The sequence below is a fragment of the Bacteroidota bacterium genome (genome assembly GCA_026391695.1).
Taxonomy (GTDB): domain Bacteria; phylum Bacteroidota; class Bacteroidia; order Bacteroidales; family JAGONC01; genus JAPLDP01.
Map to the genome: position 1 here is coordinate 1 of JAPLDP010000084.1, position 57,671 is coordinate 57,671.

The following is a 57,671-nucleotide window of genomic DNA, read 5'->3' on the forward strand; positions in this document are numbered from 1 at the left end:
TGAATCCTGTTATTCAGGTCAGCACCAACATCTTTTGCTTCGATGAAGCCAATGGGGATGCCTTTCTTTGTAATGATATAATCAGGTGCTCCGCACTCAATCCGGGAAGGTTCATTGGTTGCTGCCACACCGGGAAGCAAACTTTCGAGAAGGTTTCGAAGGTCAGGCCGGTAACTATGCTCCGTTGATATGCCGGATTTGTATAGTTGGTTGACTTTTTGCAGGTATTCCTGAACGGTCATTTTGAAACTTATTAGCCAATAAATTTAAGGTTTTTTCCCGAGATAACAGTGCGGGGATATTATGGGTTAAATAATATTTTTATGCGCACTCGTAGTAATTATCAGTTATTTTTTTATTTATGTACTTTTCTTTGTCTTAATACAAAGAAAAGTACCAAAAGAAAGATCAAGGCTGGACTTCTCGGCGACCCACTCCTTGAATATCCAATATCGAACATTCGAAATAGAAGTTGAATTGGAAAGCGATGTCGAAGTAGAATTGATTTTTGAAGTGTCTTGTCCTAAAATAGGGCTACACCCATATCTGACATCGAACATCACTCAATCGACAATCGCCCAATCATATTGGGTGCCCCGCCTGCAAACCCTAAGGCCTTTAAAAGGACACCGCCTCATAAAAATCCCCAGCTGGCGCGCGTTTCCGAACGCGTGCCTGGTATCAGCGCGTTTGAAACGCGCAATTCTTTAGCACGCGTCACAGAGGCGCGCTAGCATTGGGGCTAAATATTATCGATTATTTTATAAAATTCTCTTATACTGATATTTAAATACCTTAAATGCTGTCTAATAATAAATGCAGGAACAGGATCAATATGAGTTTGAAGAGTTAATGGGCGTTTTAAATCTGATCTTGAATAGTGTTGATGCCCATCGGTAGTTCGATAACATTTGCACTCACAAAATTCAAGAAACCTCAAATATTTTCTCAGAGAAATATTATCAATCTTTGCCATTACATAACGGGCAATGCAACACGCTCATTTATTCTGGAAAATTCTTTTTCCCTTATAATATCCTTAAGATAAGATTTATCTCTAAGAAGCTGATCAAGAAAGGGTTGATTATAAATGGGGTTAGGTTGATGTTTAACAATTGTCCATCCAAGCCTCTTTAATTCATCATTTAAAGTTTTTTTATTAGTAGTATACCTTAGAAACTCTTTAAGAGCGATATTAAATGAATCTCTTGCTTCTTGATCGGTATTACCATATCCAGTGATATCTAATGTAGGAGAATAAACAAAACAAATATCATTCTCTTTGAATGTGATAAGAGCCAATACAACGTTAATCTTATTTTTAGGCCCAAGATATCCGGCTTTAAATTTTAATTTACCCATTGCCCTATTAGCTTGTATAAAAAATTTAAGCGTCTGATTAGAATGCCAAAATTATAAATTCCTCTAAATGTACAAACATTTAACGCATATTAATCAAAAAAAGTTCAAGGAGGCTAATTACTATTTTGATGCGCCAGGTATATTATTTTGCAGAACTGAATTCGAATAGATTTAATTTTTTTGTTGTTAGGTTTTCTGGTATGTTATAATGCGAATAGAGGTGATGTTCACTGAAAAATAGAAGTGGCTTGAGAATGTTTTTTTATTGATGTACTTTTCTTTTGTGTGTCCAAAAGAAAAGTACGAAAAGAAAAAGACAGCCTGGGTTTTCGGCGACCCACTCCTTGAATATCCAATATCGAACATTCGAAGTAGATGGCGAAATAATGTTTGAGGTTAAAGACATTAAACAAAAGCCTCTGCTATGCAGTGTCTACTTTTACATCTAAATTGCCATATTGACTAATTGACTAATTTTCAAATTCTCAAATTAATTCCCTGCCCCGCCTGCAAACCCTAAGGCCTTTAAAAGGACACCGCCTCATAAAAATCGCTCGCGTCACAGACACGCAATAGCATTGGTATTTCATGATCGTAACCAGATATCGATATCAGTTTTTCTAATGACTGTATTTTTTTAGTGTCCGGTGACGTATGATTATTTTGTAACTTCGGACGATTTTTCCGGAAGACCTGGGCAGTTGATATCGGACTTTTTATTTAACGTGGTCGTTCATGATTAAAAAAATACTTGTTGCCAACAGGGGCGAAATAGCTGTCAGGGTGATGAGATCATGCAGGGAGATGGGAATACGCTCGGTAGCTGTTTTCTCAGAGGCAGATAGAAAATCTTTACACATCAGATATGCAGACGAAGCCTTTTTCATCGGGCCCTCACCTTCCTCTGAAAGTTACCTCGTTATAGATAAAATCATTGACGCAGCAAAAAAAAGCGGTGCAGATGCCATTCATCCGGGATATGGATTCCTCTCGGAGAACGCCCGCTTCTCAGAGCGATGTAAACAAGAGGGTATCAAGTTCATCGGTCCTTCAGCTTATTCAATTGCTACAATGGGCGATAAACTCACAGCCCGTAAAACCATCATGGCTGCCGGAATACCTGTTGTCCCTGGGTCAAAAGGGAAAATTGATGACGACGATTCAGCCGTTATAACAGCCATGGAATTAGGACTGCCGGTCATGATAAAGGCATCATCCGGTGGCGGTGGCAAAGGCATGCGTCTGGTTTACAAAAAAGAAGATATCGTCAGCGCCATGCGTGGTGCACGCTCCGAAGCTCTCTCTGCCTTTGGTGACGATACAATCTATATTGAAAAATATATCGCTTCACCCCATCATATCGAATTTCAGATACTTGCCGACAGCTTTGGACATACCATTCACCTGTTTGAACGTGAATGCTCAATACAGCGCCGCCATCAGAAAGTCATTGAAGAAACACCCTCGCCGGTCATTACACCGGAGATACGGGAAATAATGGGGCAACATGCTGTGGCTGCGGCTAAAGCCGTCAATTATGAAGGAGCCGGTACCATTGAATTTATCGTCGATGACCATCTGAATTACTATTTTCTCGAAATGAATACACGGCTACAGGTAGAACATCCTATCACTGAGCGTGTTGTCGGCGTTGATCTGGTCAAGGAACAAATCCGTATTGCCAACGGTGAGCCACTTGCCCTGAAACAGGATAAACTGCAACAATTTGGCCATGCTATTGAATGCAGGATATATGCCGAAGATCCTGACAATGGTTTCATGCCAAGCCCGGGTGTCGTCAAACATATCACTGAACCACTCGGACTGGACGTTAGAAATGACAGCTATATGTATGAAGGTTACGAAATACCCTTGTATTACGATCCCCTCATTTCAAAACTTATTGTCTGGGGAAGGACACGCGACGAGGCTATAAACAGGATGAAGCGTGCGCTCTATTCTTACAAGATCTCCGGAGTAAAGACAACCATTAAATTCCTTATGAAAATTTTGGATATTCCTGCATTCCGGCAAGGAGTTTATAATACACATTTTATTGAAGATCACAAAAAAGAGATCATGGAAACCGAACGTTGCGATGCTTTATGCGAGGATGTGGCAATAATCGCAACATATATGGATTATATTTCGAACCTGAATAAAAATTCTGCAAACCGCATGGCTCCGGTCAGGTCTAACTGGAAGGAATTTGGCAGAAGAAAGGGCATCCAGCGTTCATAATATCCTTTTGATCAGAGAACGATCATTCGGACCCTTTAAGATTTTAAGTTGAACCAAATCTGAAATCCTATGTCACTGGAAATGAATCTCAATAACCGAAAAGCCACAGTCGAGTTGCTTTACAAGGAGGAGAATAAAGTCAAAGTGGCTGTTGACAATACAATTTATGAACTGGATATCGTTAAAGTCGAAGAGGGTGTTTATTCAATTCTTTTAAATAACAGGTCATATAATATCGAATTGTTCCAGAATGGCAACAGTAATAAATATACTGTCAATACATATCTTAACACCTATAACGTTGAGATTGTGGATGCAGAGACGAAATACCTGAGAAGCCGTGAGAAAAGTATTTTTGGCCAGGCTGAAAATAAAATTTATTCTCCTATGCCCGGAAAAGTGGTCAGAATATTTGTTAAAGTCGGTGATCAGGTTAAGGAGGGCCAGACTGTGATTGTGGTTTCTGCCATGAAAATGGAAAGCGAGTTCAAAGCCAGAAAGGATGGGTATGTTAAGGAAGTTCTCACAAGTGAAGGAGCTACTGTCAACGGGAATCAAACTCTGGTCATCATTGAATGATCGCCCGATATTCAGGAGATACCGGATAATGTCTTTGGCTTATTGTTAATTAAATCATTGACTATGTCAACATTAGAAGAAAAATTCAGGCAGTTTGAAGAGCGGAATAAAGTTGCAGAATTAGGTGGGGGAAAAGAAAGAATAGAACGGCAACATAATGCCGGACGCAATACTGCCAGAGAGCGCGTCAAAGACCTTCTTGATCCCAATACTTTTGTTGAAATGGACCGTTTCGTCACCCATAGGGCACATGATTTTGAAATGGAGAAAAATAAAATCTATGGGGATGGCGTGGTTTCAGGGTATGGTAAGATTGACGGAAGGCTTGTCTATGTATTTGCCCAGGATTTCACCGTTTTTGGCGGCACCCTCAGCCGTGCCAACGCCGAAAAGATAGTTAAGGTTTCACAGCTGGCCATGAAAATGGGCGCACCATTAATCGGACTCAATGACTCCGGAGGAGCAAGGATACAGGAAGGTGTTGAAAGCCTGGCAGGTTATGCCGACATTTTTTATCTGAATGTCATGAGTTCGGGCGTCATACCGCAGATATCCGCCGTGCTCGGCCCCTGCGCCGGTGGCGCTGTCTATTCCCCTGCCATGACCGACTTTATATTCATGGTCAAGGATTCCAGCTATATGTTCGTCACCGGTCCCGACGTCATTAAGGCTGTGACCCACGAAGAAGTGACAAAAGAAGAACTTGGCGGCGCAATGACTCATAACTCCAAAAGTGGCGTGGCGCACTTTGTCGCTGAAAATGACGAACAGTGCATGATGATGATCCGCGAATTGATGACATTCCTGCCATCCAATAATATGGAAGACCCTCCTGTGAAACCATGCATGGATAATATCCATCGTGAGGATGAAAAACTCCAGACCATCGTACCTGTCGATCCCAACAAGCCATATGATATGAAGGAGATCATACTCACCGTCGTGGACGATCATCACTTCTTTGAGGTCATGCCCTATTATGCACAGAACATTATCATTGGCTTTGCACGCCTGGGTGGAAGACCTGTCGGCATCGTAGCCAATCAGCCCGATGTCCTTGCCGGTGTCCTGGATATCAATTCAGCGGTCAAAGCCGCACGTTTTGTCCGGTTTTGTGATGCCTTCAATATTCCGTTGATCACTTTTGTCGATGTACCTGGCTTTCTCCCCGGGACAGCGCAGGAATTTGGCGGTATCATTAAACATGGCGCAAAGCTTTTATATGCATTCTGCGAGGCCACCGTGCCAAAAATTACGGTTATTACCCGTAAAGCTTATGGCGGAGCCTATGACGTGATGTCAAGCAAACATATTGGCGCTGATGTCAATTTTGCCTACCCTACTGCTGAAATCGCTGTCATGGGACCAGCAGGCGCAGTGAATATTATCTTCAGGGATAAACTGTCGGATGAGGATAAAAAAATAGCTGTCGACGAATACAAGAAAACCTTTGCCAGTCCTTATAAAGCTGCGGAACTTGGCTATATCGATGAGATCATCTTTCCGAAACAAACCCGCTTTAAACTGATACAGGCATTGGAAATGACTCAAAACAAAAATAAAAACAATCCGCCCAAAAAACATGGGAATATCCCTTTATAATAATTTGATTCCCGAAAATCGACTCAATACACCTGCCCCTGTGACCTATCGGATGAATGAAACGGCTGTTACGCTATGATTAAGAAAGTATTACGTTTTTCATTTAAAATCTGTCTCTCATTTCTCTTACTCCTGTTTTGCATTTTTAGTGTCTTTTACCTTTTATGTCCTATTTATAAATTTCCTCAGCCTGGTAAATTTGAAGGTCATAGGATATACAATCCTTATGAAGATATGAATCCTTCACAATGGAAAAAAGCAAACTTTCAGATCCAGTCACGTGTTTGGCTTGGTATTACAAATGGTCGAAAAAATTCGAGTGAAAACATATATGCAAAATACCGGTTGTTGGGTTATGATGTGGTCGGTATCTCCGATTATATGAAGATCAACAGGTATGGGGAGGGAAAGCAGGGTTATGTACCTGAATATGAACATGGTTACAACATCAGAAAGACGCATCAGGTTTGCATCGGAACGAAAAAGGTTTTCTGGATCGATTACCCGCTACTACAAAATCTAAATCATAAACAGAATATCATTAATAGGCTCAGACATGACAATGAGTTGATATTTTTAGCGCATCCCTTATTCAGACATGGGTATATACCTGAAGACATGAAATACCTCACCAATTACGATGGCATAGAGGTGTTGAACAATCAACGGGTGTCGATCCGGCATTGGGATGCAGCCCTGTCAGCAGGACATTATGTCACCATTATCGGCGATGATGATGGACATGACCTGACCATCCCTGATGAAGTTGGACGCCGGTGTACTTTCATCAATACCGGAACTGCAAATCATGATGACATTATTGCCGCTCTCAAAAAGGGAAATGCCTTCGGAGCCGATATCAACTATGTCCCCGGTGAATCTTATGAAGTAAAAATAGACCGGCATAAAAATCTTCCTGTTCTCAGCCAGATAAAGATGATTGGCGATACGCTCGTTGTTGCGGCCGACAAACCTGCTTCCTTCAGGTTTATAGGTCAGGATGGACAGATCAGGAAAACAGAATCAAAAAGTTATTCTGCCAGCTATACCCTTTTACCTGATGATACTTACATCCGCAGTGAAATTTCCTTTGCTGATGGTACCACCTATTACCTTAATCCGGTTGCACGCTATAACGACCGCATTCCAACCGATCAACCCAAAGCAGTTATTGATAAAACCAAAACCAATATATTCCGGATAATTTATCTTATTATTGTCATCTCATTGGTGACTCTCATTTTTTTCAGGTACACAGGAAGAAAAAAATAGTCAATGGAGAGAACAAGCACTATTCATATTTATCTGGCTGTATTGATCATACTCTCTGCTGCTGTCAGGGCTTTTATTGCAGGTTTTGTCGAGTTGGGCAATGATGAGGTCTATTATTGGACATATGCGTTATATCCTGCCTTGAGCCATTTCGACCACCCCCCAATGATTGGATGGGTCATCCAGCTATTCACATTGAATCTTACTTTCTCTGGCGAATTTTTCTTACGTCTTCCATCTATCGTATTCGGAGCTATCAATACCTGGCTCATATATCTCATCGGCTCACGTCTTAAAAACCAGATGACAGGCTTATATGCCGCTTTTTTCTACACGGGATCGATCTATTGCTTTGTCATTACCGGGATCCTCATTTTGCCAGACACACCGCAGTTGTTTTTCTGGCTCATAAGTCTGTTCCTTTTGCTGGATATTCTTAAAAAACAAGATTTCCTTCCATCTGACCGTGTAAAGATGATTCTTGCAGGCGCTTCAATTGGCCTGGCATTATTGTCAAAATATACCTCTGCTTTTCTCTGGGCAGGAGCCTTGCTATATATTCTGTTCTTTAACAGGAAATGGCTGAGGACAAAAGAGCTCTATCTGGCCGTTTTGCTTTCTGCACTGATCTTCCTGCCGGTCATAATCTGGAATGTTCAAAACGATTTTATTAGCTTCACCTATCACAGCAGCAGGGTAGATATGACTCATTCAGGTTTCAGGCCTGTATTTTTGGCCACTGAACTGCTCGGTCAGTTTTTTTATAACAATCCGGTGAATGTCATTGTGATCATTCTCTCATTATGGGCTGTTTTAAAGCACAGGAATTTTATTGAAAAGGAGCATAAGTCAGCATTGTTGCTTTTCAGCCTGCCGCTCATCGGCATGTTCCTTGTTTTTGCCATGTTCCGTCGTACATTACCTCATTGGTCCGGACCCGGATATCTTTCTCTTATTCTTCTGGCTTCTGCCTGGCTCGATGATCGACTGAATGCATCAGGTGTGATAAAATTATTCCCTCTTTGGAATAAGATTTCGATAGTACTGATGATACTCATTCTGACAATAGGCATCCTGCAAATCAGGTATGGACTGGTGAATTCCCATAGGTTGAGATTTAATGATCCTTCTCTCGAAATGTATGGATGGAAACAACTTGAAAAGCACTTTATACCAATTTATGATCGAGATATAAAAGACGGCCGGATGAAAAAAGATGCTGTCATCATCAGCCCGAAGTGGTTTCCAGCCGCTCATCTCGATTATTACCTGGCTTACCCGAATCACATCAACCTGTTCGCCGTGAACACCTTGGAAGAGATACACAAATATGCATGGATCAACAAGGCAAGAGGAGGCTTACAGACCGGAACAGATGCGTATTATATCACGCCGGATAATTACTTCAGGAATCCTGCAGATCTTTATAAGGGTATGTTTGAGATTATTGAAGAACCTGATACCATAACTATTTACAGGGGAAAAATAAAGCTTAAGGAGGTATATGTCTACAGGATGAAGAATCTCAAAGATCCCGGAGACTTTTAGAAACCCCGGGATCTTCAGGTTGAATTCGTCAGATCATCTTTTTTGGATCGACCCATTCGGTGAACTGTTCATTTGTCACCAATCCCAGTTCCATTGCAGCCTCACGCAGTGTTTTATTTTCGGCATGTGCCTTTTTGGCTATCTTGGCTGAGTTGTCATAACCGATATACGGATTCAATGCGGTGACCAGCATTAATGAGTTTTCAAGGTTCTTCTGAATATTGACCAGGTTAGCCTGGATGCCGGCAGCACAATTATCATTGAATGAAACACAGGCATCTCCAAGCAACCGGGCTGACATCAGGAAGTTATAGATCATCACGGGCTTAAAGACATTCAGTTGGAAGTGGCTGTTCAATCCACCAACAGTAATGGCTACATCATTACCCATCACCTGTGCACAAACCATGGTAAGTGCTTCCGGTTGTGTCGGATTGACTTTACCGGGCATAATTGAGGATCCGGGTTCATTTTCAGGAAGAATAAGCTCTCCAATGCCACATCTGGGGCCGGAGCCCAGCATGCGGATATTGTGTGCGATTGCCATCAGGCTGACAGCCAGACGCTTCAATGCCCCGGAAGCTTCCACAATGGCATCATGAGCCGAAAGGGCTTCAAACTTGTTTGGTGCCGTTACAAACGGATAACCGGTGAGCTCTGCAATTTTTTTTGCGACAAGCACATCATAACCCTTTGGAGCATTTATTCCCGTTCCGACGGCCGTTCCGCCCAAAGCCAGCTCTAACAGATGAGGCAAAGTATTTCGTAAAGCTTTGAGCCCATGATCAAGTTGTGACACATATCCTGAGAACTCCTGTCCCAGAGTCAGGGGCGTGGCATCCATCAGGTGTGTGCGGCCGATTTTCACGATGACGGCAAATTCTTTAGCCTTCTTATCCAGCGTTTCCCTTAACTTTTCAACACCGGGTACGGTTATTTCCACCACTGCATTATAGGCAGCGATATGCATAGCTGTCGGAAAAGTATCATTAGAAGACTGGGATTTATTCACGTCGTCATTGGGATGAATGAATTTTTGTCCTTCTCCAAGCACACCACCATGGATGACATGGGCTCTGTTGGCAATCACCTCATTGAGATTCATGTTCGTTTGCGTGCCTGATCCTGTCTGCCATACGACCAATGGAAACTGGTCATCCAGCTTGCCATCTGTAATCTCATCACAAACCTGGCATATCAGATCTTTCTTCTCTGCCGGTAATTTTCCAAGGTCATAATTAACCAGGGCGGCAGCCTTTTTTAATGTCGCAAAAGCTCTGATAATCTCAATGGGCATTCTCCCGTCACCGATTTTAAAATTGTCCTTTGATCGTTGGGTCTGGGCTCCCCAATACTTATCGGCAGGTACCTCAACAGGCCCCATGGTGTCTTTTTCAATCCGTGTTTTCGTCATATAAATATTTTGTTAGATTAATAGATTATCAATGTTTGAGGGTGGATCGCCAATGACGGCTTTGTAGTTTTTAACAATGATTGGGCGCTGGATGAGTTGGGGGTGTTCAACCATGATTTTGATCCATTCCTGGTCAGTGAAGTTTTTACCCCTGAATCTGTCCTTGAAAATATCTTCCTGGGTGCGGATGATTTCATGTGGCCTCTTGTTGAGTCTCATCAAAATATCAGATAACTCTTTTTCACTGATGGCCTTCTTCATGTATTCGATGACTTCCACCCTGAAACCCTTGTCCTTCAGGTATTGCAACCCGGCCCTTGACTTACGGCATCGGGGGTTGTGGTAAATTTTATAGAGCATATTCCGCGTGTGTTTTATCGTTTTCCGAATTCCATCAGGTATGCCTTTATGAAATCATCTATTTCTCCGTCAAGAACAGCTTGTGCATTTGATGTTTCATAACCCGTCCGCACATCCTTGACCATTTTATAGGGTTGTAACACATAGCTTCTGATTTGAGATCCCCATTCAATTCTTTTTTTATTGCCTTCAATTTTGGCCTGCTCCTCTTTCTTTTTCCTCAGTTCGATTTCAAATAATTGCGATTTCAGCATCCTGAGGGCTTTATCCTTATTTTGCATCTGGGAGCGTGTTTCCTGGCACTCAATAATGATACTGCTGGGCTTATGCTTCAGGCGGACAGCTGTTTCGACCTTGTTGACATTTTGCCCGCCGGGGCCTCCTGAACGAAATGTATCCCACGTGATATCAGCCTGGTTTATTTCGATCTTGATATTTTCATCAACAACAGGGTAAGCATAAACTGAAGCAAAGGATGTATGACGGCGGTTGTTGGCATCAAATGGCGACAGACGGACGAGACGGTGAACGCCATTTTCTCCTTTCAGGTAACCATAGGCAAATTCGCCTTCAAATTCCAGTGTAACTGATTTCAGGCCAGCCACATCACCCTGCTGATAATCAATTTCTTTGACATTATACTTGTGGCGTTCACCCCAGCGGATGTACATCCTCATCAGCATCTGAGCCCAGTCCTGGCTTTCTGTGCCACCGGCACCAGGATTTATGTTTACAATGGCACTAAGTTTATCCTCCTCATTACCAAGCATATTCATAAATTCCAAATCCTCAATTAATTTGCGAGATTTGGAATACTGCATATCCAATTCCCTCTCCGTTCCTTCACCCAAGGTGAAAAATTCGAAAATGACTTTCAGGTCATCGAATGAACCGGCAGATTCATCAAATGACCTGGTCCAGATCTTTTTATCTTTAATGGATCGTAACACCTGTTCAGCTTGTTTCTGGTCATCCCAGAAACCTGGCTCCCGCGTCAAAGCCTCTTCATCGGCGATAAGTTTCAGCTTGTTGTCGATATCAAAGATACCTCCGCAAGGCTTCAAGCCTTTTATCAAGCTCTTTGATCATTTCAGGTGTTACCATAAGGCTGTATCATTCTTTTCACTACTTCCCACACCAACTCCGGTTCATACCCTTTCCCGATGACAAATGTAGCAACTTTTTTTTGCGTGGTCAGTATTTTTTCACTTTTAATTTGGGAAATTTTTTTCAGAATCAGCGATGTTAAAACCTGCCTGTACTCCGCCTCGTCAATTTCTTCAAGGCTCTTATGGATAAGCCTTTCAGGGATATTCAGTTGTTTCAGGCTATGAACGATTTTCAGCCTTCCCCATTTATTCATTCTGAATTGCATGCCTGCATAGGCTTTTGCAAAACGTTCCTCGTTTATATAATTCTCATTGACCAGCCGTTCGATGACAATTCCGGCAATGTCACCACTGATAGTCCATTTTTTCAGTTTCAATGAAACCTGGCTGATGCACCGTTCATACCGTGAACAATATACGGCGGCCTTAACAAAGGCTTCAATTACGTCAATCCCGACGCCTGTTTTTCCCATCTTTTACTCAGATATTTTTACACTCCATGTGCTGTTTATTTTTTTTCGTGGCCTTGAGCGTCGATAACAGCCACTGTAACGAGGTTCACGATTTCTGATACAGATGCTCCCATTTGAACGATATACACTGATTTCCGTAATCCATTGAGAATCGGTCCAATCACTTCGAATTTTCCGACTTCCTGCATGAGCTTGTAAGCTATATTGCCGGCGGTGAGGTAAGGGAAAATCAAAACATTGGCAGGGCCTCCCACTAACTTTGAGAAGGGGAAATCTTCCTTCAAAATTTCGCTGTTAAGGGCATAATTGACCTGCATTTCACCATCCACAATCAGATCAGGGTAATCCCTGTGAAGTATTTCAATAGCTTCTCTTTGCATATCGGGTATTTTACCCGGATGCGAGCCGAAGTTTGAATAGGATGCAAAGGCCACCCTTGGTTTGATATGGAACTGTTTGACGGCATGAATGGTTTGCAGCGCGATCTCAACCAGCTGTTCCTTTTGAGGATTTTTTGTCACCGTGCAATCGGCAAAGAAAAGAGGCCCTTCTTTGGTCATGATAATATACATTCCTGTGACAAGTGAAGCGCCTTCTCTTCTGCCGATGATATCCAGCACAGGATTCAACTGATCCATATAATGTCTTGTCAGCCCCGATACCATGGCATCAGCAAATCCGGTTTCGACAAGCATGGGCGCAAAATAGTTGCGGTGCATGATGGTTTCCTCGGCAGATGTTAAATTAACTCCCTTTCTCTGCATCTTATGGTAAAACATGGTGGCAAACTGTTTCCTGCGTTCTGCCTGTTCCTGTGATTTCGGATCGATGATCTCTACGCCATCCAGCTCAAGACCATTCTGATTGATGATATCATGTATCACCTGAACATTTCCGAGCAGAATAGGTTTTGCGACATTTTCATTGAGGATAATCTCAGCTGTCTTGAGCATTTTATAATTTTCAGCCTCAGCGAACACCACCCTTTTGGGATCTTTTCTGGCCCGCTCTTTTATTTGGCGTATAAGCGTATTTTGAGCGCCAAGGCGTTTGTTGAGTTCCTCAATATAGGCATCCCAATCAGTAATAGGTTTGCGTGCCACACCTGTTTCCATGGCAGCTTTTGCAACAGCAGGTGCTACCTTTGAGATCAGCCGCGGATCCATCGGTTTTGGGATAAAATAGTCTCTTCCAAAACTCAGGTTTGTTGTCTGGTACGCAATGTTGACCTCTTCAGGAACAGGTTCCTTGGCCAATTCGGCCAGGGCATGAGCAGCGGCCAGTTTCATTTCGTCATTGATGGTCGTAGCCCTGACATCGAGAGCGCCCCTGAAGATGAATGGAAAACCCAGAACATTGTTAATCTGGTTGGGATAATCTGAACGTCCGGTTGCTATTATGATATCATCACGGGTGGCAGTGGCTTCCTCGTAAGTGATTTCCGGAACAGGATTGGCCATGGCAAAAACAATCGGATTCTTAGCCATCAACAGCAGGAGCTCTTTCTTTAATGCACCGGCCACCGACAATCCAAGAAATAAATCAGCACCTTTTATGGCTTCTTCAAGCGTGTGGACATTCTTTGCCGTTGCAAACTGCTGCTTTGTCTTGTTCATGTCTTTACGGTCCTTATGCAGGACACCTTTGCTGTCAAGCATAATGACATTATCCGGATTTACACCCAATTTTATATACAACCGTGTACATGATATGGCAGCAGCTCCAGCACCATTAATGACAATTTTAATATCCCCGATCTTTTTACCAATGATTTCAAGCACATTCAATAAACCGGCTGCAGTGATGATAGCTGTGCCGTGCTGGTCATCATGCATGACAGGTATATCAAGGGCTTCCTTGATCCTGTCCTCGATTTCAAAACATTCCGGAGCTTTGATGTCTTCGAGATTAATACCACCAAAAGTCGGCGCTATAAGAATGACTGTCTCGACAAACTTATCTATATCCTTCGTGTCAATTTCAATATCAAACACATCGATGTCAGCAAACACTTTAAATAACAATCCTTTTCCTTCCATTACCGGTTTGCCGGCTGCTGCACCGATATCGCCCAAACCAAGAACGGCTGTGCCATTCGAGATGACGGCAACCAGATTCCCTTTGGCGGTGTATTTGTAAATGTCATCAGGATTTTTTTCAATCTCAAGACAAGGTTTTGCCACACCCGGTGTGTACGCAAGAGATAAATCCCTTTGAGTGCTGTAAGGTTTTGTTGGTATCACTTCAAGTTTCCCTGGCCGGCCCAACGAGTGATACAATAAAGCATCTTTTCTGATATTCGGATCCATAGTTTGAAACTTTTGAATTTTAAGTAGATTTCCTGGGTGACAAAACTAATAATTATTTGTTAAAAAAATAACAACTGAAACATTTTTGTTTTTAACCATTCGCCTGTCATTGTTTTAGATTAAATTAATATTGTAATTTTGCACCCTTTGAACCAATCATCATATACAATGTATTCATTTATTGAGGGGAAACTTGAAAAGATCACACCTGCTTGCGTAGTTGTCTATACCAGTGGGATAGGTTATCTCCTGAATATATCCCTGAACACCTATTCCCAGATTAAGGATAAGTCTGAATACAGGCTTTTCACCCATCTGGTCGTCAGGGAGGATGCCATGATACTTTTCGGTTTCGCCGATGAGGATGAACGCCACCTGTTCCGCGAACTGATCTCCGTATCCGGCATCGGACCTAATACAGCTAGAGTTATCCTCTCCTCCCTGTCACCGGCCGAAGTGCAGGATGCAATTACCTCTGAAAAAATATCTGTACTGCAATCTGTGAAAGGAATCGGAGCAAAATCAGCACAGAGAATAATTGTAGACCTTAAAGACAGGTTTACGAAAAGGGAAAATTTAATAGAATTTTCTAACCTTACACACAATAGAGCCAGGGAAGAAGCGTTATCAGGATTAATAATGCTGGGCTTTAATAAACATTTAATCGAGAAAACTCTGGACAAAATCCTTAATTCTCCCGATATCCGCCAGGGGAGAGACGCCTCGGCCTTGTCTGTCGAAGATCTGATAAAACAGGCCTTGAAGCTGTTGTAAAGGGATCGCGTCTGGAATTATGAACTGAATAACTGGGTTTTTCTTTTGGGGTATCTTACTAAAATTATAAAATCATTCGGTTTTATCCTGATGGTCACCCTTGTCGTATCTTTTATCCAGGCAGGGACGTCCTCATCAGATATTTTTCCCGGCCCCGATGAAAAATCCCTCGCAGCAGAACCCGACACGACAAATTCAGGCGATACCACCAAATTACCCTTTCCATTTCATGATGATTCCGGTTATCCCTATCTTGATAAAGGGAATACCAATGGCCTTTATCTGAATCCTACATCGGTTAAAAAAGAAGTGGAATATGACCGTGACAATAACCAGTATATCATCAACAGTAAGATTGGTAATGTGAACTACCGTGATCCGGTGCCCATGTCGTTTAAGGAATACCTTGATTACGATCTGGATAATTCACTCGACAGTTACTGGCGACAGCGGGCGCGAACTGCCGGGGCAACCAAACGCACAGGTTTCCTCCCTCAGATTCATATCGGTGGTGAAATATTCGACAGGATATTTGGCACCAGCACCATCGATATCCGGCCACAGGGTTCTGCAGAACTGATATTCGGCGTTCTCCATAACAGAAGAGATGATCCAGCTCTCAGCGTCAGGCAGAGAAGGACAACCAATTTCGATTTTGAAGAAAAAATACAAATGAATGTCGTCGCGAAAATCGGCGATAAGATTGAATTCAATACAAATTATAATACCGAAGCGACCTTTGACTTTGAAAATAAATTAAAACTCCGGTACGAAGGGAAAGAAGATGAAATTGTCAAGTTAATTGAAGCCGGTGATGTGACGCTGCCCCTGACCAGCACGCTTATTACGGGAAGCCAGAGTTTATTCGGCATTAAGACACAACTGCAGTTTGGAAAAGCTACAGTTACCGCTGTATATTCCGAACAGAAAAGCCAGACCAGCAGCGTGAGGGTCGAAGGAGGAGCGCAAACCACACCTTACAACATCCGCGCTGATGAATATGAAGAAAACCGCCACTTCTTTCTTGCACAGTATTTCCGGGATCACTATGAGCAGGGATTAGCCCAGTTGCCTATCATCAGTTCAGCCATCAACATCACAAAGATTGAGGTGTGGGTCACCAACATAGGCCCTGCTGTGGAGGAAAACAGGAATATCGTAGCCTTCTCCGACCTGGCTGAAGTCACACCTTTCAATCCTAATATTAACACCTTGCCAGGAGCTGGCAATTATCCCTCCACGCTTTCAAACGACCTTGTTCTCCAGCTCGATCCTGCCCAGATCAGGGATATCAACATGGTGAGTAACTACCTCAATAATCACCAGGCCCATTTCGTTTCAGGCGTTGATTATGAAAAAGTCGAGAGTGCGCGTAAACTAAGGCCCATTGAGTATTCTTTCAACAGTAAACTGGGTTTTATTTCCTTAAACACATCCCTTAATACAGATCAGGTGTTAGCCGTTGCCTTCCAGTATACCGTTATCGGTATTGACAGCGTATTTCAGGTTGGCGAACTCTCCGACGAGGGTATAACGCCCCCAGGGTGCCTCGTTGTCAAGTTGCTGAAGAGCACCGCTGTGAACACCATGATACCTATGTGGAACCTGATGATGAAAAATGTGTATTCCATAGATGCTTATCAGATAAATCCACAGGATTTTATTTTAAATATCCTGTATTCCGGTAACGACAATGGTGTTCCGACAGGATACCTGACCGAAGGACCTCCTGCAGTGAAAGGCATTCCCCTCATTCAGGTTTTAAATTTCGACAACCTGGATCCCTTTCTTAATCCTCCTAACGATGGTCTTTTCGACTTCATCGATAATGCATCTACCAGGGGGGGAACCATCCAATCGAACAATGGACGTGTTTATTTCACCGTCCTGGAGCCCTTCGGCAGTTATCTGCGGCGAAAATTCGGCGATAATACCCAACTAGCTGATAAATACTGTTATGATTCGTTATATACCCTGACAAAATTCGGCGCACAGCAATATCCCGAAAAAAATAAATACCTGATACAGGGTATGTATAAATCTGCCTCCGGTTCGGAGATCTCACTGAATGCAATTAACGTACCCCAGGGCTCGGTGCGGGTCACAGCCGGCGGCGTACCCCTGACCGAAAATATCGACTATACCGTCGACTATACTTTAGGACGTGTGCGCATCATTAATGAGGGTATTCTCAATTCCGGCACCCCTATCAATATCTCACTTGAAAACAATTCCATGTTCCAGATCCAAACCCAGCGTCTGGTGGGAGCCCATATCGATTATGTATTCAATAAAAACCTGAGTATAGGTGGGACTGTTTTGAATCTCCGGGAACGGCCGTTGACACAGAAAACCAATTACGGCGAAGCCCCCATATCCAACACTATGCTGGGACTGGAAATGAACTACCAGAAAGAGATTCCGTTCATTACAAAACTGGTCGACGCCTTGCCGTTTTACAGCACTAAGGCTCCATCAACAGTTACAATTATGGGAGAGGTAGCCCAGTTCCTGCCGGGACATTCCAAAGCTATCGGAAAAACCGGCACATCATACATTGACGATTTCGAGGCCAGTAAATCCACCATCGACCTAAAAAATTACAGCACATGGTTTCTGGCCAGTACACCACAGGATCCTTCGTTGTTCCCCGAAGGCCTGGTCAGCGGAAACCTGGCCTATGGCGCTAACAGGGCTAAACTATCCTGGTATATCATCGATCCTCTCTTCTATCAGAAATCCGGAACGCTGAAACCCAAGAACATCAGCAAGGATGAATTATCAAATAATTATTCAAGATACATTCCTGAAAGCGAAGTCTTTCCCAATATTGACCCGCCTAACGGTCAGCCTATGAACCTGGCAGTTTTTAACCTGGCTTTTTATCCTTCTGAAAGAGGCCCATATAATTATGACGTAGAGCCTACGCCATTTTCTGAAGGTATGAGTGAGGACGGCACTTTGAATACTCCTGGTTCCCGGTGGGGAGGCATAATGCGCCAGATTGAAACCACTGACTTTGAATCAACCAATGTCGAATACATCGAGTTCTGGTTAATGGATCCTTTTGCCGACGGAACCCTGAATAGCGGAAGGGGTGGTAAACTATACTTCCACCTAGGTGATATCTCCGAAGACATTCTTAAAGATTCGCGTAAAAGTTATGAAAATGGTCTTCCTGTTTCAGCCCAGGTGCAAAATGTCGATACCACTGTCTGGGGAAGGGTTCCCACTCTGCAGGCTCTGGTTAATTCGTTCGACAATACCCAGGGCTCCCGGCAGTACCAGGATATTGGGTATGATGGCCTCTCCACTGAAGAGGAACGTTCATTTTTCGAAGATACTTATCTCAACAGGATTGTGAACTATTTCAACGGAACCAACAATAGTGCATATGCCAATGCATTCATTGATCCTTCGGGCGATGATTACCATTACTTCCGCGGTACGGATTATGATGATGATCCCACTTACAGTAATATTCTGGAACGTTATAAACAGTTCAATAATCCCGAAAAAAACTCCCCCAGCGATGAGCAAAATCCTGAAACCTATCCTACCTCCTATACCCAGTTACCCAATGTTGAAGATATCAATAATGATAATACACTCAGTGAGGCTGAACGCTATTTTGAATATGAGATTGATCTCGATACAGCCCATATGAAGATTGGTCAGAATTATATTGCCGACATGCGGGTAGCCCAAAATATCCCACTGGAGAACGGACAAAAAGGAGAGGTGACATGGTACCAGTTTAAGATTCCTGTTTCAAATCCTGAACGGGTAGTCGGCAATATCCAGGACTTCAAGTCTATCAGGTTTATGCGTATGCTGTGCAGGGATTTCCAGGAACCTATAATATTGCGCTTTGCTACGCTCGAACTTGTAAGAGGTGAATGGCGGCGGTATAAATATGATCTTCTTTATCCTGGTGAATATATCCCTAATGATAATCAGAATCAAACCACCTTCGACATTTCAACTGTCAGTTTTGAGGAAAATGGCAGCAGGGCTCCAATTCCTTATGTCATTCCTCCTGGCATTGAAAGGGAAATAAATATAGGCACAACGAACCTGCAACAGATTAATGAGCAGGCTATGGATTATAAGATTTGTGGTCTCCTGGACGGCGATGCCCGTGCGGCTTATAAGACAACCGATTTTGATTTCAGGGATTATAAACACCTCCGGATGTTTATTCACGCTGAGGATGCCGATCCGGCACAGACCATTCAGAATGGCGACCTCACTCTTTTCGTGCGGCTTGGCACAGACTTTACCGAGAACTTTTACGAATATGAGATGCCCCTCGTCTTCACTCCCTGGTATACGACTGATCCGGAATCCATATGGCCTGAATCGAACCGGATGGATATCGTTCTTCAAACACTGGTGGATGCAAAAATGCAACGCAATGAGGCCATGCAACAGAACGCCTGGATGTCGGCGTCGCAACCTTTTATCACCTATGACGGAAATAATAAAATCACTATTGTCGGTACACCCAGCATCAGTGATATCAAGGCCATCATGATCGGCGTGCGCAATCCCAAAAAATTGAATGCATCCGATAATGATGATGGCGAAACCAAATGTGCCGAGATATGGATAAATGAACTTCGCGTTACCGATTTTGACGATAAAGCCGGATGGGCTGCCACAGGCCGTTTGAGTGCAAACCTGGCCGACCTCGGCAATGTCATCATCGGAGGCTTGCACAGCACACCGGGATTTGGCAGCATTGATAAAAAGGTGAATGAACGCCAGAAAGAAACGATATCACAATATGATTTCGCCACCAATATAGAAGTCGGTAAATTCTTCCCGCCTACATGGGGTGTGCGTATCCCGATGCACTTCGATTACTCACAAACCCTCAGCAATCCACAATATAATCCACTGGATCCCGATGTCCTGTATAAGGATGAATTAAAATATCTGGATAAAAATGGGAAAGACTCACTTAAGGCCCGGTCACAGGAGGTGACCCGAAGGAAAAACCTGAATTTCATTAATGTCCGCAAAGAACGTCTGGGCGCCACTACAAAACCTTATCCCTGGAATATTGAGAACTTTAATTTTACCTATGCTTACCAGGAGATTTATCAGCGCAGTGAAGATATCGAATACGATAAACAAAAGAAATACAGGGGAGGACTGGGCTATACATTTTCATTGAGTCCTAAGAATGTATCACCTTTTGCCGGTTTAGGTTTTCTTAAATCCAAGGCCTTTACCCTCATACGTGATTTTAATTTTTATTACCTGCCTAAACTGTTCAGCTTCAGGACTGAAATGAACCGGCAGTATAATGAACGAAAGTTGCGCAATAAAAGCACAGTACTCATTATCATCCAGCCGACTTATCTCAAGAAATGGGACTGGATCAGGGCATGGGATCTGAAATATGATCTGACAAAGGGCCTTAAAATCGACTATACTGCTACAGGAAATGCCTTTATCAGCGAGCCACCGGGGATTATTGATAAAAACTCGGCCGACTGGGGCGCCTATAAGGATTCCATCTGGTCCGAAGTGCGTGGCTTCGGAACCATGGGGCTCTTCAATCAGAACTTCGATCTCAACTATAATATTCCGATTAATAAATTTCCATATCTGGATTGGATCAACGCCACACTGAGATATGGAAGCACATACAGATGGCGAGCTGCACCATTATCTATCCAGCCGATCATGGGCAATACGATTGAAAATAATCAGAACGTCGATATCAATGGAGGTATTCGGCTGTCGACTATCTATAATAAAATCGGCTACCTGAAAAAACTGGGACAGCCCTCAAACCAGAAAGGGAAGAAAGAACCTCCCAACAAAGCAAAAACCGGGAAGACTGCACAACAGGTTGCTGACTCTATACAAGCCGATACCGCAAAGGCCAAACCCCGAGTCAATTACTTCAAACTTTTTGGTGATGGCCTGGTCAGAATACTCATCTGTGTGAAGGATATCACGGTGACCTATTCCGAAAATAATGGGATGATACTCCCCGGCTTCAAACCTGAACCCAATTTTCTTGGCATGCGCTGGAATGACATGGCTCCCGGATGGGGATTTGTCTTTGGACTGCAAAACGACATCCGTAATACAGCAGTAAAAAATGGATGGCTCACAACTGATACTCTTTTAAATAATCCTTATATCACCAGGGCTACAAAAGATCTTACCTACAGGGCAAACATTGAACCCTTCAGGGATTTCCGTATCGAAATCACCGGAAACTGGAGCAAGAGCCTCACACACGAAGAGTACTTCAAAGCAGGCCCCGACGGGATCTTTAGACCCTTTTCTCCCGTCGACAGGGGCACCTTCACCATGTCGTACTGGATGTGGAAATCAGCATTTGTCAATGATGAAGTGGGCAATATTTCACCGACTTTCCAGAAATTTCTCGATAACCGTAAGGAAATCGCTTTCCGTCTGGCAAGGGATAATCCAAACTGGAATGGGGCAGTTACCGATTCCACAGGATTTCCCGTTGGTTATGGACCATCGTCAGTTCAGGTACTGGCACCCTCCTTTATGGCTGCTTTTTCCAACATATCAACCGATAAAATATTCCTGAGTCCTTTCCCGAATATTCCTTATCCAAACTGGCGACTGACATATAACGGGCTGAACAAAGTGGAATTCTTCAAGAAACTCCTGAAAAACATCAATATCACTCATGCATACCGCTCAGTTTACAGCATCTCATCGTTTGTCTCTAATCTCGATTACAGGGAAAATTTGCAGTATCCTGATAATCCTTCTGCTTTTGATAAATCAGGGAACTATATTGCCCAGTACAGGATTGACCTGATCTCCATTACGGAGCAGTTTGCACCCCTGATAAATATCGACATGACATGGTACAACAGCCTGCTGACACGTGTCGAATTCAACCGCTCACGCAACCTCTCGCTGAGTTTTGTCAATAACCAGCTCACCGAGGTGTCAAGCAACGAATTCATCATCGGTGTCGGATACCGTTTCAAGGATGTACAGTTTAATGTCACCTCCATCGGCGGAGGTGGGAAAAAGACGCGCATCAAAAGCGACCTCAACATAAAACTGGATTTCTCTGTAAAAAACAATAAAACCATTCTGCGGCGTATAGACGAGGTCTATAACCTGATATCCAGCGGACAGAGGGTGTTTTCCATCAATGCATCAGCCGATTATATGATCAATCAAAAACTAAACGTCAGGTTTTTCTTTGATCAGACTGTGAATAATCCCTATACATCCAACCAGTTCAAGAATTCCACAACCAGGGGAGGCATAAGCCTACGCTTCACTCTGGCGCAGTGATGGACTTCTATAGCCGATATGGTGGAATCCGGGCTGAATCTCTCATGCTGAGGCAGGGAGTAAATTTTTTCTGACAGGCGTATTCCGATTAGCGAAATTTTTTAATTTTGGACGTTTAAAATCTAAACCAGCATCAACATGAATATACCAGGCAATTTAAAATATACAAACGATCACGAATGGATCAGAGTTGAAGGACGGACCGGGATCATTGGTGTCACCGATTTTGCACAGGGCGAATTGGGCGATGTCGTTTTCATTGAGGTGGAAACCGTTGGCGAATCACTTGGCAAACATGAAACATTCGGTACCATTGAAGCAGTCAAAACAGTTTCCGATATGTTCATGCCCGTTTCAGGTGAAGTGTTGGAATTCAATGCAGAACTTGAAGCCAAACCTGAACTGATCAATAAAGATCCTTATGGTGATGGTTGGATTATCAAAATCAGGATTAGTGACGTAGATGAATTGGATGACTTGCTTGACGCCGGTCAATATAAGGAGATTATCGGATAACGTGATGTCTTTTTCTTCAGTTGAGGTACCCTATATTATTTATAAAACACTTGTAAAATATTAGAAATATTTGTAATTTAGCAGTCACAAGGAAACCGTTTAAAACCATAACAAATGGATACGAAAAAATCACAAAAGGCAGACCTTGAAAGCAAGAGGACCATTTACACCCAAATCGGGTTGATTATTGCTTTAGGACTGGTATTGCTCGGCTTTGAATATAAGAGCTATGAAAGGGTGACCTTCGAGATGAGCGTACGGCAGAATGTCGAACAGATCGAAGAAGTGGTTATGCAGACACAGCAGGAGACAAAAATCGATGCTCCCAAACCCTTACCTCAAACCACTATACTGAATATTGTCGACGATAATGTCAATATCACAGATGACATTGTCATTGATGCCGAAGCGAACCAGAATACCCAGATTGAGGAATATGTTGCCCCGGTATCCAATGTGAAGGAGGAAGAAGAAATTGTGGAGGCAGAGATTTTCACCGTTGTTGAGGAATCACCTTCATATCCTGGCGGGGAAGCAGCCCGGATCCAATATCTGCAGGATAACATCAAATACCCGCAGATGGCCAGGGAAAGCGGCATCCAGGGTACCGTTTATGTCACTTTCGTTGTTGAACCCGACGGTTCGGTGAGCCATGTGCTAGTCCTCAGAGGCATTGGCGGCGGCTGCGATGAGGAAGCTATCCGGGTTGTCAACTCCATGCCCAGGTGGAATCCCGGCAAACAACGGGGAAAACCTGTCAGGGTGCAGTTCAACATGCCTATCAAATTCACACTGCAGGGATAAAAGCCCGTGCATCCTATTCCTTTAATGCGACCCCGCCGGGGTCGGAGGTTTATCTCATACATTCAGTTTTACAAACAGGTGATGCCTCTGGCATCGTGCGGTTAAAATAATTGAATGTAATTTCCCAGAAATAGTTTTAATTATCAATGAACAACGAAGGGTTCACCCGTTTGTAAAAAAGGTTCATGAATGAAAAAATCCATATATGACCCGTGCTTTCGTCTGGCCAATAACCTCCTGTAACTCCTCAACAGACGCCTTCCTGATATTTTTTACGGATTTGAATTTCCATAATAACGACTGGGCGGTCGCAAACCCTATCCCTTCTATCTCTGTCAGAACCGATTTGATGCTGCCTTTCACCCTCCGTTTCCGGTGATGGGTGATGCCAAACCGGTGCGCTTCATCACGCATATACTGGATGACCTTAAGGGTTTCCGATTTTTTATCAAGATATAATGGTAGTGTGTCGTCAGGGTAATAAATTTCCTCAAGCTTCTTGGCTATGCCAATGACGGTAATCTGACCGTAGATGCCCAGTGTTTTCAGGCTATTGACTGCAGCGCTCACCTGGCCTTTACCGCCGTCAATGACAATGAGCTGCGGCAGGGTTTTATTTTCGTCGATCAGCCGCCTGTACCGGCGCGTGATGATCTCCACCATCGTGGCAAAATCATCTGGTCCCTCTACTGTCTTCACATTAAAATGCCGGTATTCCTTCTTTTCGGGTTTGGCGTTTTTGAATACCACCATCGCCGATACCGGGTAATTACCCTGGATATTTGAGTTGTCGAAACATTCCATGTGAACAGGTAGTTCCTTCAGCCGCAGATCCTTCATCATCAGGTTCAGTATGCGCTTTGTATGGCGCTCCGGATCGACGAGATCCCTCTGTTTTTGTTTTTCGGCCTGGTAATACTTGACATTACGTTCCGAAAGTTCAAGGAGCTTTTTTTTATCGCCCCGCTGCGGCACAGTCAGAGTGACCTTTGGAATTTCAAGATCCAGCGTAAAGGGTAGGATGACCTCCCGTGCATCGCTGCTGAAACGCTGCCTGAAGTCCATCACTCCAAATGTGAGCAGCTCTTCGGGCGACTCATCCAGCTTCTTGGTGATCTCCACCGTATGAGCCTGCACTATGGCGCCATTGACGACCTTGAGGAAATTTATATAACCATATTTTTCATCCGTAAGTATGGAAAAAACATCCACATTGTCGATAGCTGGATTCACCACTGCCGATTTGCTTTGGTATCTTTCAAGAAGCTCGATTTTCTCCTTGACGATATGGGCTTTTTCAAATTCCATCCGCCCTGCATACCCATGCATCAATTCATGAAGCCTCTCCGTGACCAAATGGATATTCCCTTTGACGATATCCCTGATGTATGAGAGGTTGCTGTCATAATCCTCGCGGGTCTGCAATCCTTCGCATGGTCCTTTGCAGTTGCCGATATGGTATTCAAGGCATACCCTGAACTTTTTTTTCCGGATATTCTCCTCAGAAAGGTTAAGATGACAATTTCGCAGGGGATAAAGCTGGCGGATAAGGTCCAGTAACGTATTCATCATCCGCACCGAGGCATAGGGGCCGAAATAGGAGGAGCCATCGCGTATGACATTCCTGGTGGGAAAAACACGCGGGAAAGGCTCATTTTTCACGCATATCCATGGAAAGGTTTTATCATCCTTCAGCATCACATTATAGCGGGGCTGGTACTTCTTGATCAGGTTATTCTCGAGCAAAAGGGCATCCAGCTCGCTATCCACCACCATGAATTTGATATCATCAATTTTATTCACCAGCACCTGCACTTTGCCGCTGAGTGAGGTATCTTTATTAAAATATGAAGCCACCCTCTTTTTCAGATTCTTGGCTTTGCCGATATATATGATCTTCCCCTCCTTATCAAAATACTGGTATATCCCCGGCCTCTCCGGTAAAGTTCTAATGATCAAATCAACCTTATCGTCTTTCATCTTTCATCTTTCATACTTCATTCTTCATATCATCCATATTCCTATACCTGAAATCATCAGTTCTCTTCAATATGGAATCCCATCCCTGTGCAGTTATGGGTACAAGTGTGCCTGACCTGGAGATGAGATGAACGCCGCTGTTCTGATCTGTCATGTGGCCGATGATCTGAATATCGGGGCATTGTTGGATTTTGTCATAATCTTTCTGGCTGATGGTGAAGAGAAGCTCATAATCTTCACCACCGTTCATAGCGCATGTGGTCGGATCGATATTGAACTCTTTGGCCATATTGACTGTAGTCGGATCAAGAGGTATTTTTTCTTCATAGATGCTGCATCCCACCTTTGATTCGTGGCAGATATGAAGGACATCCGAAGCCAGTCCGTCAGAGATGTCGATCATGGCTGTGGGTTTGATTTTAATATCCTTTAGGAGTCTGATAATATCCGTCCTTGCTTCGGGTTTAAGCTGGCGTTCAAGGATATAGTCATGACCTTCCAGGTCGGGTTGCATGTCGGGGTTGGCTTTAAACACCTGTTTCTCCCTTTCGAGGACAAGTAATCCCGTATATGCCGCACCAAGGTCGCCGGTGACGCAAAGAAGGTCATTTACCTGTGCTCCGCTCCGGTATACGATATCGTCTTTGTCGGCCTCGCCCAGCACGGTTAGCGACATCAATAATCCCTGCAGGCTTGTGGTGGTATCACCACCGATGAGGTCAACGCCATATTTTTCACAAGCCAGCAATATCCCTGAGTAGATCTCGTCGATGGCTTCGAGGCTAAAGCGGTTCGATACGGAAATGCTTACCGTTATCTGGCCCGGCAGGGCATTCATTGCCGCAATATCCGAAAAGTTGACAACAGCAGCCTTATAGCCCAAATGCTTGAGAGGATAATAGGTCAGGTCGAAGTGTATCCCCTCAATGAGCAGATCGGTCGAAACAAGGATCATTTTGCCTTTATAATCCAGCACAGCCGCATCGTCGCCAACACCTTTCACGGTACTTTTATTCCGCAATAGTATGTGACGTGTCACATGATCGATGATACCAAATTCTCCTAAATCGGATAATTCGGTTCGTTTTTTCCGGTCTTCAAACATGTCTTAAGAATTAATCATGCAAAGTTATTATTTTCAGCGACACCTTTCCGCCAGGAAACGCTGAACTCCATATTACTAAACCGTTTACTTGCTAAATAATATTTTGATGTGCCAGGTAAATTGATTTGCCGGACTGAATGCGGAAAGACATTAATTTTTTATTGCCAGGTTTTCTGGTATGTTTTAATACAAAAAGGGTTGATGTTCATTGAGAAAGAGAAATAATCTAAAAAAGTATGCATCTATGAAACAAATCTTTAATTATAGAACTCTTCAATCTTTAACACATCAAAATATTTTTTAACCTTTTTACTTTATAAATTGTTATATTCAGAAGTTCAAATACCGGTTATGATATCGTGAATATTACTATATTTGCACACTTTTTTAACAAAAGGAAAACAGGGATTGATCATGGAGAAAGATCAGCATAACATCCTGGATCAGGTAACCCAGGGAGAATACAAGTACGGGTTTGTGACGGATATAGAGATGGAGAAGGCCCCCAGGGGATTGAATGAAGATATCATCAGGTTTATTTCAGCAAAGAAGAACGAACCGCAATTCTTACTTGATTTTCGCCTGAAAGCTTACCGGCGATGGCTCGAAATGAAAGAACCCACATGGGCCCACATCACACATCCCCCAATTGATTTCCAGAATATCATATATTATGCTGCACCGGTAAAAAAGCCTGCACTGAAAAGCCTTGATGAAGTCGATCCTGAACTGATAAGCACTTTCGACAAACTCGGAATATCACTCGAAGAACAGAAACTATTGTCAGGCGTGGCGGTTGATGCTGTTTTCGACAGTGTATCGGTCAAGACCACCTTTTCGGAAACTCTTGAAAAACTGGGGATCATTTTCTGCTCTTTCAGCGAGGCGGTCAGAAAATATCCTGATCTGGTCAAAACCTATATGGGTTCGGTCGTCCCTCCTGACGATAATTATTTTGCCGCTTTGAATTCGGCTGTTTTCAGCGACGGGTCATTTTGTTATATACCTAAAGGCGTACGCTGTCCCGTGGAATTGTCGACGTATTTCAGGATTAATTCCGCAAATACAGGACAATTTGAGAGGACTTTGCTCATCGCTGATGAAGGCAGCTATGTGAGCTATATGGAAGGTTGCACGGCTCCTATCCGCGATGAAAACCAGTTACATGCCGCTGTCGTGGAAATCGTGGCGATGAAAGATGCCGCAGTTAAATACTCGACGGTTCAAAACTGGTATCCGGGAGATAAAGACGGTAAAGGCGGCATTTATAATTTCGTCACCAAAAGGGGGATGTGCAAGGGAAACCACTCGAAGATATCCTGGACACAGGTGGAAACAGGCTCTGCCATCACATGGAAATACCCCAGTGTTGTTCTGCTGGGTGATAACTCCGTTGGAGAGTTCTATTCCGTGGCGGTCACCAATAACCATCAGCAGGCCGATACCGGTACAAAGATGATCCATATCGGGAAAAATACGCGGAGCACTATCCTGTCAAAGGGTATTTCAGCCGGATTTGGTAATAACAGTTACCGTGGGCTGGTTAAGATCATTAAAAGGGCTTCCAACTGCAGGAATTATTCCCAGTGCGATTCCCTGCTTCTGGGCGATAAATGCGGGGCGCATACATTTCCATACATCAACGTCGAAAACCAATCCTCTATCGTTGAACATGAAGCAACCACTTCAAAGATATCCGACGACCAGCTTTTTTACTGCAAGCAAAGAGGAATAAGCGTTGAAAATGCTGTCGGGTTGATAGTGAATGGTTATGCCAGGGAAGTGCTGAAGCAGTTGCCGATGGAGTTCGCCGTTGAAGCCCAGAAACTGCTGTCGATCAGCCTGGAAGGAAGCGTGGGGTAGGATTCAGTGATCAATGATCAATGATCAATGATCAATAATTGGGGAGACAGTTTGGAAGAGAAGAGTTATGTTTATGTCAATCTTAGTGATACATAATTTTATTGAAAACCAATCAAGAACTATAATATAAGATGCTGATTATAAAAGATTTAAAAGTTGCTATTGCGGGTAAGGAGATCATCAGCGGGTTAAGCCTTGAGGTGAAAGCCGGCGAAATTCATGCTGTGATGGGACCGAATGGAACAGGCAAAAGTACACTGGCATGGGCTATTGCCGGAAATGAAATGTATACCGTAACTGGTGGCACGATGACTTATAAGGGTAAGAATCTTCTCGACCTGTCGCCGGAAGAAAGAGCTTGTGAAGGAATATTCCTTGGATTCCAGTATCCTGTCGAAATACCGGGTGTGAGCATGAACAATTTCCTGCGTACAGCCATTAATGAGCAACGTAAATACCGCGGGCTGGATCCAATGCCGGCAGGGGAGTTCCTTGCCAGGCTGGAAGAAACCAGGAAGCTTGTCGAAATCGATGCGAAACTTGCCCTCCGCTCCGTCAACGAAGGTTTCTCGGGAGGAGAGAAAAAAAAGAATGAGATTTTTCAGATGGCTATGCTGGAACCGACATTGTCGATACTCGATGAAACAGATTCCGGCCTCGATATAGATGCTCTTAAAATAGTGGCCAATGGCGTGAATAAGCTGCGGTCAAAAGATAATGCCATTGTGGTCATCACTCATTACCAGCGCCTGCTCGAATATATCGTTCCCGACTTTGTTCATGTCCTGTACAAAGGCAGAATCGTGAAATCAGGCGGTAAGGAGCTTGCACTTGAGCTGGAGCAAAAAGGCTATGAATGGTTAAAAAACTGACAGGTGTCGCATGACACACCGTATATTTTAATACCGCCACCGGCACATGGATGATTTAGTGATTAAAACGGACCTGAAGGAAAAGTTGATCGGTTTATTCGAGGAGAACCGCCAGGAGATATGCAGAAATGACACCCCTGCAATCTCACAGGCACGGGTGAAGGCTATTGAAATATTCGGAAAGCTGGGCTTTCCAACCACAAAGCTTGAACAATGGCGCAATACGGATATTTCCAAAGCTCTTTCACGGGATTATGAGCACTGCTTCCAGCCATCAGAAATACCTGCTGCTACCGTTACGTCATTCCAGTGTGAAGTACCTGACTTCGACACCTATCTTATTACGCTGTTAAACGGTTGGTTTTTACCGAATCTGAAGCCATTGAAGAAGTTTCCTGATGGAACCCTTATCGGCAGCCTGGCACAGGCCATGATCGAATACCCCGATATCGTTGAAGAATACCTGACAAAAGAGCGAAATTATTCCCGCAATGGACTGGATGCCTTAAACACAGCCTTTTCACAGGATGGTATTTTTATTTATGTACCGGATGGCGTCGAGGTAAAGGATAATATCCAGATGGTGGATATGATCAACCTTGAAGCGCAGTCTTTCATCCAGAACCGTAATCTGATCATTTTAGGAAAGAACAGCAGGCTCACTCTCGTTCATTGCGATGACTCGCTAAACCACCAGGTGAGTTTCACCAATACCATGACCGAAGTCTTTCTTGGAGAAAATGCGGTCATGGATCATTATAAACTTCAAAATATAAACGATAATTCCACCTTCATCAATTCCGTGTATTTCCATCAGGATAATGGCAGTCGCCTCTCAACCAACTCGATCATCCTGAACGGCGGACTGATACGTAATGATATCCATGTGAAGATCGAAGGGCACAACTGTGAATCACATATTTTTGGATTATATCTTGTCGATAAGGAACAGCACATCGATAATCAGATTTACGTTGATCATATAAAACCCGGCAGCATCAGCACACAGTTGTTCAAAGGGATTATTGACGATCACTCAAAAGCTGTTTTCAATGGCCATATCCGCGTCCACAGGGATGCTCAGAAAACCAGCGCAAATCAAACCAATAAGAACATTCTACTCACGGATAAGGCCACGGTGAATGCCAAGCCTTTCCTTGAGATCTATGCGGATGACGTGAAATGCAGTCATGGCGCTACCGTGGGTCAGCTTGATCCTAATGCAATGTTTTATATCCGTTCAAGAGGACTGTCGGAATACAATGCCAGGATGCTGCTGATGTATGCATTTGCAGCCGAAGTCATCAATAAGATTTCCATCAGCGCCCTGCGGCTCACCATCGATGACCTGGTCAAAAAACGGCTTCGCGGTGAACTCTCGGTCTGTGACCAGTGTGTCCTGAATTGCAGGAATAAGGAGAATACCATTTCCTTTAATATTGACATGAGCAAGATTTGATCTGAAAAATTATAACGTTTGTCTATTAAAAACCGGAGATTTTGAGCTATAATGTTGCAGAAATAAGAAAGGATTTTCCATCATTAGACCAGAAAATATATGGACGGCAACTGGTATACCTCGACAATGCAGCCACAACACAGAAGCCATTGGATGTTATCAGGTCTATATCGGATTATTACTCAACGATCAACAGCAACATCCACAGGGGCGTGCATTACCTCAGCCAGGAGGCTACCAATGCTTACGAAGGTACCAGGAAAGTCGTGCAGCATTTCATCAATGCACGGCATGACCACGAGATTATCTTTACAAAGGGCACTACCGAAGCCATAAACCTTGTCGCATGCAGCTTCGGCAGAAAGTTTATTTCGAAAGGTGATGAAATCATCATTTCGGCACTCGAGCACCATTCCAATATTGTCCCATGGCAAATCCTCTGCGAGGAAAAAGGTGCCCGTTTGCGTGTTATCCCGATCAATGACGATAATGAAATCATGGTCAGCAAATTTCCGGAGATGCTGAATGACCGCACACGGATAGTGGCCATAACCCATATATCAAATGCGTTAGGCACTGTTGTACCACTAAAGGAAATTATAAAAATCGCCCATACTCACAATATTCCTGTGCTTGTCGATGGCGCCCAGGCCGTTGCACATATGAGGGTGGATGTTCAGGATCTGGATTGTGATTTTTACTGTTTTTCTGGACATAAGATGTACGGACCAATGGGCATTGGCATCCTCTATGGCAGGGAGAGATTACTGGAAGACATGCCTCCTTATCAGGGTGGTGGCGAAATGATCCGTACGGTGACATTTGAGAAGACTACCTATAACGATCTGCCCTATAAATTTGAAGCTGGTACGCCCAATGTTGCTGATGTGATCGGATTCAAAACAGCCATTGATTACCTGGATAAAATTGGCTTTGAAAACATCACTCCGTACGAAGCCGGCGTATACAAATACGCCACCACTGCATTGGAATCCATTGAGGGGCTCAGGATAATTGGCACCGGAAAGAATAAATCCGGCGTCATATCATTTCTCATCGGGAATATTCATTACTTTGATGCCGGAACTGTATTGGATAAACTGGGTATCGCCGTGCGCACAGGAAACCATTGTGCACAGCCATTGATGGAACTATGCAGGTTAACAGGTACTGTCAGGGCATCCTTCGCCATGTATAACACAAAGGAAGAAGTCGATATATTAACCGACGGAATAATAAAAGTCAAAGAATTATTTGGTTAAATAGATGATGACAACATTAGATTTAGAGAATCAGATCGTCGTAGAGTTTCAGCAGTTTGATGACTGGATGGATAAATACAATTACCTCATCGAGATGGGAAAAGCCCTCATGCCTATTGAAGAGATGTATAAAACTGACAACTACCTGATTACCGGATGCCAGTCGAGGGTTTGGTTATATGCTGTGTATGAAGGTGGAAAGATCTATTTCAGGGCCGACAGCGATGCGGTCATCACAAAAGGTATTATCAGCATGCTGATCAGGGTGTTATCAGGCCACACTCCGGATGATATCATCAATGCGCCACTGGCATTTGTCGACCAGATCGGCCTGAAAGAACATCTGTCGCCCACGCGCTCAAACGGCCTTACATCAATGATCAAACAAATGAAACTTTACGCCCTCGCTTTTAAAACCAAAGAACAGACCGGATCACACTGACAAATGGGAAACCCACAGGAAAAGATAAAACTTGAGAATGAGATCATAAGCCAGCTTAAGACTGTGTTTGATCCGGAGATACCTGTTAATATCTATGATTTGGGACTAGTTTATAAAATCGATATCGGTGACGATCAGGTTGTCAGCATAACCATGACACTCACCGCACCGAATTGTCCTGTTGCCGATTCGCTTCCGGCAGAGGTCAGTGATAAAATTAAAAACATTCATGGCGTGAAAGATGTCAATGTACAGATTGTATTTTATCCGCCATGGTCGAAAGATATGATGTCGGAAACAGCCTTGCTGGAACTTGGGTTTTTATGACAATGATCAATGTTCATTGATCATTGATCATTGATCATTGAACAATAATTGAGGTTTTTTAACATTATAATTAATAGCTATAGCCAAATACAATGACCATTGACCAGGGTAGAATATTAGCTAAAATCAATACTCCAGAGGACCTCAGGCTGTTGAAAGAGGAGGAGCTGCCGCAGCTTTGCAGTGAGATCAGGCGTTTCATCATTGATGTTCTCTCGGCGAATCCCGGACATTTGGGTGCAAGCCTGGGCACTGTCGAACTGGCTGTGGCCATACATTATGTCTTCAACACCCCCTACGATAAACTCATCTGGGATGTAGGCCATCAGGCCTATGCTCATAAGATACTCACAGGACGGAAAAATATTTTTCATACCAACAGGATGTATAAGGGTATAAGCGGATTCCCTAAAATGTCGGAAAGTGAATATGATGCCTTTGGGGTTGGCCATGCATCCACATCCATCTCTTCAGCGCTGGGCATGGCTGTCGCTGCCAGTCTGAAGGATAATAATGGCCGGCAGCATATTGCAGTGATAGGCGATGGCGCCATGACCGGTGGTATGGCATTGGAGGGACTTAACAATGCCGGCGTCTCAAAGGCAAATCTTCTGGTCATCCTGAATGATAATGGCATCGCCATCGATAAGACCACCGGTGCTTTCAATGACTACCTGACATATATTGTGACATCCAAGACCTTTAAGCGGATCAAGGATATTGTCTGGATATTGATGGGTGGCCGAACCAGGTATGGTAAAAATTCCAGGGAAGTTGTGCGGCAGATCACAGCTGCAGTCAAATCAACCATTCTGAAACGCAGTAATTTTTTCGAAGCTTTTAATTTCAGATATTTTGGCCCTGTCGACGGGAACGATGTCATGAAACTGACCAAGCTCCTTACAGTGCTTAAGACGATACCGGGTCCTAAGTTGCTGCATGTCATGACTGTCAAGGGGAAGGGCTATGAGCATGCCGAAAAGGACCAGACCACGTTCCATGCCCCCGGCGTTTTCAACAAGGCCACCGGCGAGATCATTGATGAGCCTTGCATGGGTAAGCTCGCACCACGGTATCAGACCGTATTCGGACGTACCATCGTTGAGCTGGCTGAAAAGAATGACAGGATTGTCGGTATTACTCCGGCGATGCCGACAGGCTGTTCACTGAACATCATGATGGCCAAGATGCCTGGTCGGGCATTTGACGTCGGCATTGCCGAACAGCATGCAGTGACATTTTCGGCCGGGCTGGCAGCAGGGGGCATGATTCCTTTCTGTAATATTTATTCCACCTTCCTGCAGCGTGCCTATGATCAGGTCATTCATGATGTAGCCCTGCAGAAACTTCATGTAGTCTTTTGCCTCGACCGCGCCGGCCTCGTCGGTGAGGACGGTGCCACACACCATGGCATGTTCGACCTGGCCTATTTGCGCTGCATACCTCACATGATCATCGCAGCTCCACTCAATGAGAAAGAGATGCGAAACATGATGTACACCGCTCAGCTCGAGGACATGGGACCCTTTGCCATACGTTATCCCAGAGGCCGCGGCGTCATGCCCGAATGGAAAACATCATTTGAAAAAATCGAAGTTGGCAAAGGCCAACGCATCAGGCAGGGAAAGGATATTGCCGTCATATCCATTGGCCATATCGGCAATACTATTATTAATGCAACTAAAGATCTGGAGAAGGAAGGAATTGATGTGGCCCATTATGACTTGCGGTTCCTGAAGCCCGTTGATGAAGATCTTCTGCACGAAGTCTTTAAAACCTTCACACGGATCATCACCGTTGAGGACGGCACTATCGTCGGTGGCATGGGAAGCTGTGTGCTGGAATTCATGGCCGAACACCATTACAGTGCTCATGTGCGGCGACTGGGTATCCCCGACCGGTTCATCGACCAGGGAAGCATAGCAGAACTTCACGCCGAATGCGGCTATGATAAAAACGGCATCATTAAAGCAATAAAGGACATGCTTGCCGAATCATAATAATAAGTTATAAAATGAAAATTTTAATTTTTCAATTTAAAATTTAAAATTTTATCATGTCCTGGTTCGAAATTACCGCCCTTATAGTTGCAGGCATACTCGTTGGCATCATCAATACCCTGGCAGGAGGGGGATCGATCATTTCCCTTCCTTTGCTGATGTTTATGGGATTGCCTGCCGATATAGCCAACGGTACCAACAGGATTGCCATTCTCCTACAGAATGTCAGCTCCGTTGGTATGTTTCAGCATAAAAAAGTTCTTGACCTGAAAAAAGGACTCTGGCTTTCCCTGCCGGCAGTGGTGGGTTCTGTCGCCGGCGCCTGGATCGCTGTCGACGTCAACAAGGAAGTGATCGAAAAAAGCATTGCCGTTGTGATGCTGTTCATGCTGTTTTTTATCCTCGTCAAACCGCAACGCTGGATAAAGGAACGAAAGGAGCTGATCGAAAAAAAGGTGAGCTTTTTCCAGGTCGTCATTTTTTTCTTCATTGGCCTTTACGGCGGATTTATCCAGGTAGGTGTAGGTTATTTTCTCCTGGCAGGCCTTGTGCTGAGTGCAGGTTATGAACTCGTCAAAGCCAATGCCCTCAAGGTTTTCATCGTGCTGTTTTTTACTCCTTTTGCCCTTGTTATTTTCATCATCAATCACCAGGTCAACTGGTCGTATGGCCTTATCCTCGGCATTGGTTCGCTCATCGGCGGTTATCTGGCCTCAAAGATGGCCATAAGCTGGGGTGCAAACTTTGTCAGGTGGGTTATTGTCATCACTATCCTGCTCACCGCAGCACATATCTTTGGATGGATTGATATCCAGGGGGCGATACAAAGTGTGGTGAAAAAGTAGGAGCTACGAGCCTCAGGTCTTCAGATATAAATTTCAGGTCTCAGGTCTCAGGTTGCAAGTTACAGGTTACAAGTCAAATGTTGTATTTCCATTTAATAGTTATTCTAGCTTTAAAGCTAAAACTGAGATTATTGGGATAAAATTTAGAATATAGCAACCTGTAACCTGCGACCTGTAACCTGCGATCCGTAACCTGCAACCTACATTCTATTAGTTAATAGCTTGCAGCTCCTATTGATCCGCATACCTCATCACCCTGTCACTGACATATACCAGCTCAATTCCGGCTGTTGTGAACATCTCTTCAGTTTCATGTGCGAGGTGGTATTTTTTTTCGCAGACGACACGGGTGATACCGCAATTAATAATGAGCATGGCGCAGGTGTGGCAGGGTGTCATGCGGCAGTACAGGGTGGCATTCTGCAGGGATATGCCCAGTCGCGCAGCCTGGCAGATGGCATTCTGCTCGGCATGCACGGTACGGACACAATGCTGGCTGATGCTGCCGTCCTCATGGATGATTTTTTTCATCAGATGTCCGATGTCGTCACAATGCGGCAGTCCGACAGGCGATCCGACATACCCTGTGACGAGGAGCTGCCTGTCACGGGCTATCACACACCCGCTCCTGCCACGGTCACACGTAGCCCGCTTGGCAATAGTCTTGGCTACCTCCATGAAATATTCATCCCACGACGGACGATGATACCTTTTTTTTCTGGTTTCTGGCATCTTATTTATTTGGCCTCACCCCCCGTCCCCCTCTCCTCGAAGAGAGGGGGTGAAGGTGGTGAGGTGGTTTGGTTCAATTCCCCGCAACTCGCTGCGGAATTTGAATCCAGAGCTTGCTATGGAGTTTATGTCAATTGATTGATTTTTAATATTTTACTACAAAATATTTCAGCCCTGTTTCACATGTCGAAATTATGTCAAATTTAATCAGGAAATGACACTGAATAAATTTTTCTATATTTACATGGTCACATTATCGCATCATGATGTCCAGCCGGAATTTAAGGTACACCATGTTCGCCCTTCTTTACTTTGCCCAAGGTTCGGTACTGGGATACTTCACCTCTTTGAATGCCCTTTACCTGCGCTCCTTTGACCTGCCTATGAGCCAGATAGGCATATTTTCAGCCATTGCCCTGACGCCGATGATATTGAAGATATTCTGGGGTATGCTCAGCGACAAGGTGAACCTGTTCGGGCTGGGATACCGCAAGCCATATATCATCATCGGACTACTGATACAAGCCGGTGGTCAGTTGATCTTTCCCTTTATAAATCCCTCTCATTCATTCGCCCTGTTGACGACTGTGGCTTTCTTCAGTCTGTCGGGCATGGCGCTTTATGACACCTGTACCGATGGGCTGGCACTCGACACTACGCCGCCGGAAGAGAGAGGCAAGGTGCAGGGCATCATGGTTGCAGGGCGGGCTGTGGGTGTAGTCATAATCGCAGCTGCCGTCGGTTTTCTTTCCTATCTCACTAACTGGACGGCTGTTTTCATCGCACTGGCCGTCATGACATTACTTCCGTTGCCTCTGGTACTCTTAACCAGGGAGCCTGTCCATCCTGCCGGACGCACCTTCGTCTGGAAAGCTTTCCGGGCTTTCAGGCGCCGCGATGTTCTGGCTGTGGGCATGCTGGGGCTGATCAGTTTCATGATCACCGGCGGCACAAACCAGCTTGTAAATCCCTTTTTGAAAGAAAATTATAATATCACGCTTCTCATGGCCGGGTTTTACACGGCTTTATGGGGCATTGGCGTCACACTGGGTGGCTTGACAGGAGGCAGGCTCACCGACAGGATCGGGCATCGCCGGGCGGTGGTGGGAGCCATCGTTACGGCACTCATAGCCATTTTCCTGTTTGCAGTGGTGACAGGTCCGGCTCTGGCCTGGCCTCTGGTATTCTTATTTGGACTGGCTTACGGCTATTATGAAGCGGTTTTCTTTGCCACATCAATGGCCAAGACTGATATACGCATTGCAGCTTCGATGTTTGCCATCCTCATGGCCATGTCGAATGCAGGCGCCGGCCTGGGATTGGCTGCCGGCGGCCGCCTCAGCGATATGATCGGCTACCGCTGGACATTTATCCTGTTTGCCGGAATGAACCTGCTGATTCTGCCCCTGTTGCCGGTCATCTTCGGCAAAAAAAACAATAACAATAAACAAGCGGATACGCAGTAGTCATTGCTACCATACTATCGTAACTACGTTGCTATTGGATGCCGCGCCTACGGCACTATTGGATGTCGCAACTACGTTGCTATTGGATGGCGCGACTACGTCGCTAACCGCATAATTCCGTTAGAACGAAATTTAATAGCTTATTAAATGCCGCGACTACTCATTGCATAGTTCCGTTAGGAACGAAATTCAATAGCCCTGTAAGGGCGACAGATTTTTAATAACGATGCGGTGATTAATGAAACAGGAAAAATTAGGCCAGCTTTTCCGATTGCATTTGTTCTCCATGAATATATATAGTATCTTTAGATGCGCAAAATTTTACTATTTATCATGAATTTCAAATGGCATTTGTATTTACTAATTGCGTTCTGTCACATGAACTTTTACCCCATATTAACAGCACAGCCGTTAGTATGGGATAAAGAATATCGTTTCTTCGAGGATTATCAAGGATATTTCACTAAAATCCTTCAAGTAAATAACGGTGATTTATTTCTGGCAGGATATGCTGAATACGATTATTACGAATATACTCCGGGTTTTATGAGGATCGATTCGAACGGTACTAAAATCTGGGATATTTCCTATACTTTTCCTTATACATTTCATCAAGAGATTACAAATACCCTTGTGCAAAAGCCTGATGTGGATATTTTCTATTCATTCAGCTTTAATCCACTGTGGCCTGTACCTATAAATGAGGGTTTAAAAAGACAAGAGTCTCTTAACGATTGCTGGCTGATTAAAATTAATGGCAATGGTGATACTTTGTTAAAAAAATATAGCACAGATATTGGTTGGGTGAATGACCTGTTATGGGACAATGGATACCTGGTTGCTGTCGGCAGTACAAATTATGAAGAACAGAATCCATGGGAATATCATAGTAAGGCAACTATTTTGGTATTAGACACCTCAGGAAATGTATCACTGAGAAAAGAGTTTCTGACTGACGTCGACGCCAGGGCCAGTTCGATTATTAAACAGCCCGATGGCGGTTATTATGTAGTGGGAGCAATAGTAAGTTATTCTATTGAATGGGGGTGGGTTCCCGATGGGATGTTTTTGGTGGAATTTGATCCAGCCTTTAATCATATCTGGACGTATATTTCAGAAGATCTGTATAGCGAGAGTACAAAAATTATTCATTGTTCAGATGGTAATTTTGCAATTATCGGCGATGGTTATAATCCGGAAACTGAGAACAGGGATATTATATTATGGAGGCTTAATGCCGACACGGTCATTTATCAGAAACAGTTTTATGATATCTCAAATTCTGACTATGCCTATTCCTTAAAACAAACCAATGACAGTGGCTTTATATTTTGTGGTTCTATTTCCCCGCAAAACTATTCATATCCAGCGTTCTTTTACATGAAGACCAACAAAGATGGGATGGAAGATTGGCAATGGAATTATGGATATTACTATGAAGCTTTCGATGTTATTTTAAATGGAAATACAGGATATTATGTTGTCGGGCATGGTATTCATGCAAAACTTGTTAAAGCGGATTTGACAGGTTATGGTCTAAATGTGTCAATTGACGATCATCAATTCAAAACAGGCAAAAACCTGATCAAAATTTATCCTAATCCGGCTTATGAAGAGGTGAGCATAAGTTTAAAAAATACAGAGGACAACCCGGATATTATAATTCAATATTTTAATGATGTTGGAAGGAAAGTGTTTGAAACCAAGATTCATAAAGGGCAAAAGGAGATCGCTGTGGATGTCGCAGGGTGGCAGCCGGGGCTGTATATTGCCATGGTCACAAGCCAGGGAAAAGTCGCGGGGAAAGAAAAATTTGTGGTGATGAATTAAAAGATTGAGCGATGGCCGATGGCTGATTGAGCGATATTCGATGGAGAACCTCGGCCATCGTGTAATCGTTCAATCGTTCAATCGCCCAATCACTTCCTGATCTCTTCCATCACCGTTTTCACCCTGCGGTACAGCTCCTCTTTCGTGCCGTCGTTTATTAACGAATAATCCGCATGCCTGATGCACCACAGGATGTTCTGCTTATTCGGATCGGCCGAACTCATTTCGCGCTGTTCATTATCGAGGAATGTTTCAAAGCTGATGCGGTCGGTATTTGAATTTCGTACGACAATACGTTCGTATCGTATCAGAGGATGCGCATCAACAGAGAACAGGTAAAAATTCCCTTTTTTCCGGAGTGATTCCACCTCACCCGGTGTGCGTATGCTTTCAATCACGCAATCACGGCCCGATCTGCTGGCTCTCTCGTAGAGCTGGTCAATGATATAGGAAGGCGAATGACGCGTACGGAGCTCATTGGCTACCAATGTCATGCTGTCGCGGTTTACAGGCAGTCCTCTATGAAAAATTTTTTCAGTCAGAAATTCCCTGACTGAAAAATGATTAAAATGCTCCTTTTCAACAAGATACTCAACGATAGCACCCTTTCCTGCACCCAATGTTCCTGTTATCCCGATAATGAGCATAGAGTGTATTCCTTAAAGTATGTGTTTCAGTTCATCGACCCATTTACTGTCGACCATGACAGGCTTGTATGTTTCTAATTTTTCCAGCAGCCGTGAAGCATCATCATCAATGATGAGGTTATTCCTGTGTTCGGTGCGCAAAAACCGTTCGCTGACACAATGGTCAAGGTACCGGATCAGGTGATCAAAATAGCCGTCGATGTTGAAAAGCGCAAGCGGCTTTTTGACGATTTCGAGCTGCGACCAGGAGAGTATTTCAGCCAGTTCATCGAGTGTGCCCAAGCCGCCGGGCAAAGCTATAAAGGCATCCGACAGCCCGGTGATGGTGGTCTTGCGATCATGCATCGAGTTGACAATATGAATCTCGTTAAGACCTGTGTGGGCGATTTCTTTGCTGACCAGAATATGTGGCATGACACCTATGGCATATCCGCCATGTTCAAGTGTGCTGTCGGCAAGGATCTTCATCAGCCCGATATTGGCGCCGCCATAGACTAACCGGATACCTTTTACGGCCAGCAGCCTGCCGAGTTCAGCGGTATGTTTCTTGTACACACCGTTACGGCCCATGCTGGATCCACAAAAGACGCCGATGCTTTTCATAACCGGATATGTTATCTGCACAAAATTAAAAATAATTCCTACAGAGTCCCATCGGGACGACATTTAATAGAAAAATGAAAAATTTCCAATAGAGTCCCATCGGGACGAAATTCAATAGAAAAACGAAAAATATTCCTAATTTTGAAATGTTGCATCATCAATCAATCGGGATATGAAGTTGAACGAGGCGAAGCCGAGTGAAATCCCGACGAAAGTCGGGAGATGAAAAATGAAAAATGAAAAATGAAGAATAAACATGAATACATTATATCCGTTAAAATTCAAGCCAATATATAAAGACAAGATCTGGGGAGGGCAGAAGATCAGGACTGTGCTGGGCATGGATTTTTCACCGCTGCCCAACTGTGGCGAAGTGTGGGTTCTTTCAGGTTATGAAGGCAGCCAGAGCATCGTCGACAATGGATTTCTGGCAGGAAATGAACTCAATGAGCTGGTGGAGGTATACATGGATGATCTGGTGGGTGGTAATGCTTTCGAGAGATTTGGCAACGAATTCCCCATCCTGATCAAATTCATCAATTCGAACGATTATCTCTCCGTACAGGTGCATCCCGATGATGAGATTGCAGCCCTGCGGCATGACAGCCAGGGTAAGAATGAAATGTGGTATATCGTCCAGGCCGATGAAGGTTCCGAGCTCATCTCAGGATTTAACCGCAAGATCGACAGGGACGTTTTTGTCAGATATCTCAAAGAAAAAAATCTGAAAAAAATTCTCAATGTTGAGAAAGTGCTTAAAGGAGATGTGTTCTTTATTCCCACCGGACGGATACACTCACTTGGCCCGGGCATTCTTTTAACAGAGATTCAGCAGACTTCCGACCTGACCTACCGCGTTTATGACTGGGACCGCGTTGATGAAAAGGGAAAATCACGTGAATTGCATATTGTACAGGCTCTCGACGCCATGGATTATAATTTTTACAAGGATTATAAAACCTCTTACGTCAAACAACTTAATCGTACCGTGCAACTGGTAAAAAGTCCCTGGTTCAGCACAAACCTTCTCCATATTGACCGGCCTATTGGCAAAGATTTTAATGCCATTGATTCATTTGTAATCTATCTCTGCATAAAAGGAGATGTGAACATCCATTACACCGGTGGCATGGAAAATCTGAAGATGGGCGAGACCGTGCTGATCCCTGCAGCCATCGCATCCGAGATAACCCTGTTTCCCAGAATTGAATCAAAACTCATCGAGGTATATATTGAGCAATGAGCCCATCCTGAGATCTTAGAAATAAATTAAATAAGATTCAGGTTCAGCATCTTTAAAAAAAATCCTGTATTTTTGGCAGGCATTTTGAGAAGCCAAAGCGTCAATTTTAAAGTGGATTTATGAAAAAAACGTTTTTCTTCCTGGTTTTATTTCTTCTTGGCTTGGTTGTTATTGCGCAGAATGACGAGGGCAAATTGCGTAAGCTCCCTTCAGTGATGATAAAAAATGTGAGGGGCGAAAATTTCAACACGGCCGACATCTCCAATAACGGCAAGCCTGTCATCATCAGTTTCTGGGCTTTATGGTGCAAGCCATGCATCAAAGAATTGACGACCATTGCGGATGTTTATGATGATTGGCGTGAAGAAACCGGCGTTAAGCTCATCGCTGTGTCAATAGATGATGCCAGGTCATCGTCGAATGTGCAGCCGACGGTGAATGGAAAAGGATGGGAATATGAAGTCATTTTAGACCAGAATGGTGATTTCAAGCGTGCCATGAACGTCGGCGTCATTCCCCATACTTTTTTGGTGAATGGCAAAGGTGAGATCGTCTGGCAGCACACCTCTTTTGTTGAAGGAGGCGAACTGGAACTCATCGGCAAGGTCAGGGCATTGATCGCCGGTCAACCCTTGGAGTGAAAAATATCATCCTCTACTATATTTAATTGTTACTATGCAACGGAAAAGAGTTTTACCCCGGAAATTCCTTTTTGCCATTTTCCTGATTATCCCATTTCTGTCAAATGCGCAGAGTTTTCTGGAACAGAGTAAGGTCAGCGGAAATTTTGAGGCCGACGTTCAGACCTATCAGCCTGATGTCGATTTAGGTATAACCGACTCGACCATCAACGGCGAAAAGATCGGCTTGAACGGATTCGGAAATGTTATTTATACCTTGGGAGATTTTTCGGCAGGGCTCAGGTTCGAAACCTACCTGAAGCCTATTGCCGGTTATGACAGGGAATATGAGGGTTTAGGCATTCCATACTGGTTTGCCAATTACAGGAAGTACAACCTTGAAGTGACACTGGGAAATGTGTATGACCAGTTTGGCAGCGGGCTGGTGTTCAGGTCCTATGAACAGTGGGATCTTGGTTATGATAATGCAGTGCAGGGACTGGGGCTGAAGTATACTCCTTCAAAAGGTATTTTGCTTAAAGGTATCATCGGCTCGCAAAGGTATTACTGGGTCAAATACAAACCCGGTGACAGGGGATATGTGAGAGGTCTGGATGCTGAATTTACCCTGAATGATATTTTTAAGGGGTGGCAGGAAAATAAAACCAGGATCATCCTGGGTGGCAGCGCTGTGAGCAAATATCAGAAAGATGATCCCACATTTAAGTTTAAGCTCCCTGAAAACGTCGCTGCTTTTGCCGGGAGACTCAACGTCACCCGGGGAAAATACAACATCCAGGGTGAATATGCCTATAAAATAAATGATCCTTCAGCCTTCAATAATTTCATCTTCAAAAAAGGACAAGCTGTTTTCCTGACAGGATCTTATTCGACAAAGGGCCTCGGCATCTCCCTTTTCGCCAAGTGGATCGATAATATGAGCTATAAAACTGACCGGAGGGTGATAAAAAATGGACTGGACATCAGCTTTATCCCACCGCTCACCAAGCAGCACAACTATACCCTTGAGTCGATATATCCTTATGCATCACAACCCAACGGAGAATTTGACGTTATGGCTCAGGTTACCTATACCATCCCAAAGAAATCGAAATTAGGCGGAAAATACGGTACAACAATATCCTTACTATTCTCCCAGGCTAATTCCATTAAGAAAAATATGCTCAATGATACGACGCCTGTTAGTGAAAGAGGAACGTTGGGCTATAAGAGCCCCTTTTTCAAACCCGGTAATGAGTTGTATTTTCAGGATATGGACTTTGAGATTACTAGGAAAATCAGCGATAAATTCAAAGTCAATTTTGAATACATGTACCATTCCTATAACCAGGAGGTTATGGAAGGCCATGGAAGTATGGTTTATGCACATATTGCCGTTGCTGACATGACGTATAAGTTCACGCCGACCAAATCTCTCAGGATGGAATTGCAATATTTGGGAACAAAACAGGATAAGGGTGATTGGGGTCTGGCATTGCTGGAATACACCATAGCTCCCAAGTGGTTTTTCACTATCCAGGACCAGTTCAATTTCAATCGTCCCGATGGAGGTGATCCGGTACATTACTATTATGGAGCCCTGGGATTCACCCATGAAACGAATCGTATATCACTGGCTTATGGCCGGCAGCGTGAGGGCCTGCTATGCGTGGGAGGTGTCTGCCGCCAGGTGCCTGCTGCCAGCGGATTTATGCTGACTATTACGAGTAGCTTCTAAATCCCCGCACTAAAGTGTGGGGCTAAGTAATAGGATAAATAGACTATTGAATGAACTTGAACCTTTGATCAGATATGAAAACCTTATTAAAATTTCTCTCATTTTCCGTATTCGTCCTGTTCGTGTCTTCCTGTGATATCATTGATGAACCTTTTACCAGGGAAACAGTAATAGATACTTCAAGTACACAGGCTGTTCGAAAAGTATTGCTGGAAGATTATACCGGACATACCTGTATAAATTGTCCCACCGCTGCTGTTACAGCGAAAGATTTGAAAGATTATTATGGGAATAAAGTTGTAGTCATGGCTGTCCACGCAGGTTTTTTTGCTATGCCGCAATCAGGTAATTATTCAGCCGATTTTCGCACCCCAGCAGGGAATGAGCTGGATAATTTCTTCGGCATCAGCGGTGTGGGCAATCCCAATGGCATGGTTAACCGTATGGAATACAATCAGAACCGTATCATAGCGCCTGAAAAATGGGGAGCAGCAATCGAGGATATTATCGATTTACCCCCTGATGCATATATAGAGTTAGGTTTGATATACGATCAGATCTCGCGGAAGTTGAGTGGCGACTGTCATGTCAAGTTTATAAATCAGCTTGATGGTACATTCAGGTTTTGTCTTTGTCTGATTGAGAATAATATTGTCGCACCTCAGAAGAACAATAATCAATCGATTGGTCCCACACCTGACTGGCTCGATTATGTGCATCAGCATGTTCTCAGGGGTGCTATCAATGGCACATGGGGTGAAGAAATCAATCCGGGTGGCCCTGTTGAGACAGGATTAAAATATCATCTGAGTTTCACAAATTTCGAAATCCTGCCTGATTGGAAGTACGAGGATTGTTCTGTGGTGGCGTTTGTTTTTAATGCCGATACAAAAGAAGTGATTCAGGCTGAGGAGATGGACGTTATTTCATCAGCACCATTTTCCTTGTGCTCAGATAATCCCCGGCTTTCATCTGGTAGAAGTAGATACCTTTAGATACCTGGCGGTTAAAGTCGTCAGTACAATCCCATGCGGCTTCATGCAGGCCGGCCTTCATGGTTTCATCAACAAGTGTTTTCACCTTTTCACCGGTCAGCTTATAGATATCTATCAACACTTCGCTGTTACTCTTCAGGGAGTATCTTATGGTTGTTTCATCGGTGAAAGGATTCGGGTAGTTGGTGCCAAGTTTTGTCACAGTAGATGTGTTATCATCACCGGGAATACCGGTAGCAGTGTACTCAATGGTCACTGTTTCTGTTGGGAGGCTCTCACTGTCATTTTCATACATGGCCGTTACATAGTAATGATAAAAACCTGCTGCCGGCAGTACGTCATTATAACCATTTTCAGTGGTTGTGGTCAGCAATTCAAATTGATCATCATTCTTACTTCTGTATACACAGAAATACTTGAATACCCTGTCATTGTCCATATTCCATGTCAGTGTCACTATGTTCTGGGCGAGTGAAGCTTCGAGGTTATAGGGTGCACTGAGGATGGCAAGGGAAAAGTTGTGTATGATGGTAGAGTCGCTGTAAATGGTAATGGTTTCACAATTCGTTTCAAATCCTTCTGCTGTAACGCACAAAGGCCATTCGCCGGCCGGGAAGGTTCCGGTGAAAGAACCGTCGTCACTGGTGACAGCGATGTAGCTGCCCACTTTGATTTCGGCTCCAACAACAGGATTTCCGTTGCCGGCATCGGTAACAACACCTGTAACATTGCCGGTTGGTAGTTGTCCGATGCCGAAGAAGTCAATGATTTCCCGCATCAATTCATCTTTGGTGGATGGTGATGTGCCATCTGTCAATCCGGCAAATTCAAATGAAGTGCCTATAGTCTTATAAGTCCCGGCATCATAAGCGACAGCGGCAGTATACTCGGGGCTGGAATTTTTGAATACCGCATAAGCCGGGGCTATGGGTTCGATTTGGTCCATATAGGAATTCTCACCAGCATAGGAAAATGACATGCCTTCAGCGAAGGTCCCTGTCTCCCCGCTCAGTATGTTCATGTTGCCTGAGCCGTCATTTACTCCCTGGATATTGAACATAGCATGAACCGCTGTTTGCTCGTTAAAGGCCCAGGTGTCACCTCCTTCCATATAAAGATTTCCGCCATCGTTCAGGTATGCTGCAAGAGCCTGTCCATCAGCCTGGCTCAGGGAATAATTGTCATAATATATGCCGAGGCAGACAAAAATGGAAGAATAGAGGCTCATGTTGACAGGAAGATTGGTAAGGTATTCCGCTGCTATTCCGATATCCTGCAGTGCAGTCTGGAGCACCGGGCCAGAGCTGTGATTATTATCAAGATCGACGATCAGCACAGGTATCTGGCCAATGATTATATCAAATGATGAGCTGGTTGTTACACCTGGAGTGGCTGTCATGGTAAAGTCGAATGAAGCTGAGTGACCCGGAGGTGTAAGTATATCGGCTGTTACTGTATAGATTTGCACGGCAGAGCCTCCGGCAGGAATGCTTCCATAGGGCATAAAATTTCCCAGGATGGTGACATTTGGATCGCCGGATACCAGAATACCCTGAACATCAGCAGCATCAGAGGAACCTGCATTGGTTATGGTTATTGAGATTTCAGCCGTCTCACCCGGATCAAGCTTCCCATTATTATTGCCTGTCAGATCGTTGATCGATAAGCTGGCAAATTCAATAGATGGTGCATGTGCAATAATGTTAAAGTTACTGGTCCAGGTGTCTCTTCCGGTGCTGGTGGCTTCCATGGAGAATGTGATCACATGCAGGTCAGTAATATCGGGAGTCACTTGGATGGAAAAGGCATCGGTGATCATCACTGATCCACCTGAGGGTACAGTGCCGAAGTCGGCATTATTATCTGTAATAGTCACATAGGGATCGGCAGAAGCAATGGTGATGCTGACATTTGACGCATTTTCTGTTCCGATATTTTTTACACTGAAATTAAGGTTTGCGGCTTCACCGTTATCAAGTTGTCCGTTGCCATTACCGGCCGCGTCATTTATTTCGTAAGCGTCAAATACAACATACGGTCCGTTGGCAGGAATGACTTCAACATCAGCCGTATAAGGCAGGTAGTTATAGGCTGTGACAACCACCGATAGGGTATCGAGTTCTGTAAGAGGATCGAATTCAATGATGGCCGAGCCGCTCTGGATAGTGGCTGTGCCGAGGATGGTGTTGCCGGTTGTCAGGGCCACAAGTGCACCATCCGTACTACAGTTTATGCTGAATTGCGAAGATCCGAGTAATAGAACGGCATCATGTGTGACAGTGAGGGTTTGCGGGAAGGCTGTCCTCACCACCAGCGACGGGTCACCAAAAGTTGACCATGCGTTGGTTTCAATTGCTCCGTCTCCACCATAGGAATCGTTCATGCTCATGCAACCATTCATCGAAATCCCGGCGAATGTTCTTTTAATATTATCCTGGTAGCTCTCCACAAGGATGGCTACCATTTCATCCTGGCCTTCCATAGGTGGAGACCACGACTGGCTGATGGTGGACATAAATGTTGCAATCGCTCCGGTAGGATTGCCTGAAATATCAGTAGCCCTGAGCCACGCTTCAGCGAAACATGTCACTCCTCCAAAAGTGCCGTTATTACATGCCACTGACCAGATAAATGGCCACATGCCTGTATTGGTAAGTTCATCGACATCGGAGTTGGAGAATCCGGATGTTCCCCATAATGTTATGTTTCCATGACCTGTGTAATTGATTATGCTGGCGCCGGCATTCACCTTGTCAGCTACCATTGGCGGTGAGGGATTTCCCGGCAGGTCTTCACCACCCTGGTCACCGTCGTAAAGTTCAGCACACTGGGTATAAGTATAGTCCAATAGTTGTGTCCGGAGATTACGGGAATGCTCCCAGTCATATTCATTGTCATCACCTGTACCCTGGTCCGAGGCAATGCCTATGCCAGTTGAAAACCAATCGGTTGATGTGGGCGGATTCTGTTCGTACATGAGGGTACGCTCTACCTGAGTGGTGACATGATCGACATTTTCAGCCGAAAACCGGCCGACGAAAAGTTCCGGATAGGAGTCACTTCCTGTAAGGAATCCATAGCTGTTGTCCGATTCATTCACACCTCCATAGGGATGTGAAGGAACCTGCTCTGCATCGCCGACAAGCAATAAAAATGTCAATCCATTTGAATTATAATAATTTTCAACAAAGGTTTTTATTGCGCTGGCATCACCGATCGTTGCCACATCCACGATCTCAGTCGGCATACCGGTTTTAATCTTCCAGTCGACAAAGGGCTGCATGGCAGCAATAAAATCACCATAAGAAATGATCAGCATATTACCATGATCATCCAGAGGGGTATATCTGATATCACTGCTATTCAGAAAATGACGGTCATAGATCCTTTGAAATTCGCTGTTGATCTCGGTTATTTCATTTACACGGTGAAATGGGTTTGAACCATCATTTCCCACTTTCTTAACTTCTACTGTGATCTCTTTATAGACCCTGAGAATATGAGTGACAGGATTATACTGGAAAGGATAAACGATGATAGCCTGTCCGCGGTAATCCCTTAAAATATAGGGTGATCCTAATTCAGCGAGTGTCTGTGGAAAGAATCCGTCATGATCATATACTTTTCCATATTGATAAGGGATGGATGCCGGATTAATATCGCGGGAGAGATTACCTTTTGAAGGTGCAACCAGGATATCGGGAAAGTCGGTAAAGGATGAGGCGATCACTTTCACATCCATCCGGGCCAGGTCAGGGATAATCACAGAACCTGTGAGCCTGGGCAGATCTGGAGAACCACCAACCAGCATGGGTGTGCCATTGTCAACGGTAATGACCACAGCCTCACCACGCGGCGTCTGCACCACCTGCTGATAAAAACCATCTAGCGTAAACCGGACAACCGACCTGTCGACAGTGGATGAAAGGAGCTGCACTTTGGCAGGAGTCGGATTAGTGGAAATGATGCTGGTCCAGTTGGTGCCCAATGTTAAATGAATAATACCAAGGAACAGGAAAGATATGATTATAGGTTTTTTCATCCTATTAAAATTAAAAAATTTAAAATGCCTGTCAAAAATAGAGAAAAATAATGTTTAATTCAATTATTGTGTAAGAATTAATTTCCTGGTGACGATTTGACTGCCTGTTTCAAAACGGCAATAATAGATACCCGGCACAAGCCCTGAAGCGTTTAGTGTGCATGAATAGTTGCCCGCGGGCTGGTTCCGGGTGTTGATAAGAACAGAAATTTCTTTTCCAACAGTATTGAATAAAACAAGTTTCACATCCGAAATTTTATCCAGTGAATAGCTGATATTCACGCGATCGTTAAATGGATTCGGGAAAACCGTCAGCTTGCTGTCACTTTCAAGTTCTTCAACAGCAATATAAATGTAATATATGGTATTTGATGGTGCGGATTCACAGCCATTTTCGTTGGAATAGGTGGCATAATATTCACCGGTAGCCAGAGGTGTGTATGTCTGTTCGGTGGCTCCTGCAATAGGTTGTCCCCAGATATACCACTGGTTGCCGATTGCTGAGCTGGAAACCAGTTGTTCTGCTTCCTGGGTGATAGCCGGTGGTTCAGGCAGTTCAAGGACAGGAAGGGTGACTTCAGCATACAGAGTATCTTGTCCATCGGTGACCTGCACAGTGTAAATGGTTGTTTCTGCCGGGTTTGCAAAAGGATTATATGCAGTGGGATCATTCAACGTTTCGGCGGGTGACCATAAGTAGGCATACATGCCCGTTCCGCCGGAAGGTAAAGCTAACAGTTGCGCGCCATCGCCAATACATACCTGCTGAGGATAGGCGACAGCTGTAAGCGAAAGAGGTTCGCCGGCCCCGCCAACCGACGGCAGCACAACATAATCAATCCAGCCACAATCACCGCCATACGATTCACTGTAATCTTTATCGTATTGCCATTTGAATGTGTGCGTTCCCGAGGTCACCGCATAGGCAAAACGTTCCCAGTCTTTTTCGCCTGACCACTGCCCGGCCTGGACGTCATCAATATAAAAGCTCAGGTAATCGTACCCATCTTCCGAAGATACTTTCCTGAAGAAAGAAATGGTGTCATCAGCCGGTACATCGAAGGTAATTTCAAGCCAGGATGCCTGTTCATCGCCTATATCGCCTGACACTGCAGAAAATGTACCTGACCAGACATTATTGTCAGTCACCGTCCACTCGGCATCGCCACCCATTTGCCAGTCAAAAGCAGTAAAGTCACCCGTTTCAAAATCCTCAAGCACCAAGCCGATCTTTTGGCTGAAGGATTTTTCTGCTGAATAGGCGGATGATTCAGCGTATGATGTAAAATCAGCAACAGTTCCGACAGGAGTTGCAGGGTTGACGGTAACTATGAATACCGTATTTACCGATTGACCGTAAGGGATAATACCAGGTTCTGCTGAACTGGCATTCAGAATAAGATATTCACTTGTGGAGGCTAACATGGCCATGGCATTGGGAGCATCACTGCTACCTGTGTTGAAGACAGGAATGATGATCTCTGCCATCTCACCAGGGTCAAGTCTTCCATTGCTGTTGCCGACAATGTTATCGGCGATGGTCATCTGGCCGATGAATAATACAGGGGCGCATAGTGAAACGGGGAAGTTCGACGACCATACATCACTGCCATCATTGATGGATAGATTGAAAATGACCTTATGCTGGTCAGGGATAGAGTCATTCACGACAAAAGTAAAGGCATTTGTCTCGGTGACTGTAGTGCCGCTCAGAATATCAGCCAGGGTAGTATTATTATCAGTAATCTCAACGTATTGATCGGATGTAGTCAGTAGTGCTGTCAGATTTGTAGCATCGGAGTTGCCGACATTTTCAAGTGTAACATTCAATGAAATGGTTTCACTAAAATCTGCCATGCCATTGTTATTCCCGCTTTGGTCGTTGATGATGCATGTTTTAAACAACACATAGGGTCCATCGGGTGAGGCCACGGTAACTGTGCCGATAAACGGTTGGCGGTTCTGGTTAGTGACCACCACGTCAGCGGTTCCCGGTACAGATATTGGTGTCAGGCTGACTTCTGCTATTCCTGACTCATTAGCCACAGCAGCTCCGTATAGCACCCCTTCTTTTGAAATGGCCACCAGTGCATAGGGATTAGCTGTCACAGTAAAAGATGTCGATCCTAATGGCATAAGCTGGTCATAGGTGACTGTCATTTGGCTGGGTACACCCATATAGGGCGATACTGAGGGATCACCCATAAGGCAGTAAATCTCCCAGTAATACTGAGCGCTGCCGGGAGCCCCTTCGGTCACGGCAAGGTTTCCTGCAAAGATCATCTGGTCCTGTGTGGTATACCAGTCAGCCCATGGTTCGCCGTGGTCATGGAACATCCGGTCATAAGCGCCGAGGGTTGTCTCCTCATAGGATGGAGGATCTTCCGTTATAGGTCCGACGCCGACACCCCAGTAATAATCTTCATCCCAAAACGTACTGTTGGAGCCGCCGATATATCCAATGGCGCCTTTATTTTCTGCCCGCAACAGGGCTTCTCCGAAACATTCCGGAGTCTGGAATTCACTTGTGGAGCAGCAATTTCCAACCAGCAAGCCATATTTATCCTGGTTTTGCAAGGTTCCAATATCGGACACACTGAATGACGGATCGGCCCATCCGTCGGGGCTTCCATGTGCCGTATAGTTGGCGTAACCTACACCATCACTCACATTCTGAATAATATCAGCAGCATGACTGCCTGAAGCAGGATACAAATAAGTATATGAAAAGATGCCGTGTGCCTCGTTGAAATAGTTTTCCGTACCATAGTTGATCTGGCCATTAGCCCAAACCTGCGCGTAATTGCCGTCCATTCCGCCTATCATGACCACATTGCCGAGATAGGAGAGATCGGGCATGGTGCACTGCTCAAACTGCAAAGTTTTATCTATCTGCGGTTGCAATTGGGCAGGTGTCTGAGCCGAAAATCGTCCATAGAAAACTTCAGGAAAATAGTCGCCGGTATACTCACAATAAGTTAAGTCGGACGCGCCGCTTAAACTCCATGCCGGCACCAGCTCGACATCCCCCACAAACAGAATAAACGACGGAGCAGGATCCTCGGGCGTCCCCGATTCGTATAGTGACTGTAAATAGGCTTTAATTGAATTCAGGGTATTGCCAACAAGCGGATCATTTGTATAAGCTTCAATGACATTGAAGCCTTTCCTGATCTTCCATGAAATGAACGGCTGAAGTTGGTCGTAAAACATCGGATCGGAAACGATCACAAATTTTACAGGGTATTTTGTGATCGTATCCCGTGTTTCGACTGGCTTATAATTGAGAAACATCCGGTTGAGGCTGCTGAAGTATGGGGAAGCATTTTTCTGTTTCTCCTGAATAGTCAAAGGGATATTTGCATCCCTGAAAATAATTTCAACATCTATTTCCTTGTAAACCCTGAGGATTTGTGTAACCGGGTTGTATCGGACAGGTGCAATGTTCAGCCTTCCGATGCGCAGTCCTCGCATGATACCCAGATCATCAACAGAAGCCATCGCTTCACCATAAAATACGTCGGTATTGTAAACAGTTGTATTATATTCAAAAGGTGGCAGCGGGTGATTATTTTTTGGCACAGGAGGTTGCGTAGGCAGTATGGCGTTAAGAATGCCTAGCTCCGACAAGGTATAGTCCTTATAATCTGAACTAATGATGCGTACTTCGGGAACAGCGCCAGCCGGGATTTCTATCAGTTTTCTTAAAACAGGAAGCTTTGGAGAACCGATAGCCAGTGTATTTGAATACGCTCCGGCGAAAAGCTCGGTAAAATCACCCTGGTCAGTTTTAATAACGAAATAATCCAAGGAGTTTAGACTATTTGAAACATACAACCTGTTGTAAGTATTCTCTTTGACTGTAAGATCATTCTTTCCGCCATTCAGCGAAATATTTTCTGAATGAACAATATTTAAAGAAAAAAGGACAATAGTCGTGATCACAAAAACTTTGATCGAACGGCAGGTTGGTTGCGTAAAGGTCTTCATATGTTAGTTTTGATGATTGATGTGTTCTTATGTTTCAGGCTCGCAAAATTATAAAATTTCATTCATTTATCGTCTATCCGCAAGATAATTAATGATGTTATGACGTAAAAAGAAAAAACAATCTAAGATAATTTTTGTTGCAGGTATTTTTTTGAGATTTGCCGGACCGGGTACCATGCTGATCCCATTCCGATGATCATAACGGTCAGGAATACAAGCAGGAAGTCCTTTACCTGCATTCTGACAGGGTAGGCATCAATGATAAAGGAGCCGCTGCCTGCCTCCAGTTTAATGATACCGAACCGCTGTTGTATCCAGCATATCATCGCGCCAAGCAGAAGCCCCAGCAAAGCACCCGATAGCGAAATCATCAGCCCCTCTGCCAGGAAGATCCTTTTTATCAGGGTATTGCTGGCTCCCATGCTCCATATTACACCAATGTCTTTTCTTTTATCGAGGATGAGCATGGATAATGAACCTACGACATTGAAAGTGGCGATCAGCAGAATGAATCCCAATATAAAGTAAATAGCCAGCTTTTCCGATTTCATCATTTTATACAGAAGCTCCTGCTGCTGATACCTGTTCTTGACGCTAAAGTCATCGCCGCAAAGCTGTTTCACCTGTTCCTGGATGTTTTCTTTGTCAGTCCATGAAGCCAGCCCTATTTCAATGGCCGTGACTTCGCTGGTATATTCAAGCAGGGTGCGGGCAAAGCCAACAGGCACAAGCACATATTTTGAGTCAAAATCCTGCTGTATGGAGAAAATCCCTGAAGGCGTGATAACACCTGAATTAAAAGCCTGGTCAATGGATGAAAGCGTCTTCTTGGTCCTTTTCGGGACATACACATAAATGGAATTATCAAAAGCACTCAGGTTGACCCCGAGATAATAGGATACGCCATAGCCAAGAACCATGAAAGGGCGCGCACCCTTTTGCAGCACCAGTTCCCCTTCGACCAGCATACTGTCCAAACCACTATATTTTTCATAGTCTTCTGATACGCCTTTGATGGTGGCAATGTATTGTTTTGAACCATATTTCAGCAGGGCATTTTCTTCAACTACTTCAGTATAACGGATCACACCGGGGATATTTCTGATCGTTTCAGCCGGCAGGCGTGATGGATCAAAGACTTTTCCCTCTTTCACAGTGATGAGCAGATCCGGATCAAAGGAATTGAACAGTTTCGTAACGATATTCTCGAATCCGTTGAAGACCGACAGGATGATGATCAGTGCCATGGTACCTACTGTGATACCGGCCACTGAAATCCCGGATATGATATTAATTATATTATAGGATTTCCTTGAGATAAGATACCTTCTGGCTATGAATAATGGCAGTTTCAAGGATCGCAGGGTTAGTTGAAATACATAAGGTTATTATAACGATTATTCAGGTTACTTATTTGCAGTAATTATTCAGAAATCCCAATGCTTGTGTATAGCCAAGGCGGTAAGCATCATTCCAGTCTCTGCAGGCAGCTGCCAGGTCATTAAGATGAAATTTGGCTACACCCCTATTAAAATAGGCTAAGCTGTAACTTGGATACATATTGATGGTCCGGGTAAAATCCTGCACCGCACCCTGATAATCCTCCATGCTCAGTTTGGTATATCCCAGGCCGTGTAAAGCTTGGACATTGTTGGGACTGATCCTGAACGAGAGGGTAAAATCTGCAATTGCACCCTGATAATCCTTCATTAATATTCTTGTGTTCCCGCGGTTAATATAGGCCATGACATAATAGGGATTATACTTCAGACAAGTCGTGAAGTCCTGAATGGCTTTCTGATACTCTTCAAGTTTCTGCCATGCCATGCCACGTCCGTTATAAGCGGAGACATATTCATTATCCAGGCGGAGGGCTTCATTAAAATCCTTTAGTGCTTCCTGGGTCTGTCCAAGTGTCAGTTTTGTAATACCCCTGTTACTTAATGCCAATGAGAACGTCGGTTCCATCCTGATTGCCAGATCATAATCGCGGAGTGCCCCTGCATAATCACCTGTGTGATGTTTGGCTAATCCCCGTGCATTCAGCATAATAGCCTGGTTGGGATTCAATTCATGAGATTTGTTGAAATACTGAATCGCCTTTTCCGGTTTTCCAAGATCAAGATAACTGTTGCCCAGGGAGGTATAACCGAAGTAAAGTTTTGGAAATCTTGTCACCAGGTCTTCAAAAAGGGTTATACTATCATGCCATACTTTGACGCGCAGATAAGTAGAAACGCCAAAAAACAACAGATAAACAGCAAATATTGAAAGAAGAAAGTACTTAATTTTTGGCCAGCGCGATGCTAATTCCAGAACAATAATTCCTATCAACAAATAAATTCCTATCGATGGGAAATAAGTATAGCGATCAGAAACATAACTCTCATTAATATAAATATTTAAGACTGGAAGGATGGTGATAAAATAGAATGCGATAGCTGCAGTTAGTGCACGAATCCGGTTATAAAAAAAGATCCCTGCTGCGATCATCAGAAGAATAGGTAACACGAAAACGAGATCTACCAGCTTATAACGATCAGGATAATACAATTTCGGCAAAGGATAAACCACTGATAATTTATAAGGAACAACTGATCTTGTCACCCACTCAGTGAGACGGGAAGAGTGGAAAGAAGCCTTGTAAGCCATATAAGTGGGCTTATTTGGGAAGGATTTTATCGAAATTCTATTGTGTAGTGCTTCCCTTCCAGGAGTAAGTGCATGATATGCATGAGGCGGAGACCAAAAAAATCCGTAGAATCCCAAACCAATCAGTAGAACTATAAAAAAAGGTACCTTTTCACTGATAAGATTAAAGTTTATCTTTCTCTTGAATAAAAAGTCAATAAGAAAAAGGATAACCGGCAGGGTAATGATCATTGATTTGCACATTAACCCAAAAAGAAATAAGATGCTTCCGACAAGGATATTGTAATACTTTCTTCCGGTTAAATAATTAACATAGCAGTATAAGCTTGATAAATAGAAGAATCCAAACATCACATCTTTACGTTCGACTGCCCAGGCTACAGATTCAACTTTTAGCGGACTGATGCCGAACAGTGCTGCGACGAGAAGTGCAATCCATGGAGTGAATTCATTCTGAGGATATGTTTTTCGAAATAACTTTAGAAGAATTAAAAACAGAAAGATCGTGTTTGCTATATGGAATAAGAGATTTGTCGTGTGAAATACCACTGGATTTAAACCAAAGATCTTTTTCTCAATGGCCCAGGATAAATAGACCAGGGGTTTATACCACGGTGTGAAATTGTGTTCTGTAAAAATATTAACCAGACTTTTTGAATTTAATTCTTTTATGAGTAAGTTATTATATATGAATTTCTTATCATCATAATCCACAAATCCGTTTTTAAAAACAGATGAAAATGAAGCCAGGACGATGATGACTAATGAGATCGACATCCAGAGCACCAGACGTTTCCTTTTCGTATCACCTTCATGGCTTTCCGGCAACGTATTATTCTGAGTCCTTTCTGATTTGGAAATGATCTTTACCATAGCAACTTTTCAATATTTCGGGCTGTTATATTAATTGTTTCATCTCCATGCTTTTACGAGCAATCCTGTTCCTGTCCTTTGCCTGAAATTCAAATCAATACAGTTCAATAGGAGTGCAAAAGGCATAACGGCCAGATAGTAAAAAGGCAGAAGGATGAAAAAAAGTTTGGATATGCCAAGCAGGACAATCGGGTATTTCATCGATAATCTCCATGAAATCTGACCGGGGATGCCATACGTATAACTGGCTTCAATTTGGCTGAATCCGGAGCTTTTCAGTTTCTCCCTGATCTCTTCCATGTTGTATCCTTCTCTTACATGTTCTTCGATAAAGGATTCCTGACCGTGCTCATGCACATCCGATCCGCCTTTGTCGGATGGTGTTGAAATCAACAACAGACCACCCTT

The 57,671-nt window shown here is 44.0% G+C and carries 39 protein-coding genes and 1 pseudogene (1 of these 40 running past the window's edge); 23 read left to right on the forward strand and 17 right to left on the reverse strand.

Annotated elements, in window-relative coordinates; genetic code table 11:
- Both NT175_12375 and NT175_12380 read right to left on the reverse strand, forming a co-directional pair.
- Positions 1 to 242: hypothetical protein (locus tag NT175_12375; protein ID MCX6235490.1), on the reverse strand; the 242-nt coding region annotated here is incomplete at its 3' end.
- Positions 243 to 975: 733 nt separating this feature from the next.
- Complete coding sequence (locus NT175_12380; GenBank protein ID MCX6235491.1) at positions 976 to 1,362, reverse strand: hypothetical protein; 387 nt, start codon at positions 1,360 to 1,362, stop codon at positions 976 to 978.
- 735 nt (positions 1,363 to 2,097) lie between these two features.
- Here NT175_12380 and accC point away from each other — a divergent pair.
- The 5 genes and pseudogenes from accC (at position 2,098) to NT175_12405 (ending at position 8,604) form a co-directional block, all read left to right on the forward strand.
- A complete protein-coding gene (gene accC / locus NT175_12385) occupies positions 2,098 to 3,603 on the forward strand; it encodes an acetyl-CoA carboxylase biotin carboxylase subunit (protein ID MCX6235492.1) in 1,506 nt (501 codons plus the stop codon).
- 381 nt (positions 3,604 to 3,984) lie between these two features.
- Positions 3,985 to 4,182 (forward strand): annotated as a pseudogene (locus NT175_12390) (biotin/lipoyl-binding protein).
- 63 nt (positions 4,183 to 4,245) lie between these two features.
- Positions 4,246 to 5,784, forward strand: a complete 1,539-nt coding sequence (locus NT175_12395; protein ID MCX6235493.1) for an acyl-CoA carboxylase subunit beta — start codon at positions 4,246 to 4,248, stop codon at positions 5,782 to 5,784.
- A gap of 75 nt (positions 5,785 to 5,859) precedes the next feature.
- Positions 5,860 to 7,056: a hypothetical protein gene (locus NT175_12400; GenBank protein MCX6235494.1), complete on the forward strand. Its 1,197-nt coding sequence runs from the start codon at positions 5,860 to 5,862 to the stop codon at positions 7,054 to 7,056.
- 3 nt (positions 7,057 to 7,059) lie between these two features.
- The gene (locus NT175_12405; GenBank protein MCX6235495.1) at positions 7,060 to 8,604 is read left to right on the forward strand and encodes a glycosyltransferase family 39 protein; all 1,545 of its coding nucleotides are present in this window, start codon (positions 7,060 to 7,062) and stop codon (positions 8,602 to 8,604) included.
- A gap of 28 nt (positions 8,605 to 8,632) precedes the next feature.
- Here NT175_12405 and fumC read toward each other — a convergent pair whose 3' ends face one another.
- From fumC to NT175_12430, 5 genes are all read right to left on the reverse strand, one after another.
- Positions 8,633 to 10,018 carry a class II fumarate hydratase gene (gene fumC / locus NT175_12410; protein ID MCX6235496.1) on the reverse strand — a complete coding sequence of 462 codons (1,386 nt, stop codon included), beginning with the start codon at positions 10,016 to 10,018 and terminating at the stop codon, positions 8,633 to 8,635.
- Positions 10,019 to 10,030: 12 nt separating this feature from the next.
- Positions 10,031 to 10,378 carry an arsenate reductase (glutaredoxin) gene (arsC, locus tag NT175_12415; GenBank protein MCX6235497.1) on the reverse strand — a complete coding sequence of 116 codons (348 nt, stop codon included), beginning with the start codon at positions 10,376 to 10,378 and terminating at the stop codon, positions 10,031 to 10,033.
- A 14-nt stretch (positions 10,379 to 10,392) separates the two neighbouring features.
- A protein-coding gene (gene prfB / locus NT175_12420) for a peptide chain release factor 2 (protein MCX6235498.1) occupies positions 10,393 to 11,482 on the reverse strand; the annotation gives its coding sequence in 2 pieces (ribosomal slippage) (positions 10,393 to 11,418 and positions 11,420 to 11,482; 1,089 coding nt in all).
- Positions 11,469 to 11,960 carry a regulatory protein RecX gene (locus tag NT175_12425; GenBank protein ID MCX6235499.1) on the reverse strand — a complete coding sequence of 164 codons (492 nt, stop codon included), beginning with the start codon at positions 11,958 to 11,960 and terminating at the stop codon, positions 11,469 to 11,471. The genes prfB and NT175_12425 overlap by 14 nt, the downstream gene beginning before the upstream one ends.
- A gap of 35 nt (positions 11,961 to 11,995) precedes the next feature.
- Positions 11,996 to 14,269 carry an NADP-dependent malic enzyme gene (locus NT175_12430; GenBank protein ID MCX6235500.1) on the reverse strand — a complete coding sequence of 758 codons (2,274 nt, stop codon included), beginning with the start codon at positions 14,267 to 14,269 and terminating at the stop codon, positions 11,996 to 11,998.
- Positions 14,270 to 14,437: 168 nt separating this feature from the next.
- On the opposite strand from NT175_12430, the gene ruvA reads away from it, so the two are divergent.
- The 4 genes from ruvA to NT175_12450 all read left to right on the forward strand — a co-directional run bounded on the left by ruvA (position 14,438) and on the right by NT175_12450 (position 23,677).
- Positions 14,438 to 15,043: a Holliday junction branch migration protein RuvA gene (gene ruvA / locus NT175_12435; protein ID MCX6235501.1), complete on the forward strand. Its 606-nt coding sequence runs from the start codon at positions 14,438 to 14,440 to the stop codon at positions 15,041 to 15,043.
- Between the two features lie 90 nt (positions 15,044 to 15,133).
- A complete protein-coding gene (gene sprA / locus NT175_12440) occupies positions 15,134 to 22,357 on the forward strand; it encodes a cell surface protein SprA (protein MCX6235502.1) in 7,224 nt (2,407 codons plus the stop codon).
- A gap of 138 nt (positions 22,358 to 22,495) precedes the next feature.
- Complete coding sequence (gene gcvH, locus NT175_12445; GenBank protein MCX6235503.1) at positions 22,496 to 22,873, forward strand: glycine cleavage system protein GcvH; 378 nt, start codon at positions 22,496 to 22,498, stop codon at positions 22,871 to 22,873.
- 114 nt (positions 22,874 to 22,987) lie between these two features.
- Positions 22,988 to 23,677 (forward strand): energy transducer TonB, encoded by a 690-nt coding sequence (locus NT175_12450; GenBank protein MCX6235504.1) that lies wholly within the window; start codon positions 22,988 to 22,990, stop codon positions 23,675 to 23,677.
- A 183-nt stretch (positions 23,678 to 23,860) separates the two neighbouring features.
- On the opposite strand, the gene uvrC is transcribed toward NT175_12450, so the two are convergent.
- Both uvrC and thiL read right to left on the reverse strand, forming a co-directional pair.
- Positions 23,861 to 25,657, reverse strand: a complete 1,797-nt coding sequence (gene uvrC, locus NT175_12455; protein ID MCX6235505.1) for an excinuclease ABC subunit UvrC — start codon at positions 25,655 to 25,657, stop codon at positions 23,861 to 23,863.
- 10 nt (positions 25,658 to 25,667) lie between these two features.
- Positions 25,668 to 26,762 carry a thiamine-phosphate kinase gene (thiL, locus tag NT175_12460; GenBank protein MCX6235506.1) on the reverse strand — a complete coding sequence of 365 codons (1,095 nt, stop codon included), beginning with the start codon at positions 26,760 to 26,762 and terminating at the stop codon, positions 25,668 to 25,670.
- A 414-nt stretch (positions 26,763 to 27,176) separates the two neighbouring features.
- Here thiL and sufB point away from each other — a divergent pair, with 414 nt between their 5' ends.
- The 8 genes from sufB (at position 27,177) to NT175_12500 (ending at position 35,832) form a co-directional block, all read left to right on the forward strand.
- A complete protein-coding gene (gene sufB / locus NT175_12465; protein ID MCX6235507.1) occupies positions 27,177 to 28,625 on the forward strand; it encodes a Fe-S cluster assembly protein SufB in 1,449 nt (482 codons plus the stop codon).
- A gap of 131 nt (positions 28,626 to 28,756) precedes the next feature.
- A complete protein-coding gene (sufC, locus tag NT175_12470) occupies positions 28,757 to 29,497 on the forward strand; it encodes a Fe-S cluster assembly ATPase SufC (GenBank protein ID MCX6235508.1) in 741 nt (246 codons plus the stop codon).
- Positions 29,498 to 29,543: 46 nt separating this feature from the next.
- A complete protein-coding gene (sufD, locus tag NT175_12475; protein MCX6235509.1) occupies positions 29,544 to 30,956 on the forward strand; it encodes a Fe-S cluster assembly protein SufD in 1,413 nt (470 codons plus the stop codon).
- Positions 30,957 to 30,997: 41 nt separating this feature from the next.
- Positions 30,998 to 32,218, forward strand: a complete 1,221-nt coding sequence (locus tag NT175_12480; protein ID MCX6235510.1) for a cysteine desulfurase — start codon at positions 30,998 to 31,000, stop codon at positions 32,216 to 32,218.
- A 7-nt stretch (positions 32,219 to 32,225) separates the two neighbouring features.
- Complete coding sequence (locus NT175_12485; protein ID MCX6235511.1) at positions 32,226 to 32,660, forward strand: SufE family protein; 435 nt, start codon at positions 32,226 to 32,228, stop codon at positions 32,658 to 32,660.
- Positions 32,661 to 32,663: 3 nt separating this feature from the next.
- Complete coding sequence (locus tag NT175_12490; protein MCX6235512.1) at positions 32,664 to 32,987, forward strand: SUF system Fe-S cluster assembly protein; 324 nt, start codon at positions 32,664 to 32,666, stop codon at positions 32,985 to 32,987.
- Positions 32,988 to 33,079: 92 nt separating this feature from the next.
- On the forward strand, positions 33,080 to 34,987 hold the full coding sequence (gene dxs, locus NT175_12495; protein ID MCX6235513.1) for a 1-deoxy-D-xylulose-5-phosphate synthase: 1,908 nt from the start codon (positions 33,080 to 33,082) through the stop codon (positions 34,985 to 34,987).
- 56 nt (positions 34,988 to 35,043) lie between these two features.
- Positions 35,044 to 35,832 carry a sulfite exporter TauE/SafE family protein gene (locus tag NT175_12500; GenBank protein MCX6235514.1) on the forward strand — a complete coding sequence of 263 codons (789 nt, stop codon included), beginning with the start codon at positions 35,044 to 35,046 and terminating at the stop codon, positions 35,830 to 35,832.
- Between the two features lie 231 nt (positions 35,833 to 36,063).
- On the opposite strand, the gene NT175_12505 is transcribed toward NT175_12500, so the two are convergent.
- Entirely contained in the window at positions 36,064 to 36,564 is a 501-nt protein-coding gene (locus tag NT175_12505) for a cytidine/deoxycytidylate deaminase family protein (protein ID MCX6235515.1), read from the reverse strand.
- 263 nt (positions 36,565 to 36,827) lie between these two features.
- On the opposite strand from NT175_12505, the gene NT175_12510 reads away from it, so the two are divergent.
- Both NT175_12510 and NT175_12515 read left to right on the forward strand, forming a co-directional pair.
- Positions 36,828 to 38,030 carry an MFS transporter gene (locus NT175_12510; protein MCX6235516.1) on the forward strand — a complete coding sequence of 401 codons (1,203 nt, stop codon included), beginning with the start codon at positions 36,828 to 36,830 and terminating at the stop codon, positions 38,028 to 38,030.
- A 378-nt stretch (positions 38,031 to 38,408) separates the two neighbouring features.
- Positions 38,409 to 39,860 (forward strand): T9SS type A sorting domain-containing protein, encoded by a 1,452-nt coding sequence (locus NT175_12515; GenBank protein ID MCX6235517.1) that lies wholly within the window; start codon positions 38,409 to 38,411, stop codon positions 39,858 to 39,860.
- 89 nt (positions 39,861 to 39,949) lie between these two features.
- Here the strand turns inward: NT175_12515 and NT175_12520 are convergent, their stop codons facing one another.
- On the reverse strand, positions 39,950 to 40,507 hold the full coding sequence (locus NT175_12520; GenBank protein MCX6235518.1) for an AAA family ATPase: 558 nt from the start codon (positions 40,505 to 40,507) through the stop codon (positions 39,950 to 39,952).
- 12 nt (positions 40,508 to 40,519) lie between these two features.
- Positions 40,520 to 41,110 carry a TIGR00730 family Rossman fold protein gene (locus NT175_12525; GenBank protein MCX6235519.1) on the reverse strand — a complete coding sequence of 197 codons (591 nt, stop codon included), beginning with the start codon at positions 41,108 to 41,110 and terminating at the stop codon, positions 40,520 to 40,522.
- Between the two features lie 256 nt (positions 41,111 to 41,366).
- On the opposite strand from NT175_12525, the gene NT175_12530 reads away from it, so the two are divergent.
- From NT175_12530 to NT175_12545, 4 genes are all read left to right on the forward strand, one after another.
- Positions 41,367 to 42,353: a mannose-6-phosphate isomerase gene (locus NT175_12530; GenBank protein ID MCX6235520.1), complete on the forward strand. Its 987-nt coding sequence runs from the start codon at positions 41,367 to 41,369 to the stop codon at positions 42,351 to 42,353.
- A gap of 119 nt (positions 42,354 to 42,472) precedes the next feature.
- Positions 42,473 to 42,994: a TlpA disulfide reductase family protein gene (locus NT175_12535; protein ID MCX6235521.1), complete on the forward strand. Its 522-nt coding sequence runs from the start codon at positions 42,473 to 42,475 to the stop codon at positions 42,992 to 42,994.
- Positions 42,995 to 43,028: 34 nt separating this feature from the next.
- Positions 43,029 to 44,711, forward strand: coding sequence for a DUF6029 family protein (locus tag NT175_12540; protein MCX6235522.1), 1,683 nt, complete (start codon positions 43,029 to 43,031; stop codon positions 44,709 to 44,711).
- Between the two features lie 74 nt (positions 44,712 to 44,785).
- The gene (locus NT175_12545) at positions 44,786 to 45,706 is read left to right on the forward strand and encodes an Omp28 family outer membrane lipoprotein (GenBank protein MCX6235523.1); all 921 of its coding nucleotides are present in this window, start codon (positions 44,786 to 44,788) and stop codon (positions 45,704 to 45,706) included.
- Here the strand turns inward: NT175_12545 and NT175_12550 are convergent.
- The 5 genes from NT175_12550 to NT175_12570 all read right to left on the reverse strand — a co-directional run.
- On the reverse strand, positions 45,633 to 49,748 hold the full coding sequence (locus NT175_12550; GenBank protein MCX6235524.1) for a C25 family cysteine peptidase: 4,116 nt from the start codon (positions 49,746 to 49,748) through the stop codon (positions 45,633 to 45,635). The two genes, NT175_12545 and NT175_12550, sit on opposite strands and share 74 nt — an antisense overlap.
- A gap of 63 nt (positions 49,749 to 49,811) precedes the next feature.
- The gene (locus NT175_12555; protein MCX6235525.1) at positions 49,812 to 53,738 is read right to left on the reverse strand and encodes a C25 family cysteine peptidase; all 3,927 of its coding nucleotides are present in this window, start codon (positions 53,736 to 53,738) and stop codon (positions 49,812 to 49,814) included.
- Between the two features lie 122 nt (positions 53,739 to 53,860).
- Positions 53,861 to 55,093 (reverse strand): ABC transporter permease, encoded by a 1,233-nt coding sequence (locus NT175_12560; protein MCX6235526.1) that lies wholly within the window; start codon positions 55,091 to 55,093, stop codon positions 53,861 to 53,863.
- Between the two features lie 55 nt (positions 55,094 to 55,148).
- Positions 55,149 to 57,263 carry a tetratricopeptide repeat protein gene (locus NT175_12565; GenBank protein MCX6235527.1) on the reverse strand — a complete coding sequence of 705 codons (2,115 nt, stop codon included), beginning with the start codon at positions 57,261 to 57,263 and terminating at the stop codon, positions 55,149 to 55,151.
- Between the two features lie 39 nt (positions 57,264 to 57,302).
- Positions 57,303 to 57,671: the 3' end of a class I SAM-dependent methyltransferase gene (locus NT175_12570; protein MCX6235528.1), read on the reverse strand. It continues 438 nt past the right edge of the window; 369 of the gene's 807 nt are visible here — the last part of the coding sequence; the start codon falls outside the window, past its right edge; it ends in the stop codon at positions 57,303 to 57,305.

What these genes read in the sequence shown, in the direction of transcription:
- NT175_12380 (MCX6235491.1), bottom strand. Translation starts at nt 1,362, where the DNA reads ATGGGTAAATTAAAATTTAAAGCCGGATATCTTGGGCCTAAAAATAAG.
- accC (MCX6235492.1), top strand. Translation starts at nt 2,098, where the DNA reads ATGATTAAAAAAATACTTGTTGCCAACAGGGGCGAAATAGCTGTCAGG.
- NT175_12395 (MCX6235493.1), top strand. Translation starts at nt 4,246, where the DNA reads ATGTCAACATTAGAAGAAAAATTCAGGCAGTTTGAAGAGCGGAATAAA.
- NT175_12400 (MCX6235494.1), top strand. Translation starts at nt 5,860, where the DNA reads ATGATTAAGAAAGTATTACGTTTTTCATTTAAAATCTGTCTCTCATTT.
- NT175_12405 (MCX6235495.1), top strand. Translation starts at nt 7,060, where the DNA reads ATGGAGAGAACAAGCACTATTCATATTTATCTGGCTGTATTGATCATA.
- fumC (MCX6235496.1), bottom strand. Translation starts at nt 10,018, where the DNA reads ATGACGAAAACACGGATTGAAAAAGACACCATGGGGCCTGTTGAGGTA.
- arsC (MCX6235497.1), bottom strand. Translation starts at nt 10,378, where the DNA reads ATGCTCTATAAAATTTACCACAACCCCCGATGCCGTAAGTCAAGGGCC.
- NT175_12425 (MCX6235499.1), bottom strand. Translation starts at nt 11,960, where the DNA reads ATGGGAAAAACAGGCGTCGGGATTGACGTAATTGAAGCCTTTGTTAAG.
- NT175_12430 (MCX6235500.1), bottom strand. Translation starts at nt 14,269, where the DNA reads ATGGATCCGAATATCAGAAAAGATGCTTTATTGTATCACTCGTTGGGC.
- ruvA (MCX6235501.1), top strand. Translation starts at nt 14,438, where the DNA reads ATGTATTCATTTATTGAGGGGAAACTTGAAAAGATCACACCTGCTTGC.
- sprA (MCX6235502.1), top strand. Translation starts at nt 15,134, where the DNA reads ATGGTCACCCTTGTCGTATCTTTTATCCAGGCAGGGACGTCCTCATCA.
- gcvH (MCX6235503.1), top strand. Translation starts at nt 22,496, where the DNA reads ATGAATATACCAGGCAATTTAAAATATACAAACGATCACGAATGGATC.
- NT175_12450 (MCX6235504.1), top strand. Translation starts at nt 22,988, where the DNA reads ATGGATACGAAAAAATCACAAAAGGCAGACCTTGAAAGCAAGAGGACC.
- uvrC (MCX6235505.1), bottom strand. Translation starts at nt 25,657, where the DNA reads ATGAAAGACGATAAGGTTGATTTGATCATTAGAACTTTACCGGAGAGG.
- thiL (MCX6235506.1), bottom strand. Translation starts at nt 26,762, where the DNA reads ATGTTTGAAGACCGGAAAAAACGAACCGAATTATCCGATTTAGGAGAA.
- sufB (MCX6235507.1), top strand. Translation starts at nt 27,177, where the DNA reads ATGGAGAAAGATCAGCATAACATCCTGGATCAGGTAACCCAGGGAGAA.
- sufC (MCX6235508.1), top strand. Translation starts at nt 28,757, where the DNA reads ATGCTGATTATAAAAGATTTAAAAGTTGCTATTGCGGGTAAGGAGATC.
- sufD (MCX6235509.1), top strand. Translation starts at nt 29,544, where the DNA reads ATGGATGATTTAGTGATTAAAACGGACCTGAAGGAAAAGTTGATCGGT.
- NT175_12485 (MCX6235511.1), top strand. Translation starts at nt 32,226, where the DNA reads ATGACAACATTAGATTTAGAGAATCAGATCGTCGTAGAGTTTCAGCAG.
- NT175_12490 (MCX6235512.1), top strand. Translation starts at nt 32,664, where the DNA reads ATGGGAAACCCACAGGAAAAGATAAAACTTGAGAATGAGATCATAAGC.
- dxs (MCX6235513.1), top strand. Translation starts at nt 33,080, where the DNA reads ATGACCATTGACCAGGGTAGAATATTAGCTAAAATCAATACTCCAGAG.
- NT175_12500 (MCX6235514.1), top strand. Translation starts at nt 35,044, where the DNA reads ATGTCCTGGTTCGAAATTACCGCCCTTATAGTTGCAGGCATACTCGTT.
- NT175_12505 (MCX6235515.1), bottom strand. Translation starts at nt 36,564, where the DNA reads ATGCCAGAAACCAGAAAAAAAAGGTATCATCGTCCGTCGTGGGATGAA.
- NT175_12510 (MCX6235516.1), top strand. Translation starts at nt 36,828, where the DNA reads ATGATGTCCAGCCGGAATTTAAGGTACACCATGTTCGCCCTTCTTTAC.
- NT175_12515 (MCX6235517.1), top strand. Translation starts at nt 38,409, where the DNA reads ATGAACTTTTACCCCATATTAACAGCACAGCCGTTAGTATGGGATAAA.
- NT175_12520 (MCX6235518.1), bottom strand. Translation starts at nt 40,507, where the DNA reads ATGCTCATTATCGGGATAACAGGAACATTGGGTGCAGGAAAGGGTGCT.
- NT175_12525 (MCX6235519.1), bottom strand. Translation starts at nt 41,110, where the DNA reads ATGAAAAGCATCGGCGTCTTTTGTGGATCCAGCATGGGCCGTAACGGT.
- NT175_12530 (MCX6235520.1), top strand. Translation starts at nt 41,367, where the DNA reads ATGAATACATTATATCCGTTAAAATTCAAGCCAATATATAAAGACAAG.
- NT175_12535 (MCX6235521.1), top strand. Translation starts at nt 42,473, where the DNA reads ATGAAAAAAACGTTTTTCTTCCTGGTTTTATTTCTTCTTGGCTTGGTT.
- NT175_12540 (MCX6235522.1), top strand. Translation starts at nt 43,029, where the DNA reads ATGCAACGGAAAAGAGTTTTACCCCGGAAATTCCTTTTTGCCATTTTC.
- NT175_12545 (MCX6235523.1), top strand. Translation starts at nt 44,786, where the DNA reads ATGAAAACCTTATTAAAATTTCTCTCATTTTCCGTATTCGTCCTGTTC.
- NT175_12550 (MCX6235524.1), bottom strand. Translation starts at nt 49,748, where the DNA reads ATGAAAAAACCTATAATCATATCTTTCCTGTTCCTTGGTATTATTCAT.
- NT175_12555 (MCX6235525.1), bottom strand. Translation starts at nt 53,738, where the DNA reads ATGAAGACCTTTACGCAACCAACCTGCCGTTCGATCAAAGTTTTTGTG.
- NT175_12565 (MCX6235527.1), bottom strand. Translation starts at nt 57,263, where the DNA reads ATGGTAAAGATCATTTCCAAATCAGAAAGGACTCAGAATAATACGTTG.